Origin of the sequence: Streptomyces sp. NPDC101237 (assembly GCF_044767465.1) — a bacterium.
GTDB lineage: Bacteria > Actinomycetota > Actinomycetes > Streptomycetales > Streptomycetaceae > Streptomyces > Streptomyces gramineus.
The window spans coordinates 1-55799 of the sequence record NZ_JBIWNY010000024.1 but is presented as its reverse complement, the minus strand read 5'-3'; the positions used below and the strand labels follow the sequence as shown (position 1 = coordinate 55799).

Below are 55799 nucleotides of genomic sequence, written 5' to 3'. Positions count from 1 at the left end.
CGCCAGCATGAGCTCGTGCAGGCCGGCCAGCGCGTCGCCCAGGTCACCCTCGCGGAGGTGCAGCGCAGTCACCACATCGGCGATGAACCCGGCGGGCAGAGGGGCGCCGGCGCCCATCGTGGCGAGCTGGAGCACCAGCCGCTGCTGCGCGGTGAGCCGGTCGAGACCGGTGCGGACCAGACCGATCGCGGGGTCGAGGACCGTCGGATCCTCGACGAGCCGGCGAACCTGGTCGCCGACGGAGCAAAGCCCCTGACGGTTCCGCAGCTGACGACCGGCCAGACGCAGGCTCAGAGGGTGACCGCCCAGCCGCTCGGCCAGGACGCCGAGGGCCCGCCGCTCGTCCTCACTGTCTACCGGGCAGTCTTCTCGCAGCAGAACCTGGGCGTCCTCGGCGCTCATCGCGCCCAGTTCCACGACGGGCATGAACTCGGCCAGTGGCCCGTGACGGCTAATCAGGACGGTGTGCACGAGCGGACCGGCGGGCAGCAGCAGACGCTGAACCTCCCTGGGATCCAGGTCGGGCGGCAGATCGTCGACCACCCACAGGGCAGGTCGAGCAGCGGTGAAGAGGTGATCGGACACGGCGGCGCTCAGCTCCGCCGCGTCGGCCCGCTCCACACGGGGACCGAGACGAAGGGTGCGGGCGGCCCGGCGCAACTCCTGGGTGTAGCGGCTCGCCACGTCGGACACCGTTGCGCCGCTCAGATCCAGCCAGTGGACTCCACCCAGGTACGCCCCACCGAATTGCCAGGCATATGCGGCGGCGAGGGCGGACTTGCCGGCGCCGGCCACGCCGAGCAGCGCCACCGCGGGACCTGCCGTCACTTGCCTGACCATCGGGTGGGCACTCTGACGAAGCTGCGAGTGCACCTGCCATTGTTCGCGGTATCGGCCGACGAAGCCGTGCGCGCCGGCCACGCGGTCGGCGATCCAGCGTGGCCGCTCGGTGAACCGGGGCTCGCCGATGGTGCCCCGCACCGAGCCGAGGCGCCGTCGGATCGCGGCTTCCAGGTCGTCGAGGGCGGCCTTGTCGCCGTATCTGGGGGCACGGGCGAACGAGGCGTCCGCCAGTTCCACGGGGAACAGGTGCTCCTCGCCCGGCTCCGGGTTGATCACGACCACACGGCCGGTGGGGTCGCCCTCCCGCTGCCCGGCCAGGAGCGCCGCCGTCAGCTCGAACTGGCAGGCATACCGGTTCGGGTAACCCGCCGAGTAGTACACGAGCAGGGTCCGGGACGAGGCCAGCGCCCGCTCGATGGTCTCGGTGACGCCCTCGCCGGTGCGGATGTTCTCGTCGAGGAAGACGGTCAGGTCTCTCTTGCGCAGTGCCTGGGCGATCCGCTCGGCCTTGGCCCTGTCGTGGCCGCCGAAGGAGAGGAAGACGTCGTACGCGTTCACCGGCTGCCCGCCTCGGTCGTGTCCCGGCCGGAGCCGAGACCGGCTATCCAGGTGCGTACCTCGTCGGCCGCGACCGTGACGGCGTCGCCTGTTCCCAGGGTCAGTTCCAAGCCGGTGGTCGCGTCGTCGATGAGCACCCAGGCCTCCTCGTACTGGCCGTCGAACTGGTCCAGCGCCGCGTGCGCGTGTGCCAGGTGGCTGACAGCGGTCATCGTCGCGACGTCGTCCGGGCCCAGGGCGGCCAGCCGGACGTCGTAGACGCGTATCGCCGCCTCCAGCACCGCGATCCGTTCGTCCATGCGCTCGTCGTCGAGGCGGATCTGTCCCGGCGTCAGACCGGCCGGAAGGGTCTCGGCCACCTCGGTCGTCGCATACCTCGTCAAGACGGTGCCGGGTTGGCCCTGCTGAAGGGGAGGGGCTTGCTCGCCGTCCCGTTCGAGCAGCGCGGCGAGGAGGTGGTGCAGGGTGCGCAGGGTCGAGGGATGCGGCGGACCTTGGGTGTGCAACCGGATGCGGTAGGCCTCGGTGAGGAGATCGGCTGCCTGGTCCGGATCCTCAACGACGCCGGCCAGGTTCTCCGCCGCGTCCGCGGTGTGCGGAAGCGGCCCGAGCAGGCGCCGCCGCGTTTCGTACACCATGCGCAGCATCCGCCGGGCGCCGACGGGGTCCGACAGCCGCAGTGTCGTGGCCGCCAGGTTGTTCAGCGCGTCGAGGGTACGGGCATGGTCTTCGCCGTACAGGGAGCGGAACGTCCGGTACAGGCCGGTCTTGAGCTCATGCGCCTCGGCGTGGTCCCCGCACCGGCCCACGTGGATGGCGTAGTTGGTGAGGGCGTCCAGAGTGTCGGGATGCTGCGGTCCGAGCAGCCGGACGCGGATCTCGTGCACCGACCGGAAGATGCCCCTGGCGTGTTCGTGGTCACCTGCGGCGCCGCAGACCACGGCGAGATTGTTCCACGCGATGAGAGTGTCGGGGTGCTGTGCACCGAGCCGTCGGCAGAGCGCTGTGTACGTCGTCTCCAGCAGAGTCCGGGCCGTTCCATGGTCTCCGTGCAGACCATGGGCGACTCCCAGACCGAGTTGGAAGGCGAGCGTGGTGAAGTGATCGTCGCCCAGCCGGGACCGGCATAGTGTATAGAGCCTTCCGTACAGGTCCAGTGCGGCCCGGCTGTCGCCGAGTTCGGCGTGCAGCCGTCCGGCCTCGTTGAGGAGGTGCCACTCGTCGATGTCCAGCATGTCTGCGGCCAGTCGCTCGATATGGGAGAGCTGGCCGGACAGGAGCGGATACCGCTGGCTGTCGCGGGCGTCGTCCATCTCGCGGGTGAAGGCGGCGATGGCAGCCAGGCGCAGTTCCTGACGGCGGTGTGGTGAGCGTTCCGACCGGCGTACAGCCTGATTGACCAGCGGATGGACACTCCACGACAGCCCCGCCGCAGCGCCGAGATCACTGGTCTCCGTGCCGTACCGCCGGCTGAGGTAGCGCGCTTCGGTCTGGCGGAGGCCTTTCTGAGCCCTGTCGTCCGCCTCCGCGCGGGACAGTCCGTCGGCCTCGGCCAGAACGAGGGAGACCAGCGCCGCAGGAAGCGGCGTCGCGCCGAGGACACTGGACAGCAGCAGTACATCCAGGCCTTCCTCCGGGAGGGCGGTGATGCTCCGCGACAGGGTGGCGGCGACCCCAGTGATGTGATCGGTGGGCAGTTTGGGGCGTAGCTGCTCGGCAAGGGCCAACGCGTCGCGGTCGGGGTCGGTTACCAGCTTCTCCAGGGCTGTGAAGTCGGCGACCCCGGTGGCCTCCGCTGAGCCGCTCAGCCCGGCCGCGAGAGCGAGGGCCAGTGGATGCGCGCCGAGCGCGTCCACGGTCCGGCGAACGGCGGCGTACTGGTGGCGTTCACCGCGCAGGTCTTCCAGACGGCGCGCCATCGGCCTGGGCCTGCCGTCCGGCCACTGGCTCGTCAGCAGGGCCACGGACGCGCCACGCTCCAGGGGCGGGAGCACCAGCCGGCGGTCGGGGTGAACCCAGCCGCCCAGTTCGTACCCCGCCGTCAGGAGAGTACGGCCATTGCTCGTCGGAGCCAGCAGCGAGTCGAACCCGGCGCGGCTGATGCCCTCCGGTACGTCGTCCACGATCCACAGGTACGGTCCCAGCTCGGCCAGGTGGTGGTGGAACCAGCGGACGGTCTCTTCTAAGGGCACCGAGCGCGGCCTGCTTTCGCCGGCAGGCAGTCGGTCGGCAACACGCGTCAGGTGGGACTCCACTACCCGTCGCACCGCCGTGTCACCGCCCCCTCCCGTCCCGTGACCCTCGAACCCGTTCAGCGAGAACACCCCCGCCGGAAAATCGGCGGCGAAGGTCCGGGCGTAGTGCCGCACGAGCTGCGTCTTGCCCTGGCCACCGACGCCGGCGACGGCCACGACCTGGCCGCCATGATGTGGAGCGTCGTCCGGGAAAAAGGCGTCGTGGATCCGCCACAGGTCCAGTTCCCGCCCGTACGTCTCCGGGATGTCCGGCATCGGCTCCGAGTACCACCTCGGTGGCGGCGGATTCGGCGCGTCACCCAGTCGACGCTGGTCCTGCTCACCGAGCCGACGCACCTGAGCCTCGACGGACGCGGCCGAGCGGTCGAACGACTGGTTGAGCGCCGGCAGTCGCCAGTGCTTCAGCCTTTCCGGCCGGACGTGCTCGATGTCGAGGTGCTGGGTGAGGGCGAGAACCCGTGCCCGGCTGCGATGCAGGTGATAGGAGCTCAGGAGCGCGAAGTGCACCTCCTGCCGACAGTACTCGCTAGCCAGAAAGGCGGGCGAGTAGAGGGCCAGAAGGACATGGCTCCTACGGAGCGCGGCGTCAATGCGGTCGGGAATGCAGTCGTAGTCCCGCATACCGTCGTGGTCCTGGAAGACCCTCAGGCCCAACGCGGTCAACTCGGCGTGCAGGGCGTCCGCCTGGGTCTTGTCCTCCCACGCGTAGCAGAGGAAGACATCATGATCGTCGGGCCGCACAACGACCATGACACACCGCCCCATCCGCGATAGGGCACACCCCTCGGGCGACCCGACGCCGCTAGATACATGTCGACTGCGGCCAACTCCGGCACTTCACCATGGACACAGCGACCAACGAGCCACTGTGCGCAGGGGTTCCTTGATTTGTGTTTTCACTCCGCCCAGGCCAGCTCGTGCGGCAGAAGACCTTCGGGCAGGGTTTCATTTCCAGGCGAACTCAGCGAATGTTCGCTGCCTCATCGATGCTCCAGACAGCCGCGCAGACCTTCAGTGCAAGGCCCTCGAAAGCGTCCTCAAGAGCCGCGAGCTCGGCGAAGAGTGCATGCTTGTCCGCCGCGGTGGTGTGCTTCGCCGCGGGCCAGTTCGCGGCCGGGTTCCAGATGGTGCAGTTCGCTTCGGGATCTGAGTGGGCGCCATACAGCTCCGGGTCGGCCTGCCGCATCACGGCGAAACACGCCCCCACGGGGCTGGGACACTGGCCAGCATGTCGCACACCGGGTACTTCGGCGTCGGGTCGCACGGCCGTATCGTCCACTCCTTCCACCCGACCCCTGCCGGCTGGTGCTCCGCGAACCATGTTCTTGGGCTTGAGCTGCAGACGGACCGTCAGGGTGCCGCCGTGCACGAGGCCGGGCACGTGGCGGCGGCCTTCGCGACGGGCATCCACGTCACCGACGTTGTCCTAACGCCCGAGCAGACGCAGAACCCGTGCGTCCCGGTCTCGGGGGTCTCGGGCGTCACCGGCATCGGCCGTATCGCCGTCCCGGTCAACGACTACCTGACGATGCTGGCGGCCGGGGAGGTAGCCCAGCAGCGGTGGCTTCGGGACTCCGGCTTTGATCCAGTCCCGCAAGAGCTACCAGACCAAGATCAAGGAGTACGGTCCCGCAGGCGATCAACGTCGGCAGTGCCCGGCCCTCGGACCGCACGCCACCGTCACCTGCTACCGCCGGCCCCAACCGCGCCCCTCCACCGTCGTCGACCTCGACGCCCCCACCGTCCGCACCCCGGCCGCCCTCCCCGCCATCACCAAGCCCAAGCGGGAAACCGGCACCCAGCCCGACATCTGCACAGCGAAGAGCATCACCGTCCCCGGCGCCGTACATGCCAAGTGGCGGCAGACATACCCCCTGCTCACCCCGCAGTGGCGGGAAGCCTGGTCCGGACTGCGCAGCCAGAACGAAGGCGGCAACGGCAACCTCAAGAGGTCCGCCTTCGACAGCATCGACAACGCCCAGCTGTGCCTGCCCCATGGACGCGTAGCGCAGACCCTGCTCAACGCAGTGATCATCTTCGTGGCGAACCTTCGAGCCATCAAACGGTTCCGTCGCGACCGGGGCATCCGGCCCCGCAAGCCTGGCACGCCGAGCAATGCGATCCGAGCCGGCGAGCCCCTCGAGCCACCCCAGAGGCAACCGGTCGCGACCGACCCGATCGAGCCTCCGCCACGCGAGTGACGCACCCCGCAACGCCCCGCTCGCAGCTTCCATGCAGGCACGCTCTGCGTCTCACAGCTCGCACAGGCTGCATGAGCTGGAGGACCCAGATTTCACCTTGGACCAAGCTAGGCCGGTCGCGAAAGGCCAGCATCACCCTCAGCTACGTCGACCGCGTGGCCGTAGGGCCACCATCGCGTTCGAGGTTTCGGGCAACCCCGCACCACGCACCGCGTGAGTGCGAGCGCGCCTACGCCTACGCGGACAGCGCAGGGAACACGACCACCGAGCCGTCCTTGTTGCGGGCAATCTCAATCGCCACGTCTGTCGTGCGGCTGTTGACCATGACGCCGTCGCCCAGCTTGCGAATCCGGTTTGCCGCGCGCATCAGGCGATCGACTTCACCGGTCGTGAAGACGGGCCGCAGACCTTGCGGACCTGCCAGCTCCAGCGCCGACAAGCGTTCCAGGACACCGGCAAGGCTCGACTCCAGTTCGTCGAGGCGCTGCTGGTCGCGCTTGAGTTCGCGGGTGAAGTTCTCGAACAAGTTGTCAGGGTTGTTCTGGGCATGCTCGACAGCCTGCAGGATGACGACCCGCCTCTTCAGCGCAATGGCCAGTGCAGCGAGTTCGAGGTGGGCGCGGAACATACCGCCATGCTCGTCGACTCCGGGGAACGACTTGGCCAGCGTGCTGATCTCGACGGACTTGCCCTCGGGCAGCTTGTCGAGTGCGCTCTGCCACCGGGCAAGGCGGCGGTCAGCGGCACCCAACGCCGTGTTGATGGCGTGCACTGCCGAGTCCAGTCCCAGAGAGACTCCGAGCTTGCCCTGGTCAAACAGAATGGCGGTGGCTTTGTCGATGGCATCGCGGCAGCCGTCGAGTTCGCTGTGCTCATCTTCGAGCTTCTGTTCGCGCAGCTGCTCCAGCAGTTCTGTGATGTGTTCGATAGCCTGCTGGCGCTTGTAGTCGGCATGCGCGCTCACGCCCACCGCTACGGCCATGAGCACGAGCGGCGCGGCCACGGTGAGCGCCGCGCTGCCGCCGGCCGCGACTCCGGCTGTCGCACCGGCTCCGCCGACCGCGCCGGCTGCCGCCGCTTTACCGACTGGCACGAACGTCGCATTGGCGGCGATGCCCGTCGAGTTCATGAGTGCACTGTGGATGCCACCGGCCGCCGCCTTCGACGCCATCGGGCGAACGATGCCCTGACCGAACTGGGCGGCGACCTTCGCCGGAACCACCATGCGATACAGGTTTTCACCGGCAGCGGTCGCCCTGGCCGCGGTAAGGGAAGTTCGCGTCGATTGCGTGATGAACTGTGACAAGTGCTGCGCCAGGGGACTCGCGGCATCGAGCGGGATGCCTCGGCTGCGGTCGAGCTTGGCGGGCAGCGGATGCACCTCAAGTGTGGCGATCGGCGTGTCGGCCAGGGCGGCCAGCACACCGCGCAGTTCAGCCAGGCGCTCAGCCGTCATCGGCTCGCCTCCGGCCAATACCGGCACCCGGACGTCACCAGTCGCCAGCGTCCACACCGGAACGGCTGCCTTGCGATCGTCAGTCATCGTCTCCCCCTTGTTTTGCAGCAGCAGCCTACGGCTGAGGTCCGACAAGAACGGCATGAACCTCGTGTATGCAGCTACGGGCTCTGTCTCCAGGTGAACTGACGATCTCACAACGGAGGGACGGCGCCCCCACCTGCGATGATCTGGCCGGGACCGGCGGCTCGTGGTGCAGGCCGACGAGACCCATTAGGCACGCAACAATCGCACGATGCGAATGATCGCGGATCGCCGGCGGCCGCGTAGCAGCCTCAGAGTCGCCCTGCCCCACAGTGCTCCCGCAGGGCATCTGGGATCCGGGAACTTGCAACCGTCCTGGATGTAGACGGCATGGCGAAGCCGGCTATTGCGCTGTCTGTCGTCGCGGCCCCATGGGATTCGTGAATCGATCGCCTGCGTCAGCACCGAACTCGACTCGGGCGTTGCCGAAAGCCAAGTCGTGGACGGCCTTGAGGCGAGATCGGGCGCGTCCCGGCAACTTCCCGAATCCAGTCGACCGTACTGGCCTCTCGTCCGAAATCAACATCTATTCTGAGGCAGGGTCAGGTAGCTCCTGCCGATGCAACACTCCGGCAGCCGACAAGGGGTGGCAAGTGACAGCGGATGTCCGTGGGCCGGCATGGGCACTAGAGGGATTGGGTGTGCGGTCCGGGCGCTATCCCCTGGCGGTGGAGGGCCCGGCGATGCGGGCGGTGGACCGGTTGGTTCCCGGAGTGTCCACGGTGACCCGCTACATCCGTTACCACTCGCTGTACGCTGCGATCGCGGCGCACGCGGAACGGAACGCGTGGGACACCACCGCGTGCCGCAGGGCGGTCCGCCGCAGCGAGGTTCTGCTGGCGGCGCTCCAGCACCACACGGAGACAGATCCCGCGTGGCTTGCCCACGGGGTCGATCGGGTGCGGCGTTTCTGCACAGAGGAACTGGAACTCGCGCGAGCCGCCGACGAGGAGCAGCTGAGCCAGTCGTACTCACCCCGCCGCTGGGGCTTTTGGGACCAGTACGGCGGACCAGCCACAGTGCTCGGCAACGTGGACGTCCGGGACGGAGTGCTCAGACCCGGCCGGCACCCGTGCCCTCGCGCGGTCAAGGAGCTCTTCGCCCCTCTGCTGTCTCTCGCAGAGCGGGACGTCGTGCCCTTCGCCGACCTGGAGCCAGTGGGGCAGGCGGCTCTTGGTGTCCCTTGCCCGGCCGAGCGGGAATGGCTGACGGACGTGCTGACCGCAACTCGCGGTGGGGGAACCCACGCGCAGGGGGACTGGGAGGCGTCCGACCGCACTCGGCGTGCGACCCTCCGTATCCTCGGCCGGGCGATCGATCTCCACGGTCATGAAGGCGACGGGTATCAGGAGACGCTGCGCTCCGCGGTGGCCTTCGGTAGCGCGGCGACAACGGATCCGGTTCTGGCGGCGATTCCCGAGACGGCCGGTTGGCGGGGAGTGCTGCTGCGCCATTACTCCGTCGGCGCCTGGCGTCGGCTGTGGGCGGCACTGGTGGCCGGTGTCGGCTCCAAGGACGGCGAGGCCGACCGGTCGGCCGAGGAACTGCGCGGCTGGCTTGCGCAACAGGCCCCGGATGCGAATGTACGGCGGGTCCTGGATGACCTGCCTCCGCTCAAGAACGCGGCAGGTCAGTTGTTGCCTGTCGAACGGCAACTCCTGAGGCAGGGTGCCGATGCCCTGATGACCAATGTGCTGCTCCTGATGGTGGGTGCCCTGCGCTCCCGAGAGGGTCATCTGCCAGACGACGTACGGGCCGTCTTCCTGGGCCGTCAGCGGCGCTGGGCCGAGTTCCTCGACCCGACGTGGGTCGACGGCCTCGTCGACGACTACGCCGACCGGCCGGTCCGCGACCTGGCCGCCCGGCTGGTGGACGACATGCTCGCCCAGTCCCGCAGAGTCGCCCTCGCGAAGCTGCGCACCGACCCCGCGACCGGCGGGCTGAAGATCTTCTCCCGTCTACACCTTCGCAACGAGCGTTATTTCAAGACCGGTGACGAAGGAGACTCCGACATCGGCACCCGCATCCCCCAACTGGGCTCCCTGGCAGCGCAGCTGGGGCTTCTCGCGGTCCGCGACAACTGCCACACCGTCACCGCGGAGGGACGGCGGATCCTGGAGACGAACCCATGAGCGCGGCACAGCACACCCGGTTCGCATCCCCCGTCACGCTGCTGAGGGAGTGGAGCGAACGCAGCGATCAGCAGGAGCTGCACGAAGCACTCTTCCTCGATTTCACAGTCGATCTCCCCTTCCTGGAGAAGGTCGCCATACCCGTGGCCCGTGGCCTGGGTGCCCGCACTGCGGTGATCGGTGATGCGTCCCAAGGGCTGTACGACCCGGTCGATGTGCGTATGGCTGGCCGCAGTTATCTGCACGGCCTGGCCTCCTGCCAGTGTGCGTTCCACCCCAAGGTCGTCCTTCTGGTCGGAGAACACGCCTGCCGGCTCGCAGTGGGTTCGGGGAACCCGACGCTGTCCGGCTGGGGTGCCAACGACGAGCTGTGGACGGTGGTGGAGACCGAGGACGACGATTCCCACGCGCTCCTGGCCGACCTCGCCGACTGGTTGGACGCACTGCCCTCCGCCGTGGAACTGGCCCCTTGGTCGGCGAGTCATCTGGCGGAACTGGCTGCCCTTCTGACCGAGCGGCATGTCAACACCCCGGCCGGACCGGAAACCGGTGCCCGGCTTCTACACAACCTCCAGGAGAGTCTGCTGGACCAACTGCCGCTCGGTCCTGTCGACGAACTGCACGCGTACGCCCCGTTCGTCGACGAGGCCGGTCATGCCCTCAGCGGGCTGCTCGGCCGTCTGGCACCCCGTCGCACCATCCTCGGGCTCCAGCCTCGCTGGTCGAGCTACGACGCCGGAGCGATCAAGAGGGCACTCGGCGGCTTCGACGCGCAGATCCGTTTCCTCGAGGAGACACGGATGCGGCACGGCAAATTCGTCGAGTGGCAGGCCGGCGGCCGGCGATACGCTCTCACCGGGAGCCCGAATCTCACCCGCGCCGCGCTGTGCACCAGCACCCGGGACGGCGGCAACTGCGAGCTCGCCGTACTCGCCGCCGACACCGCGCCGCTGCTTCCCGAACAGGGGCGCATCACCTCACTCGCGAGCCTGACGGGCCGCACCATCCGGCCCTTCCAGTCCACCGGTCACACGCTCGTCCTGCTGGGCGCGAAGACGGACAGTGAAGGCCTGCACGTCTCTCTGGCGCACCCCCAGCCCCTGCCCGTGGTGATCAGCACGTCTCCGGACGGTTCACCGGGTTCCTGGACACGGACCGGAACCATTCCGGCGGGGGCGGCCGCCTGCTCCTTCCCGCTGCCCGAGGTTCCCGGTGCGACGGTTCGCGCCAAGTGCGCCCGTGCTGACGGCACCACCGTCGAATCCGCCGTCGTCTTCGTGTACAGCCCCATACACTGCGCACGGCGCCACAGCGCCGACAGCGGTCCCCGGCTGAGATACGACTACACGGCGCAGACCCTGTTCGCCGACGAGCGTGCCGCACGCCGTTTCGAAACCGATCTGCTGCGCCTGCGCGAACTCACCGCCGGAACGTCCGCTCCCCGGGTGAGCCCGGCGGGACACACGACAACGGGCTCGGTGACATCGAGCGGCGTCGACCGCTGGGACGCCTACCTCGCCGACTGTCGCCGGATGATCGGGGCGCCGTTGACGGATCTGGCGTTCGGCACCTCGCCGCTCGACCTGCCGCAGGCACCCTCGTCGCGGTGGATCGTGTCGGCGCTCACCCTTGGCATGCGGGAGGAGGACGACGAAGAGCACGAGGACGAGACGGAGGACGTAGACCTCCCCACCACGAGCGAGCCGCTCGCCCCGTACGTCGCGCCAGAGCAGCGTGCCCGTTGTCGCGCCTGGGCCCAGCGCTGGGTCGCGGCGCTCACGGGCCCTGACGGTTCAGCCGCAGCACCGGTTCCGGTCCGGCTGCTCGTGGCCAACCTGTACGTCCAGCTCCTGGCCGCCGGAGTCTGGGACGAGCAGGACCAGAACTGGCGCGACGGACTCAGCCGCGTCCTCGAAGCACTCCGTTCCGAAGACCTGGCGGGCGAGGCGGACCACGATGCGCCGCCCGAGACCCGACGACGGCTGGACGCGGTAGCGGCGGTGGTGATGACACTGCTCGTCCAGGACGCCACCTTCACCGGCGGCGGTGAGCACGACGTACTCGCCATGATGGCCGCGTTCCCAGGCCATGGCCATGGCGACCTCGCCGGCGCCTACCCTGCGGTCTGCCTCGGCATGATCCTCCACACCCCGGGCACCGAACCCGGCCCGGCCGCCCTGCGCGCCATCCAGCCAGCCTTCGAACGAGGCCTGGTCAAAGACCTGTTCTGCGCCGACCGGGGCATCACCCAGGCCAAGCCTCACAACCTGCATCTGCAGCTGCTCAAACTCGGCCTCAACGCGGTGAAGCACTACAACGACGACAAGGTCGACCGGCAGGGAGAGTTCCGCGGCATGCAGCTGGTCGGCGGCGAGTTCTACTGCCCGCTGATGCCCACCCCGCTCGTAACTGCGGGCGCCACATACATCGACAGCCGCACGGACGAAGACCGCGCCCACGCACTCAACCTGATCCAGTCCCGGAAGGACTACCAGGCCAAGATCAAGGAATACGGGCCCGCAGGGGATCAGCGTCGACAGTGCCCCGCCCTCGGGCCGCACGCCACGGTCACCTGCTACCGCCGACCCCAGCCACGCCCGTCCACCGTCGTCGACCTCGACGCCCCCACTGTCCGTACCCCGGCATCCCTGCCCACCATTCCCAGGCCCAAGAGGGACACCCCTGTCTACCCAGACATCTGCAGAGGGAAGAGCATCACCGTCCCGGGCACCGTCTTGGCCAAGTGGCGGCAGAAATACGCCCTGTTCACCCCTCTGTGGCAGGAAGCCTGGTCCGGACTGCGCAGTCAGAACGAGGGCGGCAACGGCAACCTCAAGAAGTCCGCCCTCGACAGCATCGACAATCCCCAGCTCCGCCTGCCGCACGGACGCGTCGCACAGACCCTGCTCAATGCCGTCATCATCTTCGTGGCGAACCTCAGAGCCATCCGACGGTTCCTCCGCGACCAGGGCATCCAGCCCCGCAAAGCCGGCACGCAGAGCACCGCAACCCGACTCGGTGCGTACTCCGATCCTCCGCAGGCGCGACCACTCCCGACCGAGCAGGCCGAGCCTCCGCCACGCGAGTGACACACCCCCGCCGCGCTCCACCCCCTGAAAACCCCACATGCCTGCGCCACGGCTACCAGCCGTCGCGCAGGCATGTCTTGTTTCCGCAGGTGAGAGGCGCAGTACCTGGACCGCCACCGCCTCACCCCCTCATCGAGCCGATCACGAGGCTCGAGGCCCCAGAAACGACGAAATACCGGTAAGTCACATGACTCGACCGGTAATTCGTGAACGCTTCGGGACGATCTCGTGAACGTCCCTATGTGTGTCCGAGGGGGGACTTGAACCCCCACGCCCGATAAAGGGCACTAGCACCTCAAGCTAGCGCGTCTGCCATTCCGCCACCCGGACCAGGTGTCTGCCACCTGACCGGGGGTGTTCCCCGCGGCGGCATGGACAACAATACCAAGCTTTCGGAGTGCCCTTCACCTGCGTTTCCGGGGGCGTTTGCGCAGGTCGGATCCCGCTCACCATCCGTGCCCGGATCGCTACCGGCCCGGCCGCGCCCGTCACCGCGGGCCGCCGCACGGGACCGTGCGGCGGCCCGGACCTGACGTCACGGCATCAGCTGGTGGTCCGGGAAGTTCCCGGACAGCCGCTCCCCCGCCGGCCCCTGGGTGACGGCCCGCACCAACAGCTCGCCGCCGACGAAGCCGGTCTCACGTGGCGCCGGGCGCGGTGCTGGTCGAGGCGGCCGCCTCCCTGGCCGCCGGTCGACGGTGTGCAGCGCCCGGTGTGCAGCGCCCGATGACGCGTCTCGACGTCCAGGTCGGCGACCTGGACGCGGCCGTGGCCGAGGTCGTCGCCCTGGGAGCCGTACTCGCGCCGGATCGGCCGCGGGACGGCGTGCGCGTCCTGTTCGATCTCGCCGGTCATCCCTTCTGTCTGTGCCGCGACGACGAGTGACTGCCGTGCGCGCGGGACGGGTTCAGGGCGTCGCGCGCTCGTGGTAGGAGCGGCGCGTGTGTTCCGTGTGCTCGCGCATCAGGCGGGTCGCGAGGTGTTCGTCGCGGGCCGTGATCGCGGCGATCAGTTCGCGGTGCTCGATCCAGGACTGGTGGCCGCGCCGGCGGGCCACCGGCGTGTAGTACCAGCGGACCCTGCGGTCGACCTGGGCGGCGAGTTCGGCGAGGACCGTGTTGCCGGCCAGGTCCATGACCTTGGTGTGGAACGCGGCGTTCAGGGCGACCGCGCCGTCCACGTCGTCCGCGGCGACGGCCCTCTCGCCCTGCGCGCACAGGGTCTCCAGCGCGGCGACTCCCGCGCTGTCCGCGTGGGCCGCCGCCAGCCGCGCCGCCTCGGCCTCCAGCAGCGTGCGGACCGTCAGGAGCTGGTCGGCCTCGTCCTCGGTGGGTTCGTGGACGAACGCGCCCTGGGCGGGCCGCAGATCGACCCAGCCCTCGGTGTTCAGCCGCTGCAGCGCCTCGCGCACCGGCTGCCGGGAGACCCCGAGATGTCCGGCGAGTTCGCTCTCCACGAGGTGCTGGCCCGGCTGGAGGGAACGGCTGGTGATGAGTTCCAGCAGTGCCTCGTAGACCCGGTCGCGCAGCGGTCCTGGACGTTCGAGCCTGGGCACCGCGCCCTGCGGCAGTCCGGCTGACACCATCGGGTCCCCCTTCGGCAGACACCCGTCACGGGCGGACACTCCGTGCGAGGCTCAGTATCGATTGTCTTTCGTCTACAGTCCACGGCGCCCATCTGCCGGGGGGGAAGCGGGAGTCGGCCTCGTCACGCCGCCGCGCGCTCAGGGGCAGCGCACGACCTGTCCCGCGTACGACAGGTTGCCGCCGAAGCCGAACAGCAGGACGGCGTCGCCGCTGGACACCTGTCCCCGCTCGACCAGTTTGGACAGGGCCAGCGGGATGCTCGCGGCCGAGGTGTTGCCGGACTCGCTGACGTCCCTGGCGACCACCGCGTTGACGGCGCCGATCTTCGCCGCGAGCGGCTCGATGATCCGCAGGTTGGCCTGGTGCAGGACGACGGCGGCGAGGTCGAGCGGGTCCACGCCGGCCTTCTCGCAGGCGCGCCGGGCGATCGGCGGCAGCTGGGTGGTGGCCCAGCGGTAGACGCTCTGTCCCTCCTGCGCGAAGCGCGGCGGGGTGCCCTCGATGCGTACCGCGTGGCCCATCTCGGGGACGGAACCCCACAGCACGGGGCCGATCCCGGGCTCCTCGCCGGGCCCGCAGGCCTCGACCACGGCGGCGCCGGCCCCGTCGCCGACCAGCACGCACGTCGTGCGGTCGGTCCAGTCCGTCACCTCGGACATCTTGTCGGCGCCGATGACGAGCGCGCGGGTGGCGGCGCCGGCCCGGACGGCGTGGTCGGCGGTGGCGAGCGCGTGGGTGAAGCCGGCGCACACGACGTTGACGTCCATCGCGGCGGGCTGCGGGATGCCGAGCCGGGCGGCGACCCGGGCGGCCATGTTCGGGGAGCGGTCGATCGCGGTGGAGGTGGCGACCAGCACCAGGTCGATGTCCGCGGGGGTGAGGCCGGCCGACGCGAGGGCCTTGGCGGCGGCGTGCGCGGCCAGTTCGTCGACGGGTTCGTCGGGGCCGGCGATGTGCCGGGTGCTGATGCCCACCCGGCTGCGGATCCACTCGTCACTGGTGTCGACCATGCCCGCCAGGTCCTGGTTGGTGAGCACCCTGGCGGGCTGGTAGTGGCCGACGGCGGCGATGCGCGAGCCGTTCATGGGTGGTGGATCCCCCTCGTTGCCTCGGTGTGGGCCCACCAGTCTGTTCAGTGACTCACGGGTACGACGGCACGTAAGGCCACAGGAAACGGGCGGCCGAGTTGTCGGCTTCTTGCAGACCCCCGGACGCCCGGCCGTTCTCCCGGTTCAGCCGTTGAACAGCTGTGTCGCTTTCTGTACGAGTTCGTACACGCCGTAGGCGAAGGGCGCGCCGACCCAGAGCCAGGCGACGGCGATCAGCCAGCGGCGGTCGGGCTCATGCAGGCTGCTGTCGTTCGACATCGACGGCCTCCCTGGGTGCGGGGATGTGGTGGCGGGCGTTCACGGGCCGGATCAGCTCGTTGGCGACGAAGCCGACGACGAGCAGGCCGATCATGATGCCGAAGGACAGGGTGTACAGGTCGGCGCCGTGCTTGCCGGCGTTCTTCTGGTGGTCGGCGATCCAGTTGACGATCAGCGGTCCGAGCACACCGGCCAGCGACCAGGCGGTCAGCAGCCGGCCGTGGATAGCGCCGACCTGATAGGTGCCGAAGAGGTCCTTCAGGTAGGCGGGGACGGTGGCGAAGCCGCCGCCGTAGAAGGAGAGGATCACCAGCGCGCACAGGATGAACAGCGGCTTGGAGGAGTCCCCGAACAGGGTGATGAGCAGGTACATCAGGGCGCCGGCACCGAGGTAGACGCGGTAGATGTTCTTGCGGCCGATCAGGTCGGAGGTGGACGACCAGCCGATGCGTCCGGCCATGTTGGCGGCGGACAGCAGGGCGACGAACCCGGCCGACGCGGACACCGTGACCGGGGTGGAGCTGTCGGCGAAGAAGTCCGTGATCATCGGCGCGGCCTTCTCCAGGATGCCGATGCCCGCGGTCACGTTCATGCAGAGCACGACCCACAGGCACCAGAACTGCGGGGTGCGGATCGCGGTGTTCGCCGAGACCTGCACGCCCTCGAAGGCGCTCGGCGCGTCCGCGACCGGCTTCTCGCTGCGCGGCACGCGGATCAGCAGCACGCCGAGCGTCATGAAGACGGCGTACGACAGTCCGTGCACGAGGAAGGCGAGGGCGATGCCGTCGTTGTCGGCGCCGAAGGACGAGAGCATCTGCGCGGACCAGGGCGAGGCGATCAGCGCGCCGCCGCCGAAGCCCATGATGGCGATGCCGGTGGCCATGCCGGGCCGGTCCGGGAACCACTTGATCAGCGTGGAGACGGGCGAGATGTAGCCGATGCCGAGGCCTATGCCGCCGACGAAGCCGTAGCCCAGGACGATCAGCCAGTACTGCTTCGTCTCGGCGCCGAGAGCGGAGATCAGGAAGCCGGTGGAGAAGCAGATCAGGGCGACCGTCATGGCCCAGCGCGGCCCGTTGCGTTCGACGAGCGTGCCGCCGAACGCGGCCGACAGGCCGAGCATCACGATCGCGAGCTGGAAGGGCAGCGCGCTCTGGGTCCCGCTGAGGTTCAGCGCGGATTCGAGCGGCGGCTTGAAGACGCTCCAGGCGTAGGCCTGGCCGATGGAGAGGTGGACGGCGAGGGCGGCGGGCGGGACGAGCCAGCGGCTCCAGCCCGGCGGTGCTACAGGGGGGCTGCTCATGAGTCCCGAACGGTAGGCGCGCGTCAGGTGGTTGAGAACCCGACGACCGGATCGTATGCGATGAGCGGTATCCAGAATGCGCCGAACGGTCATGGCCGGAACCCCTGCCGCGGCCTCAAATCCATACTGTAGGCAATATTTCGTCGCCGCCTTCCGGCCCCTGCCGGGCCAGCTCCGCGGTATCCCACGAATCGAAGTGTGTGGGCGCGCGGCGGACGCCCCGCGCGGGACCGCCGGGACCAGTTGCTGCCGGGGCCGCATGCGATCAACGACCGGATCGGCTGGATCGGCGAGGGCGCCCTCGGCCACCTCTGCCGCCGCCTGCCGGTCCCGCCGGCCGAGGCCTACGTCGTGGCCACCTGCTACGCGACGTTCTCCCTCACGCCGCGCCCGGCGACCGTCCTGCACGTCTGCACCGACCTGGCGTGCACGGCGGCCGGGGCGCGAGACCTGCTCGCCGGCACCGAGCGGCGGCTCGGCAGACGGAGACGACCACGGTGTGCGCGTACTGCGGTGTGGGCTGCACCCTCACGCTCCATGTGCAGGACAATGAGATGGTCACGGTCACCTCGCCGCACGACAGTCCGGTGACCCACGGCAATCTCTGCATCAAGGGCCGTTTCGGCCACCAGCACGTACAGAACCGGGGCTGATCAGACCATGGGACGAGTCACGGAACGACGCAAGGTCCTCCGCATCCGCGACGGCGCGGTCTCCGCCCGGCCGGACACGCTCGTCGCCGAGGAACCGCTGGAGATCAGACTCAACGGGAAACCCCTGGCCATCACGATGCGCACGCCCGGCGACGACTTCGCGCTGGCCGCCGGGTTCCTGGTGAGCGAAGGTGTCCTGGCGACCGCCGACGACCTGCAGAACATCGTCTACTGCGCGGGAGCGACGGAGGACGGTTCGAACACCTACAACGTGGTCGACGTGCGGACCACGCCGGGCGTCAGGCTGCCGGACTTCACCCTGGAGCGGAACGTCTACACGTCCTCGTCCTGCGGGCTGTGCGGCAAGGCCAGCCTCGACGCGGTGCGCACAACGGCACGCTGGCCGATCGCCGACACTCCCCCGGTCCGGGTGGAGCCCGAGCTGCTCGCGAGCCTCCCCGACCGGCTCCGCGCGTCGCAGCGGGTCTTCGACCGGACCGGGGGACTGCACGCGGCGGCCCTGTTCGCGGAGGACGGCGAGCTGCTGGACATCCGTGAGGACGTGGGCCGGCACAACGCGGTGGACAAGCTGGTCGGCAGGGCGCTGCAGAGCGGCGGCCTGCCGCTGTCCCGCTCGATCCTGCTGGTCTCCGGGCGGGCCTCCTTCGAGCTGGCGCAGAAGGCCGTGATGGCGGGCATCCCGCTGCTGGCGGCGGTCTCCGCGCCGTCCTCGCTGGCGGTGGACCTGGCGGTGGAGACCGGGCTGACCCTGGTCGGCTTCCTGCGGGGCCCCAACATGAACGTGTACGCGGGCGAGGACCGCATCGCCCTGCGGGCCGCGGCCGCCCAGGGCTGATCCGCCTCCCCGCGGGACGGCCGCGGGGCCCCGACCGGCGGGGAGCGCCCCCTGCGCCGCAGGGACCCCGTCTCAGCCGGCGGCCGCGACGGCCGCCGCCTCCGCGAACGCGGCGACCAGCGGCGAGTCGCGGCCGGCCGCCCAGGCCAGCAGGACCTGGTCGGGTTCGGCGTCGGCGACCGGGACGTAGGCGATGTCCGGACGGGAGTACTGCTCGGCGACCGACCGCGGCACCATCGTGATGGCGGTGCCGGCGGCCACGCACTCGAACTTCTCCTCGATGGTGCGCAGCGGCAGCTCGCCGGGGCGCGGGTCGTTGTAGCGCACCCACTGCTCGCCCCGGAGGTCGGCGAGCGAGATCTCCTGCTTCCCGGCCAGCCGGTGCCGGTCCGGGAGCATGGCCACCCGGGGCTCGCCGTACAGCGGGCGCAGTTCGAGTCCGTCCGGCCGCACCGGCTGCCGTACGTAGGCGATGTCGACGGTGCCCTGGAGGATCAGTTCCTCCTGGTCGTCCCACTCGACCCGGCAGGCCTTGGTCTCGACGTCCGGGTGGGCCGCGGCGAAGGCGCGCAGGGCCTGGGTGACGACGACGCCGGCCCGGAACCCGACGACCAGGCGGCGCCTGCCGCGGGCGGCCTCCAGGACGCGGCGCCGGGTGCCGTCGGCGACCGCGAGCAGCTGCCGGGCGTCGTCGAGGAGCTGGCGCCCGGCGTCGGTGAGGGTCACGCCGTGGCTGTCGCGGACGAACAGCTCGGCGCCGAGATCCTTCTCCAGCGCGCGGATCTGGCGGCTGAGCACCGGCTGGGCGATGTGCAGGCGCTCGGCAGCCCGCCCGAAGTGGAGCAGGTCGGCCACCGCCGTGAAGTAGCGGACCTTGCGCAGATCCAGGTCCATGCCACGCCTCCCGGCCGCCGACGACGATGCCTTCAGGGTATCGCCGTCGACGAAAGAGGTCTTGGACGGCGGCTGCCCCCCGGTCGCAGGCTGGAAGCGTCCGAACGGGACGGAACAGCAGCTCGGAAGGGGTCAGTCATGGGTCTGCAGGGTCAGCGCGTGGTCGTGGTCGGGGGTACGTCGGGCATCGGGCTCGCGGTCGCCGAGGGCGCGGCGCGGGAGGGCGCGGACGTGGTGGTCGCCTCGCGCCGTCAGGAGAACGTGGACGCGGCGCTGAAGGTGCTGCCCGAGGGGGCGTGGGGGCGGGTGCTGGACGCCACGGACGAGGAGGCGGTGCGCGGCTTCTTCGCCGCGGTCGGCGGCTACGACCATCTGGTGTTCACGGCGGGCGACGCGCTGCTGCTGGCGACCGTGGCCGAGACGAGTGTCGAGGCGGCCCGGCGTTTCCTGGACACCCGGCTGTTCGGTGCGTACACGGTGGTGAAGCAGGGCGTCGGGTCGATCCGTCCGGGCGGTTCGGTGGTGCTGACGACGGGGACGGCGGGGCAGCGGCCGCTGCCGGGGTCGAGTGTCGCGTCGGCGCTGTGCGGGGCGATGGAGTCGCTGACGCGGGCGCTGGCCGTGGAGCTGGCGCCGGTGCGGGTCAACGTGGTCTCGCCGGGAGTGGTGCGGACCGACCTGTGGCGGACGCTGCCGGAGGCGGCGCGCGAGGAGCTGTACCGGTCGTCCGCCGAGTCGCTGCCGGTGGGGCGGATGGGCGAGCCGGCGGATGTGGCGGAGGCGTACCTGTACCTGATGCGTGGGGGGTACAGCACCGGGTCGGTGGTGGTCGTGGACGGCGGCGGGACGCTGGTGTGAGCGCTCAGGCTGGCGTGAGGCGTACGTCGGCGGCGCTGACGACCGTGCCCAGGCGCGGGAAGTCGAGTTTCACGGACGCCTCGTGCTCGGCGGCGGTGAGGGCGGCCATGGCGTCCGCCACGAAGACGAGGTCGTAGCCGAGGTCGGCGGCGGCGCGGGCGGTCGACTCGACGCCGAGGTTGGTGGCGATGCCGCCGAACACCAGCCGGGTGACGCCGAGCCCGCGCAGGCTCGCGTCGAGTCCGGTGCCCTGGAAGCCGCCGATCGTGCGCTTGACGATCTCCAGGTCGCCTTCTTCGCGAAGTCCTGCCACCAGGTCGCTGCCCGGCGGCTGCTCGGCGAGCGCGGGCCGTTCCACGCGGAGCAGCACCACCGGGGCGCCGGCCGCGCGGAAGGAGCGGGCCAGCTCCCCCGCGGTGTGCAGGACGTCGGTCCCCTTGCGGGGTTCCAGGGGCAGCGCGACGATGCGGTCCATCAGGTCGACGAGGACGAGGGCGGTGTGCGCCGGGTCGAGCGCCAGAGGTGCGGTCATGACGGAACGTTAGCCGTCATCAGCCGTCCGTACCGGAAATCCGGATCAACGGGCCCGTGAACCGGACGCGTTCGGCGGGCACCGGGTTCAGCCGGCGGAGTTCCCGGTGCGGACGGCGGGCCGTGCGCGGGCCGTGCCGGCGGTCGGCGGCACGGCGTCGGCCTCCTGTGCCTGCGGGTCGTGGGCGCGGCGCTTGGCGATGACCGCGCAGACCATGAGCTGCATCTGGTGGAACAGCATCAGCGGCAGCACGGCCAGCGAGGCGTGCGCGCCGAACAGGACGCTGGCCATGGGAAGTCCGGAGGCGAGGGACTTCTTCGACCCGGCGAACTGGATGGCGATCCGGTCGCCGCGCCCGAAGCCGAGCGCCTTGGCGCCGTACCAGGTCAGCAGGAGCATCACGGCGAGCAGCACGGCCTCGACGGCGAGCAGCCCCGCCAGCCGCGCGGCGCTGACCTGGTGCCAGATGCCGCGGACCATGCCCTCGCTGAACGCGGTGTAGACGACCAGCAGGATGGAGCCGCGGTCGACCAGGCCGAGGATCTTCTTGTGCCGGGTGATGAACGAGCCGATCCAGCGGCGCAGCAGCTGTCCGGCGAGGAACGGCACCAGCAGCTGGAGGACGATCTTGACGGCGGAGTCGGCGGAGAAGCCGCCGCCGTCGCCGCCGAGCAGCGCTGCGGCGAGCAGCGGGGTGAGGACGATGCCGATCAGCGAGGAGAAGGATCCGGCGCAGATCGCCGCGGGTACGTTGCCGCGGGCGATCGAGGTGAAGGCGATCGAGGACTGGATGGTGGAGGGCACCAGGGTGAGGAAGAGGAGTCCCTGGTAGAGCGGGTGGCTGAGCAGGACGGGCACCAGACCGCGGGCGGCCAGGCCCAGCACGGGGAAGATCAAGAAGGTGCAGGCCAGGACCGTGACGTGGAGCCGCCAGTGGCGCAGTCCGTCGACGGCCTCGCGGGTGGACAGGCGGGCGCCGTAGAGGAAGAAGAGGAAGGCGATCGCGGCCGTGGAGGCGCCGGACGCCACGTCGGCCGCGGTGTCCCGGGCCGGGAGGAGCGCGGCGAGGCCCACCGTCCCGAGCAGCAGCAGGACGTACGGGTCGATCGGCATCCAGCGGGGCCAGCTCAGGCGTTTCACGGCGCTCCCCTTGCGGGTCGGTCAGGGTGTCGTGCCGGCGCGTACGGCCGGCCTCCGGCCGGGGCCGGAAGGCCCCTCTCCATCGTCCTCTCCCCGACAGTGATCGGGAATCCGGCATACCACTCTCACTGCCATTGCGTTCCGCGATAACATGTCCGAGTGTACGACCCTTCGCAGCTGCGCACCTTCCTGGCGGTGGCCCAGACGCTCAGCTTCACGCAGGCCGCCCGCCGCCTGGGGCTGCGCCAGTCCACCGTCAGCCAGCACGTACGCCGTCTGGAGGACGCCGCCGGCCGCCAGCTGTTCTCCCGGGACACGCACTCCGTGGAGCTGACCGAGGACGGCGAGGCGATGCTCGGCTTCGCCCGCCGGATCCTGGACGTGCACGAGCAGGCGGCGGCCTTCTTCACGGGTACCCGGGTACGCGGCCGGCTGCGCTTCGGCGCGTCGGAGGACTTCGTCCTCACCCGCCTGCCGGAGATCCTGGAGGGCTTCCGCCACGACCACCCGGAGGTCGACCTGGAGCTGACGGTGGAGCTGTCCGGCACCCTGCACGAGCGGCTGGCCGCCGGGAAGCTGGACCTGGTGCTGGCCAAGCGGCGTGCCGAGGACCCGCTGGGCGAACTGGTCTGGCAGGACGACCTGGTGTGGATCGGCGCCGAACGCCTGCGCCTGGACCCCGCCCGCCCGGTCCCCCTGATCGTCTACCCCCCGCCCGGCATCACCCGCGCCCTGGCCCTGGAGGCGCTGGAGCGCCAGGGCCGCGACTGGCGGATCGTCTGCACGAGCGGCAGCCTCAACGGCCTGATCGCGGCGGCGCGGGCGGGCCTGGGCGTGATGGCCCATTCGAGGGGCCTGATCCCGCCGGGCCTGTTCCGCGTCCCGGACCGGGCCGGCCTGCCGGAACTGGGCAGGGTCGACTTCGTCCTGGTGCACAGCCCCGCCCGCACCCCCGCCCAGTCGGCGGCGGACGCGCTGGCGGCCGCGATCCTGACCAGCGGGGCCCGCCTCAGACGCCCGTAGGGCCCCTCACCGCGCACCCTGGTACGTCAGCTGCTTCACCCCGCGCAGGAACGGCATCGTCTCCACGTGCTGCACGCCCTCCAGGCGCCCCAGCGGGCCGCTCAGGTACGCGTACAGGTGGGCCGTGTCGCGCAGCACCGCCGTCACCACGAGGTGCGACGGTCCGGCGGTGGCCGCGGCGAACGCCACCTCCTCGTGTCCCGCCAGCGCCTGTCCCACGGAGTGCATCGCGGCCGGCGTGGTGGTGATCCACAGCACCGCGGTCGTCGCGAACCCCAGCACCTCGCAGCGGTACTCGACGTCGACGTGGACCGCTCCGGAGCCGAGCAGCGCGGCCAGCCGGCGCTTCACCGACGACTCGGACCGTCCCGTGGCACGCTGCAGCTCCGGATAGGTCGCCCGCCCGTCCCGCTCCAGCACGGCGAGCAGCGGCGCGTCCTCGGCCTCGAGCCGCACCGGCCCCTCGATCGGCGGCGCCGCCGGCCGCAGGGCTTCGATCTGGGCGTCCGACAGCGCCCCGAACTTCCGGATCCACCCGGACGGGCCGCCGTAGAAGCGGTGCAGGAGCTGCTGGGCGCGGATCTCCACCACGCTGGGGGTGCGCGGCAGCCTGCCGAGCAGCAGGTCGTCGTGGTCGCCGGGACGACGCGGCCGGGTCATGCAGACGATCTCCGTGCCGCCGGAGGCCAGCCCGATCCAGGCGGTGTCGGGGCGCTTGGCGAGGGCGTCGGCGATGACGGCGGCGCCGTCGGGCGCGCAGCGCAGCCGGAGCATCCACTGGTCCTGGCCGAGCCGTTCCGCGTCCCGGACGGCGACCACCCGCAGTCCGGCCTCGGCACGGAGTCTGCGGTAGCGGCGGGCGACGGTCTGGTCGGAGACGCCGAGCACCGCCCCGATGCGGCTGAAGGGGGCGCGGCCGTCGACCTCCAGGGCGCTCAGCAGTCCCAGATCCAGCGCGTCGAACGTGTCGGATTCCAGTGTCAGCACGACCTCTCCCTTCGGATTCCGCCGGTCGGCCGCGATCCGCCACCGCGATCGGCCGGAGGGGCCCATGGTACGGAGTGACATCGGCCGCCGTGCCGACCGGTCTACCGAGGAGTGAAGAGATGCGCAGGTGGGGGCCGCTGACCGCGGTGTGCCTGGGGACGTTCATGTTGTTGCTCGACGTGACGATCGTGGTGGTGGCGCTGCCGGACATGGCGGCGGCGCTGCACGCGTCGCTGAGCGATCTGCAGTGGGTGGTGGACGGCTACGCCCTGGCGCTGGCCGCGCTGCTGCTGGGGGCCGGGGCGGCGGCCGACATCCTGGGCCGCCGCCGGGTGCACGTGGCCGGGATCGTGCTGTTCGCCGCCGCGAGCCTGCTGTGCGGGCTGGCGCCGGGGCCGGGCACGCTGGTGGCCGCGCGGGCCGTGCAGGGGGTGGGCGCGGCGGCGATGTTCGCGACGACGCTGCCGCTGCTCGGCTCGGTCTACCAGGGGCGGCGGCGGTCGGCGGCGCTCGGGGTGTGGGGCGCGGTGAGCGGCGGGGCCGCGGCCGTCGGACCGGTGGTCGGCGGCCTGCTGACGGCAGGGCCCGGCTGGCGCTGGATCTTCCTGGTGAACCTGCCGGTCAGTGTGGCCGCGGTGTGGCTGACGCTGCGGGTCGTGCCGGAGTCCAGGGGGCAGCGCGGGATGCGGGTGGACTGGGCGGGAACGGTCGCGTTCGCGCTGTTCGCGGGCGGGCTGACGTACGGGGTCGTGCGGGCCGGGGAGGACGGCTGGACGGCGTCGGCGGCGCTCTGCGCGTTCGCCGCGGCGGCCCTCGGGCTGCTGGTGTTCGTGCGGGTGGAACGGCGGGCCGCGCACCCCCTGCTGGACCTGTCGCTGCTGCGCGGGCGGGCGTTCACCGGGGTGATGGTGGGCGCGTTCGCGTTCAGCGGGGTGGCGTTCGGCGCGCTGCCGTACGTGTCGATCTGGATGCAGACCCTGCTCGGGATGACCCCGGTGCGGGGCGGCCTGACGCTGCTGCCGATGACGGTGGCCGCGATGCTGGTCGCGGTCCTGGTGGGGCGGCTGCTGCACGGGGCGCCGGCCCGGCTGACGGTCGGCGGCGGGCTGCTGCTGATCGGGGCGGGCGACCTGGCCCAGGCGGTGCTGGGCGCCGGCTCCTCCTGGACGGCGCTGATACCGGGGTTCGTGCTGGTGGGCGTCGGCACCGGGTTCGTGTCGCCGACGGTGGCGGGCGCGGCGCTGGCGGCGGTCCCGGCCGAGCGGGCCGGGATGGCGGGCGGCGCGGTGAACACGGTCAGGCAGCTCGGGTACGCGCTGGGGGTCGCCGTCTCCGGGACGTTGGTGACCTCCCGGATGGCCGGCACGCTGCCGGACGGGGCCGCGCACACGCTGGCGGGCGGCGGGGCGGGCGCGCTGCGCGGCACCTTCGCCGAGCACACCCTGCGCACGGCCTTCGCCTCCGGGCTGGACGGAGCGCTGCTGGTGATGGGCGGGGCCGCGGTGGTGGCGGGCGTCCTGGTCCTGGTGCTGGTGCGGGCTCCGCGCCCGGCCGCCCCGGCGGCTCAAGGGGTCCCGGTGGCACGGCCGCCGGAGGGTTCGGCGGTGCCGCGGGGCTGACCCGGCGGTAACCCGCCGGGGGCCGTAACCGGGTCGTACAGATTCAGTGGAGATTACGGAGGCGGAACTTACTCGACCGTAGGTATTCTGTCCGACCCTTACCCATGTGAGCGCATTTTCCAGGCCCTGACGGGCGCATACGAGCGCAATGCTCGATTTCGCACCCCCTCCCGAACGGTTCTCGGGTGGGGTAGCTTTCACGGCGCTGTGCGGAGCGTGACTGGGGAGCGAGAAGCGGGAGCGGGGTTTGCGCGAGTTCACCAACCCGCCGTTGGCGTCGGCGCCGCCGGTGGGAGGCCTGGCCGACTGCGTGTTCGAGCACGCCCTGACGGACCCGCTGCACGTCGCCCTGGGCCGCAAGGACGACCTCGGCCACTGGCGGGACGTGACCTCCGCCGAGTTCCGTGACGAGGTCCTCGCGCTCGCCAAGGGCCTGCTGGCCCGGGGCGTCCGGTTCGGGGACCGCGTCGCGATCATGTCCCGCACCCGCTACGAGTGGACGCTGTTCGACTTCGCCCTGTGGACGATCGGCGCCCAGGTGGTGCCCGTCTACCCCACGTCGTCGGCCGAACAGTGCTTCTGGATGCTGTACGACGCCGAGTGCACGGCCGCGATCGTGGAGCACGAGGACCACGCGATGACGATCGCCACCGTCATCGACCGGCTGCCGCAGCTGCGCCAGCTGTGGCAGCTGGACTCCGGCGCGGTGCAGGAGCTGTACGACGCGGGCGCGCACCTGGAGGACGAGGTCGTGCACCGGCACCGGGAGGCGGTCACGCCGGACTCGGTCGCCACGATCATCTACACCTCCGGGACCACCGGCCGCCCCAAGGGCTGCGTGCTCTCGCACGGCAACTTCATGTACGAGGCGGACACGGTCGTCGGCCGCTGGGAGTCGGTGTTCCGCGCGAAGCGGGGCGAGGAGGTCTCCACCCTGCTCTTCCTGCCGCTCGCGCACGTCTTCGGCCGCATGGTCGAGGTGGCGGCGATCCGGCACGGCGTCCGTTTCGGCCATCAGCCGCAGCTGAACGCGGCCGCGCTGCTGCCCGACCTGGCCGCGTTCCGGCCGACGTTCATCCTGGCCGTGCCGTACATCTTCGAGAAGGTGTTCAACGCGGCCCGGCGCAAGGCGGAGAAGGAGGGCAAGGGCGGCCCGTTCGAGAAGGCCGTGGAGATCGCCGTGAAGTACGCCGACGCGGTCGAGGCCAAGGCATGGGGCACCGGAGCCGGTCCCTCGGCGTCGCTGCGGGTGCAGCACCAGCTCTTCGACAAGCTCGTCTTCGCCAAGGTGCGGGCCGCGATGGGCGGCCGGATCCGCAACGCCATGTCCGGCGGCTCGGCCATGGACCGCAGGCTCGGCCTGTTCTTCGCCGGCGCGGGCGTGCAGATCTACGAGGGCTACGGGCTCACCGAGTCGACGGCGGCCGCCACCGCCAACCCGCCCGAGCGCACCCGCTACGGGACGGTCGGCCAGGCCATCCCGGGCACCGCCGTGCACATCGCGGACGACGGCGAGGTCTGGCTGCACGGCGACAACGTCTTCCAGGGCTATCTCAACAACCAGAAGGCCACCGACGCCTCGCTGCACGACGGCTGGCTGGCCACCGGCGACCTGGGCTCCCTGGACGAGGACGGCTACCTCACCATCACCGGCCGCAAGAAGGAGATCCTGGTGACCTCCGGCGGCAAGAGCGTCTCGCCCGGTGTCCTGGAGGAGCGGGTGCGCGACCATCCGCTGGTCAATCAGTGCATCGTGGTGGGCAACGACCGTCCCTACATAGCCGCCCTGATCACGCTCGAGACCGAGGCCGTCGAGCACTGGCTGCAGATGCGCGGCAAGCCGCCGCTGCCCGCCGCCCAGCTGGTGCACGACGCCGACCTGGAGACCGAGGTGCGGCGCGCGGTGGTCGCCGCCAACACCCTGGTCTCGCAGGCCGAGTCGATCCGTACCTTCCGCATCCTGGCCCAGCCGTTCACCGAGGAACACGGTCTGCTGACCCCGTCGTTGAAGCTGAAGCGCAAGGCGATCGAGAGCGCCTACGCCAACGAGGTCGAGGCGCTCTACCGGGCCTGACGTCCCGCCACCGGACGTTTCGTTCACCACCGTGTACGCCGTTCACCGATGCGTCCATCGTGCGCACCAGCGTCCCGGCGGGCACGGCCGCGGTCAAGAGCGCGGACCGCGCGGCCGGATGCGTTTTTGGCCATTCTCCGTTCCGGGAGGCCCACTCGGCGTTCGCTTCCGGCGGATTCCGGGCTCAGGAATGCATCACGGCCGGTGATCGTTGACGATGGGGGTACCACCTGTCGACAACCTAAGGATCGAGAGCTCGTGAGCAGCAAGGTCCCCCCGAAAATCCTCAACAACGGCATCGAGATGCCCCAGCTGGGCTTCGGTGTGTGGCAGGTGCCGGACGACGAGGCCGAGCGGGCCGTCGCGACGGCGCTGGAGGCCGGGTACCGCAGCATCGACACAGCGGCGATCTACGGCAACGAAGAGGGCACCGGCAAGGCCATCGCCGCCTCCGGCGTGCCCCGCGAGGACGTCTTCGTCACCACCAAGCTCTGGAACGCCGACCAGGGCCACGACGCCACGCTGCGCGCCTTCGACGCGTCGCTGGCCAAGCTCGGCCTGGACTACCTGGACCTGTACCTCATCCACTGGCCGCTGCCGGCCCGGGGCAGGTACGTCGACTCCTACAAGGCGTTCGAGAAGCTGCTGGCCGACGGCCGGGTCCGGGCCATCGGCGTCTCCAACTTCCTCCCGGAGCACCTGGAGCACCTGATCGAGGAGACGTCGGTCGTCCCGGCGGTCAACCAGATCGAACTGCACCCGCACCTGCAGCAGCACGCGGCCCGGGAGTTCCACGCCGAGCAGGGCATCGCCACCGAGGCCTGGTCCCCGCTCGGCCAGGGCAAGGGCCTGCTGGAGGTGCCGGCGATCGTCGCCATCGCGCAGAAGCACAACCGCACCCCGGCCCAGATCGTGCTGCGCTGGCACGTCCAGCTGGGCAACGTGGTGATCCCGAAGTCGGTCACACCGTCCCGGATCAAGGAGAACATCGAGGTGTTCGACTTCAGCCTGGACACCGAGGACCTCGCGGCGATCAGCGCGCTCAACGAGGACCGTCGCATCGGCCCCGACCCGGCCGTCTTCGACGTCGGCTGAGCGCCTGCCCCGGCGCACACCGGCCGCTTCGCCGTGAACCCGGCGGGGCGGCCGTCCGCGTTCCCGGGCCCCTGCCCCGAGTCCCGTGCCCCAGGCGTCAGCCGGAGTGGGCTTCCGCGTGCAGGACCTCGAACTCCTCCAGCGCGACGACGGTCACGCGCGCCTTGGCCGCGTCCTCGCGCCGGGCGGCCGCCTGGCCGCCGCGGGAGGCGGCCATCGACGCACGGTCGACGAACAGCACGCCGACCGTCCCCCGGCCCCTGCCCGGGTCGATCAGGAGGGCGCACTGCGCGAAGCCGTGCAGGGCCTCCAGGCGGGGGACCGTGGACGAGCGGAACGTCTCGGCGAACAGGCCCGCGTCCGACGGATCGAACTCCACCCTGGTCCTGCGCACCCCGCCGCCCGCGCGCGGCGGCTGCACCGAGTGGAAGACGGCCACCTCGTAGTTCTCGACGGCGACGGTGCCGGCGAACGGCTCCAGCATCGGCAGCCGCCGTTCGCGCATCACCTGGTCGCTGTTGCGCCGGGCCGCCTCGGAGCCCCACCAGCTCACCGCGAGCAGCTTGCCCAGGTCCCGGTCGACGAAGACGCCCGCTCCCCGGTACTCGGGACGCTCCTCCAGCAGGCTGCGCCCCTCGCTGTTCAGCGCGCGGACGGCCGTCTCGATCCGCGCCGGATCGCCGGTGGCGTACACCGTGCGTACGAACATGGCTCCTCGCCTCCCAGGAGCCGCCGGAGCCACGGCTCGATCCCGCACGGCTCCTGCGTGAATGTGCGGAATGTCCTGCCCCACCAGTGTTCCCTGGGGCCCATCTGGTCGCAATGCATGACAATTCCCCGAGTTCACCCTCAGGGGTTGACGCGGACATGCAGCCGGGGCCACCTTGTACGGCACCCGGTCAGGAAACTTTCCTAACAGAAGGGGACCCCCCACAGTGCGCATCCGAACACTGACCCTCGCCGCGGCCTCCGGGGCCGCGCTGCTGGCCGCCGGCGTGCTTCCCGCGAACGCGTCCGGCGCCACCGTCCCGAAGTCCGCCCAGGAGGGCTCGGTGAGCGCGGCCGCCCTGCTCGCCAAGGTGACCTCCTGTTCCCAGATCTCCAGCGGCAAGTACAGGACCGACGAGGAGACCTCCGCCACGATCCCCGTGTGCGGCAAGAACGGCGCCGTGTTCTGGAAGTCCGACATGGACATCGACTGCGACGGCCAGCGCACCACCAACTGCAACGAGGACCGCGACCCCTGGTACCAGGACGACACGGCCTTCCACCAGTCCGACGGCAAGCCGCTGAAGGCGGAGACCCTGCCCTACGTGGTGGTGCCCAGTTCCAGCAGCATATGGAACTACTCAAGCGCCGGCATCAAGGGCGGCGGCGTGGTCGCCGTCATCTACAACAACAAGGTGGAGTACGCGGTGGTCGGCGACACCGGCCCCACGCAGATCATCGGCGAGGCGTCCTACGCCACCGCCAAGGCGCTCGGCATCGACCCCGACCCCGAGACCGGCGGTGCCGACTCCGGCGTGACCTACATCCTGTTCAAGAACTCCAAGGTCTCCCCCATCGAGAGCCACAGCGCGGCGGTGTCTCTCGGCGACCAGCTGGCGAAGCAGTTCCTCGCCGCCAACTGACCCCGGGGAGGGGCGGGTGGCCCGGTACCGGTGGGTGCCGGGCCGCCCGGTACGTCAGTTGGGCTGCCCGAGCGGGCGCACCACGAGGGTGTTGACGTCCACGCCGGCCGGCTGCCGGATCGCCCACACCACCGAGTCGGCGAGCTGGTCGGCGGTCAGCAGCAGGCCGGGCGGCAGGCTGCCGTTGCCGTCCCAGAACGGGGTCTCCACCCGGCCCGGCGCGACCAGCGTGACGCCGATGCCGAACTCGGTGACCTGACGGCGGGTGTTCTCCGCGAGCCCGGTGACCGCCCACTTGGTGGCGCCGTACAGGTTGCCGGGCGTGTTGACGAACCCGGCGACGCTGCCGACCAGGACGATCCGCCCCCGGCTCTCCTTCAGGGCGTCGACGGAGGCCCTGATCAGCAGGGCCGGGCCGAGGACGTTGGTGAGGACCATCTCCGCCCACCCCGCCGGATCGCCCTCGGCGACGGTGTCGTGGGTGGCGGACCCGGCGTTGGCGACGACGGTGTCCAGCCGGCCGAACGTCTTGAGCGTGGCCTCGACCGCCGCCCGCACGTCGGCGTACTCGGCGGCGTTCCCGGCGAGGGTCAGCAGGCCCTCCGGATCGCCGAGTTCACCGGCGAAGGCGCGCAGCCGCGCGGCGCCCCGGCCGGTGACGGCCACCCGGTGCCCGGCGGCCAGCAGTTGCCGTGCGACGGCGGCGCCGATACCGCTGCCGCCGCCGGTGATGAGCGCGACCGGAGTGTCGTTCATGATGTTTCCCCCTGTGACTGGACGAGGCCCGCAGTCCATCACTTGGAGCGCTCTCGATGTCAACCACCGCACCGGCAGCCGCCGGACCCGCGCTACGCGGGCCGCACCGCCGTGTGCACCGTCCGGGCGCCGAGGACGAACACGTCGGGCCTGCGGTGCACGCTCGCCGGATCGGCCGGGTCCAGGAGCCGGTCCAGGGTGCCGCGGTCCTCGGCGTCCAGGCCCTCGCCGACGGTGTCCCGCAGCCGGGAGAGGATCTCGCTCACATAGGCGCGGGCCCTGTCGGAGGCCGGAGCGGGCAGGTCGACGAGGAAGCTGCGGCTGCCGGTGTACCTGAGCCCGGCGGAGCCGAGCAGGGCGGGCCAGTCCTCGGTCTCCGCGACGGCTCCGGGCAGGTCGGTGCGCATCCGCGCGAACCACTCCTCCTGGAGCGCGTCCATCCGGGCCTGGAGGCCGGGCCGGCCGATGCCGACGTCACGGGGCAGGAAACGGCTGGGCAGGCCGCCTTCGAGGACGGCCAGGGTGCCGCCGGGGGCCAGCCGCTCGCCGAAGGCGGTGAGCGCGGCCCGCTGGTCGCCGAGGTGGTGCAGGCTGTGCCCGGCCCACAGCAGGTCCGCCGGGTAGTCCAGCTGGTCCAGCACACCGGGGAGGTCACCGGCGAGGACACCGAAGCGGTCCGCCACGCCGAGCCGCTCGGCGCGGGCCGCGGCCCGGTCCAGGAGCGGTTCGCTGCTGTCCACGGCCACCACCCGGGCACCCGGGAACGCCTGCGCGAACAGGCACGACACCACACCGGGACCGCTGCCCGCGTCGACGATCAGCCCCGGCTCGGCGACCCTGCCGAGCCAGCCCAGGGCGTTCTCGTAGAGCGGGGCGAACAGCTCCGCCTGCGACTCCAGGTGCGCGGCCAGCTCGGCCCAGTCGACGTCGGTGTGGGCGTGGGCGTGGGTGTCGTCGTGCTGGTGGTGGTCATCGTGCGCCATGGCAGCGGCCTCTCGTCCGGATGCCGCCAGCCTGCTCCGGCACACCGCCCGAAGGCCAGTCCTGTTGCCGTCGCGGCAAAAGACCGGTCACGGACGGCAAGGCCGCCGGGCCGCGGTGCCGCCCCGGCCGACGTGCCGGTGGTACGCGCGGTCCGCCGGGGCCGGGCCCGGAGTACCGGGACCGGGGCGCCCTTCCCGCCGGACCGGCGGGCGCCGCGGCGGCGGGCTTCAGGCGGCCGGCGGCTTCCTGAACGCCCGTACGCCGAAGCGGGGATCGGGGCGGCGGCGGTCCTGGTCGGGCAGGGCCGCGAGCCGTGCGGCGAACTCCTCGACGCGCGGATCGTCGGGCCGGAGCACCGTGAACCAGCCGCGCCGCAGGTCGGCGACGGTGGAGCGGGGCGAACGGCCCTGGCCGTGGCCGCGGAAGGCCGCCCGTCCCGCGGGCGTCAGTCCGCCGGCCGTCGCGTGCGCGGTGACCTCGGCCGCCGCGTCCACGGCCGGGCGGCGCGGCCGTGACGCGAGGACCGCGTCGACGTCGCTGCCGACGTCGTGGGCGGCCGCCTTGTCCACGGTGGTCACGTACACCCCGCCGGGCCGCAGTACCCGCGCGCACTCGGCGACCACCGCGCGGACCTCGTCGGCCCCGGCGAGGAGATGGAGCAGCCAGACGGTGGTCACCGCGTCGAACGTGCCGTCCGGGAAAGGGAGTCGGCGGCTGTCGGCCAGCAGCACCGCACCCGGCAGCCGGGCCGCCGCCAGCCGCGCCATGCCGTGCGCGCGGTCCGCCCCGGTGACCCGGAGCGCGGGCCGGGCGGTGGCCAGGCGCCGGGTGACGATGCCGGTGCCGCAGGCGAGGTCGAGGAGCCGGCCCGGAGTGTCCGGGCGGCCGGGGATCAGACCGAGGACGGCGTCGGCGGCCGCTTCGGCGCGCGCCTCGCCGCCGCGCGACTCGTCGTAGGCGCCGGCTTCCTTGTCGTAGTCGAGCACACGGCTCAGTGTGCGCCGTGGCCCGGCGCGATGTCCTCCACCCTGTGGGCGAGTTCGAAGTCCAGGGCGGTGACGGCGCCGCCCACGCTGTGGGTGTTCACGGTGAGGGTGACCGTGTGGTAGCCGAGGGTGACGTCGGCGTGGTGGTCGAGCTCGTCCTGGATGCGGGCGATGTGCACGACGAACGCGGCGGCGGCGAAGTGCGAGTCGAGGCGGTAGCCGCGGGCCAGCAGGTCGCCCTCCAGCGACCAGCCCGGCAGCTCGGCCAGCCGGTTCTCGATCTCCTGCTGCGCCAGCGGTTCGACGGCCATGGTGCGGCTTCCTTCCCTCGGTTGCCCGGAGGCGGGCTGGGGTTCAGCCTGCCACGGCCGGGCTCCGCGCTCCGTCACCCACGCGGTTCCTCGGTCACGGTCGTCCGCACGACCGCTGTGTCGTCCCGCCCCGCCGTCCCACCGCCCGCCGCCGACGGGACGGGCGTCGGCCCGCCGGCACGGCCCGGCCTGGTGCGCGCTGCCGCTGCGGATCGAGCACGAGGGCCGGGCGCTGTCGTTCGTGTCGTCCGTCTCGACGTTCAACACGCCGGTGGACGTGACGGTCGCCGAGCCGGCCGTCGAGACGTTCCCGCCCGCGGACCCCGGCGACGGCCAAGTACCTGCGCTCACTCACAAGTTGACGTGAGAGGTTGCCTCGACCAGGTGTGCGAGGCGGCATCGCGTGACACACTGCTCCCCGTACTTGTGCGCGTAGGGGAGGCGTGGCGTGAGTGAGCGGCGTGCTGCGCCCACCGTCGGGCAGGTCGTGCTCGGCAAACGGCTGCAGGAGCTCCGGGAGGCCTCCGGCCTCGGCCGTGACGAGGCGGCACGGGTGCTGCGGGTCGCGCAGGCGACCGTACGGCGGATGGAGATGGCCGAGGTCGCGCTGAAGATCCCGTACGTCCAGGTGCTGCTGGAGACGTACGGGGTGCCCGAGGAGGAGCACGCGGCGTTCGTGCGGCTGGCCGAGGAGGCCAACCAGCCGGGCTGGTGGCAGCGGTTCCACGACGTGCTGCCGGACTGGTTCAGCCTGTACGTGAGCCTGGAGGGCGCGGCCCGGGTGGTCCGCTCCTACGAACCGCACTTCTTCCCCGGCCTGTTGCAGACCGAGGCGTACGCGCGGGCCGTGCTGGAGGCCGGGACGATAGGCCACAGCGATCCGTCGGCCGTGGAGCGGCACGTGTCGCTGCGGCTGACCCGGCAGCGCCTGCTGGAGCAGGACGATCCGCCCCACCTGTGGGTGATCATGGACGAGACGGTGCTGCGGCGCCCGGTCGGCGTCCACGACGAGGTGATGCGCGACCAGGTCGACAAGCTTCTCGTGTACTCCCGGCGGGACAGGGTCACGCTCCAGATCGCCGAGTTCGCGAGCGGCCCGCACCCGGGGACGTACGCGCCCTTCACGCTGTTCCGGTTCGCCGAGCCCGAGCTGCCCGACATGGTCTTCACCGAGTACCTGACCGGCGCCCTGTACCTGGACTCCCGCGACGAGGTCGGCGCCCACCTGGAGGTGCTGGACCACATGACGGCCCGGGCCGCGTCGGCGCAGCGCACCGAGGAGCTGCTGCGGGAGTACCGCGACGGCCTGTGAGGCCCGCGCCGGGCCGGACTGGGCCGTTCGGGTGCACCGGTCCGCGACACGTCCGGATGTCCTGGACGGATGACCCGTTCGGATCCTCTGAGCAGGTGCCGTCCGCCGCCCGCCCCTAGCGTCGGAGCGACGGGTGAGCAAGGGAGCTCAGGTGACCGACACGCAGACACCTCCCGGGGATCCCGGTGCGGCGCCGCTCGGTGCCGCCCGGCTCCCGCGCCCCGGCAACCGCTCCCCCCTGGTGCCGGCGGAGGACGTCCGCCTGCCGCGCGTACGGCGGACCGCCGGCACCCCGTAAGAGGCGAAGGAGACTCGATGTCCACGGACGCGGTGTTCTACCAGGCGGCGGCGCTCTGCCTCACCTACCCGGGCGACGACTTCGTCGCCCGGCTGCCGCTGCTGCGTCAAGCCGCGCCGCGGCTGCGGGAGTTCACCGACCACGCGGCGGCGACCCCGCCCCGGGAGCTGGCCGCGCACTACGAGCAGGTCTTCGACTGCGAGAACCGGCGCAGCCTCTACCTCAGCCGGTGGCAGGACGCCGGCGCCCGGCGCCGGGGCATGTCCCTGGTCCGCTTCAAGGAGGTCTACCAGGCGTACGGCATGGAGTTCACCGGCGACGAGCTGCCGGACTTCCTGCCCGCCGTCCTGGAGTTCACGGCCCGCACCGGCAACACGGACCTGCTCACCGAGCACCGTGACTGCCTCGCCCACCTGCGACGCGGACTGGCCGACTTCGGCACCCCCTACGCGAGCGTGCTGACCGCGGTGTGCACGGCCGTGCCGGCCGCGCCCACCGGCACCCGACCGTGAGCGTCCTCCCGCTCGCCGTCGACGACCGGGGGCCGTGCGGGTGCGGCCGGGAACGGCGACGCCGCGCCCCCGGGACGGGAACGCGGCGGCCGAGGCGGGCGGGGCTCAGGCGAGCTTCGCGTCCAGGGTGATGGTGGTACCGGCCAGGGCCTGGCTCACCGGGCAGTTCTTCTTGGCCTCCTCGGCGGCGGCCTTGAAGCCGGCCTCGTCGAGACCGGGGACCTCGCCGACGACGGTCAGCTGGATCCCGGTGATGCCCTCGCCCGGCTGGAAGCCGACGTTGGCGGAGGTCTGCAGGCGGGTGGGCGGGGTGCCGGCCCCGGCCAGGGCGTGCGAGAGGGCCATGGAGAAGCAGCTGGAGTGGGCGGCCGCGATCAGCTCCTCGGGGCTGGTCTTGCCGTTCGCCTCCTGGGAACGCGAGGCCCACGTGACCGGCTGCTCGCCGATACCGGAGGAGTCGAAGGCGATGACGCCGTTGCCCTCAAGAAGGTTGCCTTCCCAGACGGTGTGTGCGGTGCGCGTGGTGGCCACGATTGTTCCTTTCGGCGTACGAAGGCGAAGAACCGGTTTCGCTCGCCCCCATCCGATCACATCCGCACTCAGCGCACGCGGAAGACCGGCCCACGGGGAGTGAACGGCAGGCGACGGCCGTCGGGCACGAGGTAGGCGTGTTCGCGCCGCACCCGCAGCACGTCGCACCAGCCGTCGGTGATGACCAGGACCGGAGCGGACGCCGGGAAGTCGTCCGCGCGCTGTAGCAGGTCGATGCCGGGCTGCAGGACGGTACCGCCGCGCCCCCGCACCCGCACCCGGCCGGCGATCTCGGTCGTCGGCAGGTAGCCCGCGTCGTGCGGGGCGGCGTCGCAGAACACCACGCGGGCCGCCGGCACGTCACGGGCCTCGGCATAGGAGGCGATCGCGCCGAGTGCCTTGCCGAGCAGGGTGCGGTCCATGGAACCGGAGGTGTCCAGGACCACGCCGAAAGTGCAACGGGCCACCTCCTCGGGCGGGTGGTAGCGGCCGGCGCGCGGAATGTCCGGGGTGGACGACTGGCGGCGGGAGGGCCGGGCGTAGGACCGCACCGCCTCGGGCCGGGGCACGAACTCGTCGAACCAGCGGGCCAGTCGCGCGTCCCAGGGCAGCGGCGGATGGCTCAGCGCGCGGATCTCCTCGACGAGGCCGCCGGGCAGGTGTCCGCGGCCCTGCGCCCGGTGCAGCTCAAGGCCCTGGCCGAGGCCCCGGCGGTAGAACTCGTCGAGGTCGACGCGGGCGCCGGGCGGCCCGATCGGCGCGCCCAGCACGTCGCCGCGTCCCTTGCCGCGCAGCGTGGCCAGGCGCCGGAGCCTGCGCAGGTCGGCGGTGATCCGGTCGTACACCTCCTCCGCAGAGAGGTCCTTCAGCTCCGGGTCGTGCAGCAGCCCTTCGGGCATGGTGCCCACCCGCATCTCGACCAGCCAGCCGTTGACGACGTAGTCGCAGGCCACGTTGAAGAGGTACGGGTCGCGGCCGCCGGCCCGGTCGCCGTGGCGCAGGGCGGCGTGCAGCATCTCGTGGGCGAGGACGAACCGCCACTCCTCGTCGTCCAGGGTGCGCAGCGGGTTGACGTAGATCTCGCCGGCCTCGGGGTCGACGGCGGCGATCGCGATGTCGTGGGCGCGGGCCAGTTCGGCGTCGGCGACCAGCCTGACGCCGGCCGCGATGCCGCCGAGCAGCGGGAAGGAGGACACGAACCAGCTCAGCGCCTTCTCCCAGGGGCGCAGCGGGGTCGGCGGCCCGGTCATGGAGGTGCGGCGGCCCCCGGCCAGGTCCATCGCCCGGGACATGGTCCGGGTCAGCGCGTGTGCGAACCCCACCTGCCAGTCGGGGACTTGGCCGGCCCACCGGTTCCAGGACAGCAGCAGCTGGTCGGGCTCGCCGCCGTTGGTGCCGCCGCGCTCGTAGGCCGCCGGGACAGCGCCGGCGCGCCGCCAGCCGGCGGCCAGCCGGTCCTCGTCGCCCTCCGGGTAGGAGGCGGGCAGGTGCTCCGGTGCCTCGCCGACCGGAAAGGTCGCCAGGAAGCGGTTGACGACGGTACAGCGGGCGGCGAGGTCGAAGCGGTCGGGTTCGGTGCGCGGTCCGGTGGCGGCCGGCAGGTGTCCGAAGCCGAGGTGGATCGTGCAGTGGGCCAGCGCCCAGGCCCACTCGGCCGGTTCGGCGCGCCGGGTGGCGTGGGCGTGCAGCACGCCGTTGGAGTCGGCCCGTACCAGGCCCTCGCGGGGCGCCAGTTCGCAGTTCTCGTGCCGGCAGAGGGTGAACTCGACGGCGCGCAGGGCCGGGTTGGTGCGCAGCAGGTCGACGCCGGCCGCGAAGTTCTCCGCGGCCGGGTCCTTCTTCTGTTCCTTCTTGTGTCCCCTGCGGCCGCCGGCACTCACCGCCGGGCCTCCACGAGCCGGGGCATGTCCCGGGCGGCCTCGATCAGGAACCACGAGGGCAGCACGGGGTTGCCGTCGGCGTCGGAGGCGATGACGGTCTGGGCGACCTCGACGGAGATCTCCGCGAGCTGCACGAGCAGCGACTTGGCGCGGTACGCGGTCTGCCGGCCGTTCGCCGACATGTGCTCCTTGGCGGCGGGCAGTTCCTTGACCAGCCGTCCGCGGAACGACTCGGCGAGGTAGTAGAGCAGGTCGCGGTCCTCGATCCGGTGCGGCCAGCCGGCGTCGCCCCGCAGGATCGCCTCGATCCCGAACCGGCTGCGCACGATCTTGACGTATCCGCAGAAGGCGGTCGCGTGGGCCGGGGTGAGCGTGCCGTGCGCGAGGACCTTCAGGGTCCCCTCGTCGAGGTCGCGGCCGAAGGAGTGCAGCGCGTCGGAGAGGATGTGCCAGGAGCGCGGGGTGGAGAACGGCTCCTCGGTCTTCGGCGGCCTGGACCACAGGTGGTCGGTCCGGTCGGTGAGGTGGTCCAGGATCCACGGGTGGATGCCGTTGGCCGCGGCCCAGGCGAGCCAGTCGTGGGCGGAGGCCTCCAGGTGGACGTGGGCCAGCCGGTTGACGAGCGCGGAGGCGAGCGGCCGGGCGAGGGCGTTGTCGGTGGCCCGGTTGCCGGCGCCGATGACGATCGACCCCTTCGGCAGTTCGTAGCTGCCGATGCGGCGGTCCAGGATCAGCGAGTAGAACGCCTTCTGCACGTCGGGCGTGGCCGCGTTCAGTTCGTCGAGGAAGAGGCAGTAAGGCTCGTCCCTGGCGATCGCCTCGGGCGGGCAGAAGACGGACCGTCCGTCGCGGATCTGCGGAACGCCGATCAGGTCCTCGGGCGCCAGCTGTGTGCCGAGCAGGCTCACGCATTCCAGCCCCAGCGACTCGGCGAACTCCCGCACCAGTGAGGACTTGCCGATGCCGGGCGCGCCCCACAGGAACACGGGCCGGACGGTGGCGAGGCCGAGGAGGAGTTCGGGGACCCGGGAGGGCGTGACGGCGACGGTGGCCTGCAAGAGGCGTCTCCTTGGGAGGTGTTCGAGAGGTTCGCGACCCGAACAGTGTGAGCCGGGGCCGGGCCGGGCGCAGCCGATTTATCCGGGGCCGGTCCGAAGCGCCGCACCGGGGGCCGGGGGCCGTGCGACCGCGCCGCGTGGGCGCGAACGATCCCCGCCGGCTCGTGCCGGACGGACTAGGCCGCCGTCTCCTCGCCGGCGGCCACCGGCACCTGCGGTCCGTCCGTCTCCAGCAGCCACCGCCGCAGCACCCCGTGCACCGCCTCGGCGCCCACGAGTTCCTCCCCCTCCGCGACCGGCGCGGAGACGTCCAGCGGCGACAGCAGGAACGGCCTGCCCTGGGCGCCGCCGAGTCCGCCGTGCGAGCCGATCTGCTCCTCGAAGGCGAGCACCTCACCGGACTCCGGGTCGTACCAGGAGTTCACCATGACGTCGGCGGTGTGCGGGAAGGAGTGGGTCCGGCGGACGGCGTCCGCGGCGCCCGGTCCGAACACGGCGAGCGGACCGGTGCCGCCGTCGAGCCGGTCCAGCGGAATCTCCGCTCCGTACGCGCCGAGCAGCACCCCGCCGTGCTCCTCGCTGCGCACCAGCAGGAACCCGATGCCGGGATGGTTGGCCAGGGTGGTGAGCAGCGCCGGGTACCGGGCGTCGATCTCCTCCTTGGTCATGCGGTGCGGCACGTCGGGGAAGGAGACCAGGCCGAGGTTGCCGGAGGCGAGCACCACCGGTTCCGAGCCCGGGGCCGGCCGGTGCTTCTCGCCGCCCTCCTCGACGGGCCTGCGCAGCGCCGCGCGGACGGCGGCCCGCGCCTCGGTGCCGCTGTGGGTGCGCTCGGCCCGGCGCGGGACGTGCAGCCCGCAGCCGGCCCGGACCAGGTCGCCGAGAGTCAGGCCGTACCGGGTCCGGAACGTCTCGCCGGGGCTCTGCCCGTGGTCGGAGAGGACCACGACGCGGTACTGCCGCGGGGCGTGCTCGGCGACCTTCTCGATCAGGGCGAGGGACCGGTCCAGGCGCTGCAGCACCTTGTCGGCGTCGCGGCTGTGCGGGCCCGAGTGGTGGGCGACCTCGTCGTAGGCGACGAGGTCGGCGTAGACGGCGGAGCGGCCGGCGAGCAGGTCGCCCATGACCGCGGCGACGACCACGTCGCGTTCGACGACGGTGGCGAAGGCGCGGACGAGGGGGTAGAGGCCGCCGCGTCCGACGCGGGGCCGCTGCTTGCGCATCCGGGCCGTGACCGACTGGCCGATCTCGCGGCCGGCGTCGGCGAAGAAGGAGAGCGCGGTGCGGACCGCGTTGGCCGGGTCGGAGAAGTAGGCGAAGTACCCGGCGCGGGAACGGTTCTCCCGGCCGCGACGCCGGGCCGCTATGGACAGCACGAGGGCCTGCTCGTCGGCGCCGCCGCTGAAGAGGTTGCCGCGGCTGGCCCCGTCCAGGGTGAGCAGTCCCCCGTCGGCGGTGCGTTCGACGGCGCGGCGCTGGAGTTCTGCGGCGCTGGTCGGCCGGTTGCAGACCATCACCTCCCGGCTGTCCTTCTCGTACCAGCGGAAGGCGGGGACGTCGAAGGTGGAGCCGTGCAGGATGCCCAGCTGGCTGGCGCCGGTCTGGCTGGACCAGTCGGTGCGCCACGGGGTGAGCCGGTGGGTGGAGCCCAGCCAGGCCGCCACCGTCGGCATCAGCCCCCTGGCGACGGCGGCGGTGAGGACGTCGTGGCCGACGCCGTCGAGCTGGAGGAAGACGGTGCCGGGGGTGTCCGGGCACGGCGGCCGGGAGCCGCGGCGGCGGGTGGCCAGGCGGGACAGCCGGCGCCGGTAGGCGTCGTCGTCGCGGACGGCGAGCGCACCGCCGGTCGCGGAGGCGACAGCGGACATCACCGCGGCCACGATCACGGCGGTCTCCGGGGCGGCCTCGCTCTGCCCTGACGGGTTGACCCGCAGGGCGAGCAGCAGCAGGGAGCCGTTGAGGAAGAAGACCAGCAGGCCGAGGACGAGGGCGGGCACCAGCAGCAGGAGCCGTACCAGAAAGGGCCACACGACGGCCGACAGCAGTCCGAAGACGCCGGCGCCGAGCGCCGCGGTCACCGCTATACGGGTGGCGCTGTCACCGTCGGCGGACTGGAGCCGGAAGTCGGGCAGGATCCCGGCGAGGACCAGCATGGTCACGGTGGACACCGCCCACACCGCGACGCTCCGCCCGATCTGACTGACGACCCGCCGCCACCGCACGCCCCACCGACCTCACGTCCGCGACCCGCGTCCGCCGCGGGTCTGCCGGCGCCCACACTGTCACACGGCCGTGGACGCGAGCGGGCTCACCTGCCGTCGTACCCCGCCGTCGGCATGGACAGCCTGCGGTGGACCCGTGCCTTCATCTGGGCGTCGTAGCAGGGCTCGGCCCGTCCCACCGTCTCCACGCGCACGCCGCGCCGCGCGCACTCCGCGGTGAAGTCATCGACCGAGGACAGCGCGCTCTCCAGGACGCGTCTGCTCGGTGCGACGAAGACGTCGAGGCCCGGCCGGACGCCCGCCCACAGGGCGCTGTGGTCGTGCCGCAGCCCGCGGACCAGCAACTCGCGGGCGATGACGTATCCGTGCTCCACCGCCCAGCGCGCGCACATGGCGTGCTGGCTGCGGGAGTCGACCAGGAACGGGTCGATCTCCAGCTCCTCCAGGGGCGTCAGACTCGCGATGGCGGTCACCCGCACGGGCGCGAGCCCGCCGTAGGCACCCCGCGCCTGTCCCATGGCGTCCCCCCTCACCTCCGGGTTTCGCCGCCGACCCTACTCCTGCACGTAGGCTTCGGGGAGTCGCGCGAAGGAGGCAAAGAGGTGCCGGTGGAGATCACCTGGTGGGGCCACGCCACCTGCACGATCGAGGATTCGGGCGTACGACTGCTCACCGATCCTCTGTTCGCGCGCCGGCTCGCGCACCTGCGGCGCCGCCGGGGCGCCCCGCCGCCGGCCGCGGCCCGTCGCGCCGACCTCGTGCTCGTCTCCCACCTGCACGCCGACCACCTGCACGTGCCCTCGCTCGCCGGGCTCGCGCCGGGCACGCGCCTGCTGGTGCCACGGGGCGCACCACGCGCGGTACCCGCGCTCCGCCGGCTGCGGCAGCTGCGGATCACCGAGGTCGGCGTCGGCGACGAGATACCCGTCGGCCCGCTGGTCGTCCGGGTCGTGCCCGCACGTCACGACGGGCGCCGGCTGCCGGTCGGCCCGCACCGCTCCCCCGCGCTCGGATACGTCGTGGAGGGCGCGGCGCGGACGTACTTCGCCGGGGACACCGGGCTGTTCGACGAGATGGCCGCGGCGGTCGGGCCGGTGGACGTGGCCCTGCTGCCGGTCGGCGGCTGGGGGCCGCACCTCGGCGAGGGACACCTGGACGCCGGACGGGCGGCGCGGGCGCTGGCCCTGCTGGAGCCGCGCAGCGCGGTGCCGGTGCACTACGGGACGTACTGGCCGATCGGCATGGACGGGGTGCGCCCGCACGAGTTCCACGCGCCGGGCGACGAGTTCGTGCGCCTGGCGGCGGAGTACGCGCCGGGGGTGTCGGTGCACAGGCTCGGTCACGGGGAGGGTGTGCGGCTGGAGGTCGCGCGATGAGACTGCTGACGGTGATGGCCGCCGCCGGTGCCGCGACGGCCACCTCGTCGCCCTCGTCGACCGAGTCCGCGCAGCAGGCCATCGGCTATCCGACGCTGTTCCTGCTGGTGCTGGTCGGGGCGCTGGTGCCGGTGGTGCCGACGGGGGCGCTGGTCAGCTCGGCGGCGGTGGTGGCCTTCCACCAGACGGCGCCGTTCGCACTGGCGCTGGTGCTGGTGACGGCGTCGCTGGCGGCCTTCCTCGGGGACGCGGCGCTGTACTGGCTGGGGCGGCGCGGGATGCGGTCGAAGAACGGGTCGCGGTGGCTGGCGGCGATCCGGTCGCGGGCGCCGGAGGACCGGCTGGAGCAGGCGCAGGAGAAGCTGGCCGCGCACGGGGTGACGGTGCTGGTGCTGTCGCGGCTGGTGCCGGCCGGGCGGATACCGGTGATGCTGGCGTGCCTGCTGGCGGAGTGGCCGTTCCGGAGCTTCGCGCGGGGCAACGCGCCGGCCTGCGTGGCGTGGGCCGCGACCTACCAGCTGATCGGTATCCTCGGCGGCTCCCTGTTCCCGGAACCGTGGGAGGGCGTGGTCCTCGCGGTCGCGCTGACGGTACTGATCAGCGTGGGCCCGGCACTGTGGCGCCGGGCCCGCTCCACGGCGTGACGGTACGGAGCGGAGCGGGGCCGCCGGGCGCGGGGCCATGACGTCCGGGGCAGCCCGGCCCGGGTCCCAGGGCCCGGGGCCATGGAGTCCGGGGCAGGCGAACGCGGGTTCAGGGGCGCGGCGGCCACCTGGCCCGGGTTCAGGGCGCGGAGCCACCGAGCGCGAGGCCAACGGGCCCAGGGCCCGCGGAGTCCGGGACCGAGGCCGGGCCCGTGAGCGCACGAGCCCACCCGGTCCGGGCCACCGCGCACGGAACCCGAGGTCGCGGTGCGCGGCGCCGTGGTGCGGCCCGGTGCATGGTGCGGGTTCGCTCTCCCCGCCGGGCGGGCGTCAGGACGGGCGGCCGGATGCGACGGGGTGAAGGGCTCTCGACGCGCCCACCGGCAGGTCCCACAGGTCCTCGCGGTCCAGGCCCGCCTTCTGCCAGGCGGCCCGCACCCGCGTCAACGGCTCCAGTACCGGTTCCGCGGACAGGACGAACGTGCCCCAGTGCATCGGGGCCATCCGCCTCGCCCCCACGTCCCGCGTCGCCCGTACCGCCTCCTCCGGATCGAGGTGGACGTCGCTGAGCCACCAGCGGGGGTCGTAGGCGCCGATGGGCATCAGGGCGAGGTCGATGCCGGGGTAGCGGCCGCCGATGCGGGAGAACCAGTGGCCGTACCCCGTGTCACCGGCGAAGTAGACGCGCTGCCCGTCGGCGGCGGTGAGGACCCAGCCGCCCCAGAGGCTGTGGCAGGTGTCGATGAGGCTGCGCTTGGACCAGTGGTGGGCGGGGACGAAGTCGAAGCGGACGCCGGACAGTTCGGCCGCCTCCCACCAGTCCAGCTCGGTGACGGTCGTGAAGCGGCGGCGCCGGAACCAGCGGCCCAGCCCGGCCGGTACGAACACCGGCGTGTCGCGCGGCAGGCGGCGCAGGGTGGGGGCGTCCAGGTGGTCGTAGTGGTTGTGGCTGATGACGACCGCGTCGACCCGCGGCAGGGTCTCCCAGGCCACCCCGACCGGGGTGACCCGGGCCGGGGTGCCGATGATGCGGCGGGACCAGACGGGGTCGGTGAGGACGGTCAGGCCGCCGATCCGGACGATCCAACTGGCGTGTCCCGCCCAGGTGACGGCGACCGTGCCGGTGTCGGTGCGGGGCAGCGGGCCCGGCTCGTAGGGCAGCCGGGGGATGTCGGCGAGGCCGTCGCGCCCGGGGCGGACGGAGCCTTCGCGGGCGAAGCGGGCCATGGCCTTGAGGCCGGGCAGCGGTGCGGTCAGCCGGTCGTGGAAGGTCCGCGGCCAGAACCGGAGTTCGCCCAGCGGACGGGGTTCGGCGAGCGGCGGGACGTCAGGCGTGCCGGGGGCCGGGGCGGTGGCCGTGTCGCCGCGGGCCGTGGTGGCGGGCGTGGTGACGGTGGCCGCGGAGGCGGTCGTGGCGGGGACAGTCGTCGTGGCGGACCCTGTCTCATGCGTCTGCTGCGTCATCGAGGAGGCTCCCATCGCTGAGCGTCGTCGCGGAGATCGTCGAGTACCGACCTCAAGGACATCAACGCGCGTTGCACGTGTGGCAGTTCCAACGGCGCGGGTGACGTGAGGCATTCCAGCCGTTCCGCGTCGCTGCCGCCGAGCAGCGGCCCGGTGGCGAGCCGGACGCGCAGCGCCTGGAGGTCGTCGCCGAACCGGTGGCCGCCGGGTGCGGGCATGCCGAGCCTGGTGGTGAGGAAGTCCTCCAACTCCTGTGCGTCGCCGACCCCCTGGGCGCCGAGCGGTCCCCGCAGGGGTTCCAGGTCGGCGTACAGGTGCCGGCCGGCCTGCGGGGGCCGGGCCAGTCCGCCGCCGTCGACGACAGCGCTGTGCAGGGCGGCGGCCACGCGCGCGTGCAGGCGTACGACGGCCTCCCGGTGGGCGGTGACCGGTTCGGGCTCGTCGAGCGCGTGGGCGGCCGCGGCGGCGACCGGTCCGGCGAGGCGGGCGCCGAGCGCGGTGAGGACGTCGAGCACGCGCGCGTGCAGGGCCGTTCCGGCCTCGCCCGCGGGGAACCGGGCGACGGCGGCGGTCCAGCCGGCCGGCAGCAGGGCGCCGGCGAGATCGGTGACGACGGTGACCCGGTCCGGGACCATCTCGGCGGGGCTGAGCAGCACGGTGGCGTGCGGGGCGTGCAGGGTGTCCCGCCAGGTCTCGTCGCTGACCAGGTGGAGTCCCTCGCCGGTGGCCGCCTCGACGGTCGCGTGCAGCAGCTCGGGCGGAGCGACGGTCGCGGTCGGGTCGTCGGCGACGGAGAGCACCAGGAGCCGGGGGTCGCCGCCCTCGTCCCGCACCCGGCGGACGGTCTCCAGCAGCGCGTACGGGTCGGGGACGCCCCCGGACTCGGCCGGTGTCGGCACGTGGAAGACGGGCCGTCCAAGGAGCCGGGCGTACGGCGCCCACCAGGCGGCGCAGGGACGTGGCACCAGGACGTCGCCGCCGCGTGCGGCGGTGAGCGCCAGCAGCAGGGCGGGGGCGCCGGGTCCGGCGGCGGCCAGGCCCGGCGCGGTGGTCAGCCCGCGCCGCTCCCAGTAGCCGCGGGCCGCGTCCAGCAGCGCGGGACCGCCGCCGACCGGCTCCTCCGCGCCCCGGTCGGCGGCGGCGGCCAGCGCGGCGGAGAGGGCGGGCAGGACGGGCAGTCCGTCGTCGGGCAGCGGCGGCCCGTAGCGGACGGGTCCGTGGCCCCGCGCGGGCGTGTCCCGGACCGGCCCCTGGCCCTCGGGATCCGTCCGCCGCATGTGCGCCTCCGCGCAGTCCGTGGTGCCGTGTGCCGTCCGGTCCTGGCCGTGCTCCTCGCCGGGTGCCGGGTCCGGTGGCCGGGTGGTCGCCGGGGAGTACCCGCGGGCGGCGGTCTCTTCCGCCCGGGCGCTCGTCCCGCCGGTTCGCGCGTCCCACCGGTTCGCGCGTCCCACCGGCGCGTGTCCGCCCGCGGGTTCATCCGCCCGCGCGCGGCCTTCCGCCGGACAGCCGGTAGAGCGCGCCGCCGCAGGCGGCCGCGATCAGTACGGCGCCCGCGGCCAGCGCGGGAACCGAGTCCGTGAAGGTGCCGCCCTCGCCGGCCTCCACGCCGTGTTCCACGGTCGGCGGGGCGTCGGCGCAGGGGCCGGAGTAGCCGGTGGCGCCGGAACCGGTGGATCCGTAGGAGTGGGAGGAGCCGCAGTCGCGGCCGCCGGAGTCCCCGCGGCCCCCGACCTCACCCCGCCCGCCCGTGCCGTCGTCACCCCGCCCGCCCGTGCCGTCGTCACCCCGGCCGCCCGTGGTGTCGTCTCCCCGGCCGCCGGCATGGGTGTCGCCCCGGCCGCCGGTGCCCGCGTCGCCCCGGGCGGCCGCTCCGCCGCCGTCGTCACCCCGCGCGCCCGTGCCGCCCTCGCCGTAGGGACCGGTGGCGTCCTCGCCGCGCGGGACGGTGGTCCCGTCGTCGCCTCGGGGGATGGTGCCGTCGTCCCCCGGCAGGACCACGCCGTCGCCCTCCCGGACCGGCCCGGCCACGCCCCCGGCCCCGGCCCCGGCCCCGGCCCCGGCCGGGCAGTCCGCGGCGCCGGGCACGCAGGTCAGGGAGACGGTGGACGCGGGGCTCGGCGGGACGGCGGACGCGGCCACGGCGGCCGTGCCGGCGACGCCGAACGCGGCACCCGAGAGGACGGCGACGGACAGGGCGCGGGCGGTACGGCGCATGGGGTGCTCCTCGGAACTGCGGCTGCGGGGACACGCGGCTGGTGCCCCCGCAGCCATCACAGCCCGCCGCACGCACCGCCGCGCGCGGCCGACCCCCATTCGCGGGACACGCCGACCCCGTTCGGGTGACGGAACGGGCTGTTCCCGGCGTGTCGGCCCCTCGTAACCGGGTACGCGTCCCGCACTCCAGAAGCAGCAAGCAGCAGGGAGTCAGCCGCGCACGGCTGGAAGACCGAGGAAGCGAGGAGTGAGCGTCATGCGTATCGCGTTTCTGACCGCGCCCGAGGGCGTCGAGCAGGTGGAGCTGACCGAGCCGTGGAAGGCCGTCGCCGACGCCGGGCACGAACCGGTGCTGGTGTCGACGGAGCCGGGACGGGTCCAGGGCTTCGACCACCTCGACAAGGCCGACACGTTTCCCGTGGACGAGGTGGTCGGCGACGTCTCGGCGGACGCGTTCGGGGCGCTGGTGCTGCCCGGCGGGGTCGCCAATCCGGACCTCCTGCGCACGGACGACCAGGCCGTGGCCTTCGTGAAGGGCTTCTTCGAGGCCGGCCTGCCGGTGGCGGCGATCTGCCACGCGCCGTGGACGCTGATCGAGGCCGACGTCGTGCGCGGCCGGACCCTGACGTCCTGGCCGAGCCTGCGGACCGACATCCGCAACGCGGGCGGCACCTGGGTGGACGAGCAGGTCCAGGTCTGCGGGGCCGGTCCCAACACGCTGGTCACCAGTCGCAGGCCGGACGACCTGAAGGCCTTCTGCGGAGCGTTCCTCGACACCCTCGGCGGGGCCTGAGCCCCGTCGGGCGCCCGGCCCCGGCCGGGGCGGTCCGTCTCAGCCCGCGGAGGCGCGCGGTGTCGCCGCCTCCGCGCAGCCGCGCTCCCGGGCGCCCTCGCGGGTGCGGCCGGCGGCGACGATGCGGCGCGGGTTGCGGCGCAGGTACTCCCCCTCCAACTGGGCCATGCGCTCGTTGTGGGCGCGCAGCGCGTCGTTGGAGCCGTACAGCAGGGTGTCGTGGCGTGTCCGGTGGATGGTCTCCAGCTCCTTCATGAGCTGCTGGTCGTCCAGCCGGCTGGGGTCGACTCCGGTCATGGTGGTACCCCGCTCGTCATGTCCGTCCCGGCGGTCCGGATCCCTGCATCCACTGTACGAAGGTCCGGGCCGCCGGGCCTGTCTGGAGGGCGGGGGGCCTAGCGGGCGCGCTCCACCCGGCGCTCGTCCCACACCGGCTCCGGGGTCTCGCGGACCCGCCCGTCGGTGCCGAAGACCAGGTAGCGGTCGAAGGCGCGGGCGAACCAGCGGTCGTGGGTGACGGCGAGGACCGTGCCGTCGAAGGCCTCCAGGCCTTCCTGGAGCGCTTCCGCGGACTCCAGGTCGAGGTTGTCCGTCGGCTCGTCGAGCAGCAGGGCCGTGACACCTTGCAGCTCCAGCAGGAGGATCTGGAACCGGGCCTGCTGGCCGCCGGAGAGCCGCTCGAAGGTCTGCTCGGCCTGGTGGGTCAGCTCGTAGCGGCGCAGCCGGGACATCGCGGCGCCCCGGTCCTGGGAGTGTTCCGTCCACAGGATGTCCAGCAGGGTGCGGCCCTGCAGCTCGGGGTGGGCATGGGTCTGGGCGAAGTGCCCGGGCACCACGCGCGCGCCCAGCTTCCACAGCCCCGTGTGGGTCACGTCCTCGCCGGCCAGCAGCCGCAGGAAGTGCGACTTGCCGGAGCCGTTCGAGCCGAGGACGGCGACCCGTTCGCCGTAGAAGACCTCCAGGTCGAAGGGTTTCATCAGGCCGGTCAGTTCGAGTCCCTCGCAGGTCACGGCCCGGACGCCGGTACGGCCGCCGCGCAGCCGCATCCTGATGTCCTGGTCCCGCGGCGGCTCCGGCGGCGGGCCGGCCTCCTCGAACTTGCGCAGCCGGGTCTGCGCGGCCGCGTACCGGGAGGCCATCTCGTGGGAGACGGCGGCGGCCTGACGGAGGTTCAGCACCAGCTTCTTCAGCTGGGCGTGCTTCTCGTCCCAGCGACGGCGCAGTTCCTCGAAGCGCGCGAAGCGCTCGCGGCGGGCCTCGTGATAGGTGGCGAAGCCGCCGCCGTGCACCCAGGCGTCGGCTCCGGTCGGCGAGGGTTCCACGGAGACGATCTTCTCGGCGGCGCGGGCGAGGAGTTCCCGGTCGTGCGAGACGAACAGGACCGTCTTGCGGGTCTCCGCCAGCTGCGCCTCCAGCCAGCGCTTGCCGGGCACGTCGAGGTAGTTGTCCGGCTCGTCCAGCAGCAGCACCTCGTCGGTGCCGCGGAACAGGGCCTCCAGCACCAGCCGCTTCTGCTCGCCGCCGGAGAGGGTGCGCACCTGCCGCCACTGGGCCTTGTCGTAGGGCATGCCGAGCGCGGCCGTCGTGCACATGTCCCAGAGCGTCTCGTGCTCGTAGCCGCGCACCTCGGCCCAGTCGGCCAGGGCCTGCGCGTAGCGGAGCTGGGCGGCCTCGTCGTCGACGGTCATGATGCCGTGCTCGGCCCGGTCCACGGCCCGCGCGGCCTCCCGGATGCCGGGCGGCGCGACCGACACCAGCAGGTCGCGCACGGTGGTCTCGTCCCGTACGGAGCCGACGAACTGGCGCATCACGCCGAGGCCGCCGCTCACGGTGACGGTGCCGCCGTGCGGCTTCAGCTCACCGGAGATCAGCCGCAGCAGGGTGGTCTTGCCGGCGCCGTTGGGTCCCACGAGGGCGACGGCCGCGCCCTCGCCGACCCGGAAGGAGACATCGCCGAGCAGCGCCCTCCCGTCGGGGAGGTAGTACTCGAGGTGCGCGGCTTCCAGATGTCCCATGGTCAGGGATTCTGCGCGGAGTCCCCGGCCGGGGGCAAACCGATATCGACCCGCCGTCCTCGGCCGCGGGACCGGCGGGGGCCGGTCGCGCGGTTCCCCGCGCCTCCGAAGGGGCGCGGGAACCGCGGTCACTCCACCGCCGAGTCCACCGGCTCCCCGGCCGGTCCGCTCTCCCCCGTCGGCTCCACCACCGCGCCCTCCCAGGACAGCGCCTTCCAGCCGTCGTCCGGTGAGCCCTCCAGGACGACGACGCCGGTGTTGCCGAGGGGTCGGGCGGCGGCGTAGGCGACGTCGACGTTGTCGGCGCGAGCCGCCGTCCACAGGCGGATCGCGGCGCCGTGGCTGATCAGGGCGACGGTCCGGGCCCCGCTCGCCGCGGCCTCGGCGACCACCGCGTCGTAGCGGTCCAGCGTCTCGGCCCCGGTCTCGCCGCCGGGCATGCGCAGCGCGGTGTCGCCGGCCGCCCACGCGAACACGGTCCGCATGTACTCCTGGCCGCGCTCGGTGTGCCCGGGCAGGAGTTCCAGGTCGCCGGCGGAGACCTCGCGGATGCCGTCGCGGACGATCGGGGTGAGGCCGCGGGCGGCGGCCAGCGGAGCGGCGGTGAGCCGGGTGCGGGTCAGCGTGGAGACGTAGAGGCGTTCGATGTCCTCGTCGGCGAGGGCCGCGGGCAGGGCCGCCGCCTGCTGTTCGCCGAGCGCGGTCAGCCCGGGACCCGGTACGCCGGTGTCGAGCAGGAAGTCGACGTTGGTCGGGGTCTGCCCGTGGCGTACGAGGAGCAGGCGCATCCGGGAGGTTCCTCTCACTCGACCGCACCGGGGACCGGCAGGAAACGGCCACTTCAGGGTAACCGGACCCGCATGAGCCCTGATGTTGACCTGACCGCCCTCAAGCCGGGCCGGCACGCGCTGCGCGACCGGCTGCTCTCGCTGGACCTGAAGCTGTTCGAGGTGGCGGCCCAGCGGAACTGGCCGTTCGCCGAGCCGGTGCTGCCCCGGCTGAGCCGCAGCGCCAACCACGGCGTGCTGTGGTTCGCGACGGCGGCCGCGGTGGCGGCGTCCCGCACGCCCCGGGCCCGCCGGGCCGCCGTCCGCGGCCTGGCCTCGCTGTCCCTCGCCTCCGCGACCATCAACACCATCGGCAAGCGCTCGGTGCGCCGGAACCGCCCCGCCCTGGACCCGGTGCCGGCCGTCCGGCACCTGAAGCGGCAGCCGATCACGACCTCCTTCCCCTCCGGTCACGCCGCGTCGGCGGCGGCGTTCGCGGCCGGGGTCGCCCTGGAGTCCCCGGGGTGGGGCGCGGTGGTGGCACCGGTGGCGTTCTCCGTGGCGATGTCCCGGGTCTACACGGGCGTCCATTTCCCGAGCGACGTGGTGGCGGGCGCGGCCCTGGGCGTGGGTGCCGCGTTCGTCGTGCGGCGGCTGGTGCCGACGCGGGCGCAGATCGGGCCGCCGCCCAAGCCCCGTGCCGACGCGCCCGCGCTGCCCGACGGGGAGGGCCTCGTGGTGGTGGCCAACCGTGCTTCGGGCAGTTCGGACCGGGTCCGGGCGCTGCGCGACGAGTTGCCGAAGGCCGAGCTGGTGGAGTGCGAACCGGAGGAGGTGACCGCCGAGCTGGAGAAGGCGGCGCTGCGGGCGCAGGCGCTCGGTGTGTGCGGCGGCGACGGCACCGTGAACGTGGCCGCGCGGACCGCGCTGCACCACGGATTGCCGCTCGCGGTGCTGCCCGGCGGCACCCTCAACCACTTCGCGTACGACCTGAGCGTGGAGGACGGCCGGGGCCTTGGCCGCGCGGTGCGCGAGGGCGAGGCGGTCCGGGTGGACGTGGGGCGCTTCACCAGCGACGACCGGGAGGGCATCTTCCTCAACACGCTGAGTCTCGGCGTGTATCCGGAGCTGGTGCGCGAGCGGGAGCAGTGGGCGCACCGCATCGGCGGCCGGGCCGCCGAGGTGCTGGCGGCGGTGCGGGTGCTGCGCACCGACCGGCATCCGCTGGAGGTCGAGGTCGGCGGCTCGTCGCACCCGTTGTGGCTGCTGTTCGTCGGCAACTGCGTCTACCACCGGATGGGCGTGACCCCGGGCCGCCGTACCGACCTGGCGGACGGGCTGCTGGACGTGCGGGTGGTGCACGGCGGACGGCATCCGGCGCTGCGCCTGCTGTCGGCGGCCGTCGCGGGCGCGCTGAGCCGGTCCCCCGCGCACGCGGAGGTACGGGTGCGCCGGCTGCGGCTCACCGGCCTCAAGACCGGTACCCCGCTGGCGTACGACGGTGAGGTCGTCGACGTGAAGGGCGAGGTGCGGGTGGACAAGCTGCCGGCGGCGCTGACCGTCTACCGGCCGCACTGACGACCTGTCAGTCCACATCGTAAAACACGGGTCTCATCATTCGGCATGCGCGCGTAGCGTTGCGGACACCGCGGGGCGGGGCCGGCCGGTCCCGTCCGCCTGGTGTGGAGCAAAGGGGCTGAGCCATGTCGCAACCGCAGGAGACCGCCGTGTACACGCATGGGCACCACGAGTCGGTGCTGCGTTCGCACACCTGGCGGACGGCCGCCAACTCCGCCGCCTACCTGCTCGGTTCGCTCAAGCCCCACATGCGGATCCTGGACATCGGCTGCGGGCCGGGCACGATCACCGCCGACCTCGCGGCGCTGGTCCCCGAGGGCCGGGTCACCGGCGCCGACCACGCGCCGGGCATCCTGGACCAGGCCCGCAGGACCGCGGACGAACGCGGTCTGACGAACGTGGACTTCACGGTCGCCGACGTGCACGCGCTGGACTATCCGGACGACACCTTCTGCGTGGTCCACGCGCACCAGGTGCTCCAGCACGTGGGCGACCCGGTGCGGGCGCTGCGCGAGATGCGCCGGGTCACCAAGCCGGGCGGCTTCATCGCCGTACGGGACTCGGACTACTCGGCGATGACCTGGTACCCGGAGGTGCGAGGGCTGGACGACTGGCGGGAGCTGTACCTGCGGGTGGCCCGGGCCAACGGCGGCGAGCCGGACGCCGGGCGGCGGCTGAAGTCCTGGGCGCTGGCCGCGGGGCTCACCGACATCACCGCCACCTCCGGCACCTGGACGTACAGCACGGCCGAGGAGCGGGCCTGGTGGGGCGGGCTGTGGGCGGACCGGACGGTCGCCTCGGCCTACGCCGAGCGGGCCGTCGAGGGCGGCCACGCGACCGCCGGTCAGCTGCGGGCCGTCGCGGAGGCCTGGCGCACCTGGGCGGCGCAGGACGACGGCTGGTTCGCCGTCCTGCACGGGGAGCTGCTCTGCCGCACGTGAGACCGGGCCGTGGAGAGGGCCCTGCCGCCGTCTCCACGACCCGCCCGCGGGTTCAGGCGCGTACGACGTCGCCGGTGAACGAGTAGGCCGCCCAGGGTCCGCTGAGTTCCACGCGCACGCCCGGCGCCTCCAGCTTCGTACGGTCCACCAGTTCCACGAACTCCTCGCAGTCGGCGCGCGCCACCAGGTAGGCCGCGTCGAGCAGGCGCCGTCCGGGGGCCTCGCCGCCCGCACCGGCAGGCGACGGGTGCAGCCGGGAGTCGTCGGCGTGCCGGCGCAGCCGCTCGTGCAGGACGCGGGCGAACTCCTCGCCGGGCGCCGGCTCCGACGGCCCGGTCCGCGGGCCGGGCGGTCCCGCGAACAGCGTGACGCCCCACTCGACCTTGCCGTCGAGCCGGTCGAGGGCGTGCAGGATGTCGGCCTCGTGGGCCTCCATCATGGTCCGTACGGCGCTGTCGTCCCGGAAGACCGTGCCCGGCGGCAGCGGCAGCGGTGTGGTGACCGTGGTGAGCGCGTCGACCACGCCCTGGTGGGCGCGGGCGGTCGCGGCCCGCCAGTCCCGGTCCGCCATGTGGTCCCGCAGGGGCGCCTCGGCGAAGTCGCCCTCCGGGACCGTGCTGACGACGGCGATCAGCCCGTGGTGCCTGAGCAGTCCGGGCGGGACGCCCGCCACCCCGGTGAGCTGGGCCTGCAGGGCCGCGGCGAAGGGGCGGCAGACGGCGTACACGTATCTGAGTCCGGTCTGTCCTGCCATGGTCCCTCCTCCCGTCGATGGTGCGGGCCGGGCCGCCGGCACCGCGGCCGGCTCGGTGCCGCCGGTCATCGCACGACCGCCTCCTCGACGAGCAGCCGGCTCGCCGCCGTGATCGCGTCGGCGTCGATGCCGGCCGCGTGCAGCTGCTGGTCGGGCGCGGCCGAGCCGGGCATGGTCCGCACGGCGAGCCGGACCAGGCGAGGTACCGGACGGCCGTCCGCGAACGCCTCGGCGACCGCGTCGCCGAGGCCGCCCTCCTCGTGGTGGTCCTCGACGGTGAGCAGGCAGCCGGTCTCCTCCGCGGCCCGCCGCAGGGTCTCCCGGTCGACGGGCTTGACGGAGTACAGGTCCACGACCCGGACGCGGATGCCGTCCTCGGCGAGCGCGTCGGCGGCCTTCAGCGCCTCGTGCAGGGTGACCCCGGCGGCGACCACGGTCAGCCGGTCCGCGTCGGAGGAGCGCAGCACCTTGGCGCCGCCCACCGGGAACTCCTCGTCCGGTCCGTAGATCACCGGGTGCGCGCCGCGCGAGGTGCGCAGGTAGCGGATGCCTTCGAGGCCGGCCATGGTGACGACGAGCCGGGCGGTCTGGTTGGCGTCGCAGGGGTACAGCACGGTCGAGTCGTACACCGAGCGGAACATCGCCAGGTCCTCCAGGCCCATCTGGGAGGGTCCGTCCTGGCCGATGGCGACGCCCGCGTGCGAGCCGACCAGGTTGATCCCGCTGCCGCTGATCGCGGCCATGCGGACGAAGTCGTGGGCCCGGGTGAGGAACGCGGCGAACGTGGCCGCGTACGGCATCCAGCCGCGGGTGGCCATGCCGACCGCGCCCGCGACGAGTTGCTGCTCCGCGATGTAGAACTCGAAGTAGCGGTCGGGGTGTTCCTTGCCGAAGAACTCGGTGCGGGTGGAGTCGCCGACCTCGCCGTCCAGGGCCACGACGTCGGCGCGGGCGGAGCCGAGCGCGGCCAGCGCCTCGCCGAAGGCGTCACGGGTGGGCACCTCGTCGCCGAGGTCGTAGCGCGGGAGTTCCAGCGCGCCGGTGGGGACGGAGTGCAGGGCGCGGGCGGCGGGCGGCTCCTGCACGTGGAGGCGGATGTTCCGCGTCCCGCCCAGCTCGGCGATGGCCTCCTCGGGGTCGGGCAGCGGCTTGCCGTGCATGCCCTCGCGGTCCTCGACGGAGGCGACGCCGCGGCCCTTGCGGGTGCGGGCCAGGACCACCGTGGGCTGTCCCACCCGGGACGTGGCCTCGGCGAAGGCACGGTCGACGGCGTCCACGTCGTGGCCGTCCACCTGCACGGCGTGCCAGCCGAAGGCCTCGAAGCGGCGGGCGTAGGCGTCCAGGTCGTGGCCGTGCCGGGTGGGGCCGCGCTGGCCGAGCCGGTTGACGTCGACGATCGCGATGAGGTTGTCGAGGTGCTCGTACCCGGCGTGCTCGGCGGCCTCCCACACGGATCCCTCGGCCAGCTCGCTGTCCCCGCACAGCACCCAGACACGGTACGGGCCGTGCTCCAGCCGCTTGCCGGACAGGGCGATGCCGACGCCGACCGGCAGGCCCTGGCCGAGGGAGCCGGTGGCGGTCTCGACCCAGGGCAGCCGGCGCGGGGTGGGGTGGCCTTCCAGGTGCGAGCCGAGCTGTCGGAAGGTGAGCAGTTCGGCGTCCTCGATGGCGCCGACCGCCCTGTAGGCGGAGTACAGCAGGGGTGAGGCGTGTCCCTTGGAGAGGATGAGGCGGTCGTTGCCGGGGTGGGCGGGCCGGTCGAAGTCGTACCGCAGGTGCCGGGCGAGCAGGACGGCCATCAGGTCGGCCGCGGACATCGACGAGGTCGGATGCCCGGACTCGGCCGCGGCGGCCGCCCGCACGCTGTCCACGCGCAACTGCTGGGCGAGTTCGACGAGTTCGGCGGTGTTCATGAGACTCCTTCGAAGGGAGTGTCCGTAGCGGGTTCCGGGGTCGCGGCGGCTGTGGCGGGCCCGTGTCCGTGGCACCGGCGGTCACGGTCCGGAGCCGGCGTCTCACACTGCGCCGCCCGGGGCCGCGTCCGGGTCCGGTGGCCTCCCAGGCAACCGTAGGCGGGCGGACCGCAGGCCGCCCGCCGAGGACGTGCCGCACGGAGTGCACCGGGCCGTGGGGCCGGCCGCGCGTCGGGCGCGGCCGGCCGCACGGG

The 55799-nt window shown here is 72.6% G+C and carries 49 protein-coding genes, 1 tRNA gene and 3 pseudogenes (1 of these 53 running past the window's edge); 22 read left to right on the top strand and 31 right to left on the bottom strand.

The features are described 5' to 3' along the window. From ACIRQ9_RS30545 to ACIRQ9_RS30535, 3 genes are all read right to left on the bottom strand, one after another. Positions 1–1401: the start of a TIR domain-containing protein gene (locus tag ACIRQ9_RS30545; RefSeq protein ID WP_404180527.1), read on the bottom strand. It extends 1482 nt beyond the left edge of the window; only the first 1401 of its 2883 coding nucleotides appear in the window; the start codon lies at positions 1399–1401; its stop codon lies off the left edge, out of view. Then, the gene (locus ACIRQ9_RS30540) at positions 1398–4406 is read right to left on the bottom strand and encodes a tetratricopeptide repeat protein (protein WP_404180524.1); all 3009 of its coding nucleotides are present in this window, start codon (positions 4404–4406) and stop codon (positions 1398–1400) included. Before ACIRQ9_RS30540 ends, ACIRQ9_RS30545 begins: the two co-directional genes overlap by 4 nt. A gap of 211 nt (positions 4407–4617) precedes the next feature. Beyond that, positions 4618–5067, bottom strand: a complete 450-nt coding sequence (locus ACIRQ9_RS30535; RefSeq protein WP_404180522.1) for a hypothetical protein — start codon at positions 5065–5067, stop codon at positions 4618–4620. Between the two features lie 169 nt (positions 5068–5236). Here ACIRQ9_RS30535 and ACIRQ9_RS30530 point away from each other — a divergent pair, with 169 nt between their 5' ends. Then, entirely contained in the window at positions 5237–5857 is a 621-nt protein-coding gene (locus tag ACIRQ9_RS30530; protein WP_404180519.1) for a hypothetical protein, read from the top strand. A gap of 235 nt (positions 5858–6092) precedes the next feature. Here the strand turns inward: ACIRQ9_RS30530 and ACIRQ9_RS30525 are convergent, their stop codons facing one another. Continuing rightward, positions 6093–7400: a hypothetical protein gene (locus ACIRQ9_RS30525; RefSeq protein WP_404180517.1), complete on the bottom strand. Its 1308-nt coding sequence runs from the start codon at positions 7398–7400 to the stop codon at positions 6093–6095. A 719-nt stretch (positions 7401–8119) separates the two neighbouring features. Between ACIRQ9_RS30525 and ACIRQ9_RS30520 the strand changes: the two genes are divergently transcribed. Continuing rightward, the gene (locus ACIRQ9_RS30520) at positions 8120–9529 is read left to right on the top strand and encodes a hypothetical protein (protein ID WP_404180514.1); all 1410 of its coding nucleotides are present in this window, start codon (positions 8120–8122) and stop codon (positions 9527–9529) included. Next, positions 9526–12618: a hypothetical protein gene (locus ACIRQ9_RS30515; protein WP_404180511.1), complete on the top strand. Its 3093-nt coding sequence runs from the start codon at positions 9526–9528 to the stop codon at positions 12616–12618. The genes ACIRQ9_RS30520 and ACIRQ9_RS30515 overlap by 4 nt, the downstream gene beginning before the upstream one ends. A gap of 245 nt (positions 12619–12863) precedes the next feature. Here the strand turns inward: ACIRQ9_RS30515 and ACIRQ9_RS30510 are convergent. Next, positions 12864–12948 (bottom strand) — tRNA-Leu (locus ACIRQ9_RS30510). A gap of 396 nt (positions 12949–13344) precedes the next feature. Here ACIRQ9_RS30510 and ACIRQ9_RS30505 point away from each other — a divergent pair. Beyond that, positions 13345–13503, top strand: a complete 159-nt coding sequence (locus ACIRQ9_RS30505; RefSeq protein WP_404180508.1) for a VOC family protein — start codon at positions 13345–13347, stop codon at positions 13501–13503. Between the two features lie 22 nt (positions 13504–13525). Here ACIRQ9_RS30505 and ACIRQ9_RS30500 read toward each other — a convergent pair whose 3' ends face one another. The 4 genes from ACIRQ9_RS30500 to ACIRQ9_RS30485 all read right to left on the bottom strand — a co-directional run bounded on the left by ACIRQ9_RS30500 (position 13526) and on the right by ACIRQ9_RS30485 (position 16874). Further along, positions 13526–14203: a GntR family transcriptional regulator gene (locus ACIRQ9_RS30500; RefSeq protein ID WP_404180505.1), complete on the bottom strand. Its 678-nt coding sequence runs from the start codon at positions 14201–14203 to the stop codon at positions 13526–13528. A gap of 138 nt (positions 14204–14341) precedes the next feature. Continuing rightward, positions 14342–15289: a beta-ketoacyl-ACP synthase III gene (locus tag ACIRQ9_RS30495; RefSeq protein ID WP_404180502.1), complete on the bottom strand. Its 948-nt coding sequence runs from the start codon at positions 15287–15289 to the stop codon at positions 14342–14344. Positions 15290–15436: 147 nt separating this feature from the next. Further along, entirely contained in the window at positions 15437–15571 is a 135-nt protein-coding gene (locus ACIRQ9_RS30490; RefSeq protein ID WP_351315073.1) for a hypothetical protein, read from the bottom strand. Further along, complete coding sequence (locus ACIRQ9_RS30485; RefSeq protein ID WP_404180499.1) at positions 15546–16874, bottom strand: OFA family MFS transporter; 1329 nt, start codon at positions 16872–16874, stop codon at positions 15546–15548. Before ACIRQ9_RS30485 ends, ACIRQ9_RS30490 begins: the two co-directional genes overlap by 26 nt. A gap of 201 nt (positions 16875–17075) precedes the next feature. Between ACIRQ9_RS30485 and ACIRQ9_RS30480 the strand changes: the two are divergent. The 3 genes and pseudogenes from ACIRQ9_RS30480 to fdhD all read left to right on the top strand — a co-directional run. Continuing rightward, positions 17076–17354 (top strand): annotated as a pseudogene (locus tag ACIRQ9_RS30480) (NAD(P)H-dependent oxidoreductase subunit E); the annotation flags it as partial. Then, positions 17354–17527: pseudogene (locus ACIRQ9_RS30475) on the top strand (Fe-S-binding domain-containing protein); the annotation flags it as partial. The pseudogenes ACIRQ9_RS30480 and ACIRQ9_RS30475, both read left to right, overlap by 1 nt. A gap of 7 nt (positions 17528–17534) precedes the next feature. After that, a complete protein-coding gene (gene fdhD, locus ACIRQ9_RS30470) occupies positions 17535–18383 on the top strand; it encodes a formate dehydrogenase accessory sulfurtransferase FdhD (RefSeq protein ID WP_362183148.1) in 849 nt (282 codons plus the stop codon). Positions 18384–18455: 72 nt separating this feature from the next. On the opposite strand, the gene ACIRQ9_RS30465 is transcribed toward fdhD, so the two are convergent. Further along, entirely contained in the window at positions 18456–19277 is an 822-nt protein-coding gene (locus tag ACIRQ9_RS30465; protein ID WP_404180496.1) for a LysR family transcriptional regulator, read from the bottom strand. A gap of 138 nt (positions 19278–19415) precedes the next feature. Here ACIRQ9_RS30465 and ACIRQ9_RS30460 point away from each other — a divergent pair, with 138 nt between their 5' ends. Then, positions 19416–20135, top strand: a complete 720-nt coding sequence (locus tag ACIRQ9_RS30460; protein ID WP_404180493.1) for an SDR family oxidoreductase — start codon at positions 19416–19418, stop codon at positions 20133–20135. A 4-nt stretch (positions 20136–20139) separates the two neighbouring features. Here ACIRQ9_RS30460 and ACIRQ9_RS30455 read toward each other — a convergent pair whose 3' ends face one another. Then, the gene (locus tag ACIRQ9_RS30455; RefSeq protein WP_404180490.1) at positions 20140–20667 is read right to left on the bottom strand and encodes an isochorismatase family protein; all 528 of its coding nucleotides are present in this window, start codon (positions 20665–20667) and stop codon (positions 20140–20142) included. Between the two features lie 87 nt (positions 20668–20754). Then, positions 20755–21780, bottom strand: coding sequence for a bile acid:sodium symporter family protein (locus tag ACIRQ9_RS30450; protein ID WP_404180683.1), 1026 nt, complete (start codon positions 21778–21780; stop codon positions 20755–20757). A 186-nt stretch (positions 21781–21966) separates the two neighbouring features. On the opposite strand from ACIRQ9_RS30450, the gene ACIRQ9_RS30445 reads away from it, so the two are divergent. Further along, entirely contained in the window at positions 21967–22830 is an 864-nt protein-coding gene (locus ACIRQ9_RS30445; protein ID WP_404180487.1) for a LysR substrate-binding domain-containing protein, read from the top strand. A gap of 6 nt (positions 22831–22836) precedes the next feature. Here the strand turns inward: ACIRQ9_RS30445 and ACIRQ9_RS30440 are convergent, their stop codons facing one another. Further along, positions 22837–23814, bottom strand: a complete 978-nt coding sequence (locus ACIRQ9_RS30440) for an Lrp/AsnC family transcriptional regulator (protein WP_404180680.1) — start codon at positions 23812–23814, stop codon at positions 22837–22839. A 122-nt stretch (positions 23815–23936) separates the two neighbouring features. On the opposite strand from ACIRQ9_RS30440, the gene ACIRQ9_RS30435 reads away from it, so the two are divergent. From ACIRQ9_RS30435 to ACIRQ9_RS30425, 3 genes are all read left to right on the top strand, one after another. Further along, complete coding sequence (locus tag ACIRQ9_RS30435) at positions 23937–25436, top strand: MFS transporter (protein WP_404180484.1); 1500 nt, start codon at positions 23937–23939, stop codon at positions 25434–25436. 247 nt (positions 25437–25683) lie between these two features. Continuing rightward, on the top strand, positions 25684–27510 hold the full coding sequence (locus ACIRQ9_RS30430; protein ID WP_404180481.1) for an AMP-dependent synthetase/ligase: 1827 nt from the start codon (positions 25684–25686) through the stop codon (positions 27508–27510). A gap of 258 nt (positions 27511–27768) precedes the next feature. Further along, entirely contained in the window at positions 27769–28605 is an 837-nt protein-coding gene (locus ACIRQ9_RS30425; protein ID WP_404180478.1) for an aldo/keto reductase, read from the top strand. Positions 28606–28702: 97 nt separating this feature from the next. On the opposite strand, the gene ACIRQ9_RS30420 is transcribed toward ACIRQ9_RS30425, so the two are convergent. After that, the gene (locus ACIRQ9_RS30420) at positions 28703–29314 is read right to left on the bottom strand and encodes a hypothetical protein (RefSeq protein WP_404180475.1); all 612 of its coding nucleotides are present in this window, start codon (positions 29312–29314) and stop codon (positions 28703–28705) included. 226 nt (positions 29315–29540) lie between these two features. Here ACIRQ9_RS30420 and ACIRQ9_RS30415 point away from each other — a divergent pair, with 226 nt between their 5' ends. Beyond that, positions 29541–30236, top strand: a complete 696-nt coding sequence (locus tag ACIRQ9_RS30415) for a glycoside hydrolase family 75 protein (protein ID WP_404180472.1) — start codon at positions 29541–29543, stop codon at positions 30234–30236. A gap of 54 nt (positions 30237–30290) precedes the next feature. Here the strand turns inward: ACIRQ9_RS30415 and ACIRQ9_RS30410 are convergent, their stop codons facing one another. The 4 genes from ACIRQ9_RS30410 to ACIRQ9_RS30395 all read right to left on the bottom strand — a co-directional run bounded on the left by ACIRQ9_RS30410 (position 30291) and on the right by ACIRQ9_RS30395 (position 33273). Next, the gene (locus ACIRQ9_RS30410) at positions 30291–30992 is read right to left on the bottom strand and encodes an SDR family oxidoreductase (RefSeq protein WP_404180469.1); all 702 of its coding nucleotides are present in this window, start codon (positions 30990–30992) and stop codon (positions 30291–30293) included. A gap of 92 nt (positions 30993–31084) precedes the next feature. Further along, positions 31085–31975, bottom strand: a complete 891-nt coding sequence (locus ACIRQ9_RS30405) for a class I SAM-dependent methyltransferase (protein ID WP_404180466.1) — start codon at positions 31973–31975, stop codon at positions 31085–31087. 228 nt (positions 31976–32203) lie between these two features. Then, on the bottom strand, positions 32204–32962 hold the full coding sequence (locus tag ACIRQ9_RS30400; protein WP_404180463.1) for a class I SAM-dependent methyltransferase: 759 nt from the start codon (positions 32960–32962) through the stop codon (positions 32204–32206). A gap of 5 nt (positions 32963–32967) precedes the next feature. After that, positions 32968–33273 (bottom strand): 4a-hydroxytetrahydrobiopterin dehydratase, encoded by a 306-nt coding sequence (locus tag ACIRQ9_RS30395; protein ID WP_404180460.1) that lies wholly within the window; start codon positions 33271–33273, stop codon positions 32968–32970. A 187-nt stretch (positions 33274–33460) separates the two neighbouring features. On the opposite strand from ACIRQ9_RS30395, the pseudogene ACIRQ9_RS30390 reads away from it, so the two are divergent. The 4 genes and pseudogenes from ACIRQ9_RS30390 to narJ form a co-directional block, all read left to right on the top strand. Continuing rightward, a pseudogene (locus ACIRQ9_RS30390) lies at positions 33461–33635 on the top strand (transcriptional regulator); the annotation flags it as partial. Between the two features lie 86 nt (positions 33636–33721). Next, the gene (locus ACIRQ9_RS30385; RefSeq protein ID WP_404180457.1) at positions 33722–34585 is read left to right on the top strand and encodes a helix-turn-helix domain-containing protein; all 864 of its coding nucleotides are present in this window, start codon (positions 33722–33724) and stop codon (positions 34583–34585) included. Between the two features lie 151 nt (positions 34586–34736). Next, positions 34737–34883: a hypothetical protein gene (locus ACIRQ9_RS30380; protein WP_404180454.1), complete on the top strand. Its 147-nt coding sequence runs from the start codon at positions 34737–34739 to the stop codon at positions 34881–34883. A gap of 17 nt (positions 34884–34900) precedes the next feature. Next, on the top strand, positions 34901–35395 hold the full coding sequence (gene narJ / locus ACIRQ9_RS30375; RefSeq protein ID WP_404180451.1) for a nitrate reductase molybdenum cofactor assembly chaperone: 495 nt from the start codon (positions 34901–34903) through the stop codon (positions 35393–35395). A gap of 105 nt (positions 35396–35500) precedes the next feature. On the opposite strand, the gene ACIRQ9_RS30370 is transcribed toward narJ, so the two are convergent. The 5 genes from ACIRQ9_RS30370 to ACIRQ9_RS30350 all read right to left on the bottom strand — a co-directional run bounded on the left by ACIRQ9_RS30370 (position 35501) and on the right by ACIRQ9_RS30350 (position 41604). Next, positions 35501–35926, bottom strand: coding sequence for an OsmC family protein (locus ACIRQ9_RS30370; protein ID WP_404180448.1), 426 nt, complete (start codon positions 35924–35926; stop codon positions 35501–35503). Between the two features lie 68 nt (positions 35927–35994). After that, positions 35995–37806, bottom strand: a complete 1812-nt coding sequence (locus ACIRQ9_RS30365) for a hypothetical protein (protein WP_404180445.1) — start codon at positions 37804–37806, stop codon at positions 35995–35997. Further along, positions 37803–38864 carry an ATP-binding protein gene (locus tag ACIRQ9_RS30360; RefSeq protein ID WP_404180442.1) on the bottom strand — a complete coding sequence of 354 codons (1062 nt, stop codon included), beginning with the start codon at positions 38862–38864 and terminating at the stop codon, positions 37803–37805. The genes ACIRQ9_RS30365 and ACIRQ9_RS30360 overlap by 4 nt, the downstream gene beginning before the upstream one ends. A gap of 176 nt (positions 38865–39040) precedes the next feature. After that, entirely contained in the window at positions 39041–41041 is a 2001-nt protein-coding gene (locus ACIRQ9_RS30355) for a phage holin family protein (RefSeq protein WP_404180677.1), read from the bottom strand. A gap of 131 nt (positions 41042–41172) precedes the next feature. Continuing rightward, entirely contained in the window at positions 41173–41604 is a 432-nt protein-coding gene (locus ACIRQ9_RS30350; RefSeq protein ID WP_404180439.1) for a hypothetical protein, read from the bottom strand. 84 nt (positions 41605–41688) lie between these two features. On the opposite strand from ACIRQ9_RS30350, the gene ACIRQ9_RS30345 reads away from it, so the two are divergent. Together ACIRQ9_RS30345 and ACIRQ9_RS30340 are read left to right on the top strand one after the other, a co-directional pair. After that, complete coding sequence (locus tag ACIRQ9_RS30345) at positions 41689–42462, top strand: MBL fold metallo-hydrolase (protein ID WP_404180436.1); 774 nt, start codon at positions 41689–41691, stop codon at positions 42460–42462. Positions 42463–42476: 14 nt separating this feature from the next. Continuing rightward, positions 42477–43106: a DedA family protein gene (locus ACIRQ9_RS30340; protein ID WP_404180674.1), complete on the top strand. Its 630-nt coding sequence runs from the start codon at positions 42477–42479 to the stop codon at positions 43104–43106. 330 nt (positions 43107–43436) lie between these two features. On the opposite strand, the gene ACIRQ9_RS30335 is transcribed toward ACIRQ9_RS30340, so the two are convergent. The 3 genes from ACIRQ9_RS30335 to ACIRQ9_RS30325 form a co-directional block, all read right to left on the bottom strand. Next, positions 43437–44570 (bottom strand): MBL fold metallo-hydrolase, encoded by a 1134-nt coding sequence (locus ACIRQ9_RS30335; RefSeq protein WP_404180433.1) that lies wholly within the window; start codon positions 44568–44570, stop codon positions 43437–43439. Then, positions 44567–45847, bottom strand: a complete 1281-nt coding sequence (locus tag ACIRQ9_RS30330; protein WP_404180671.1) for an aminotransferase class I/II-fold pyridoxal phosphate-dependent enzyme — start codon at positions 45845–45847, stop codon at positions 44567–44569. Before ACIRQ9_RS30330 ends, ACIRQ9_RS30335 begins: the two co-directional genes overlap by 4 nt. 196 nt (positions 45848–46043) lie before the next feature. Next, complete coding sequence (locus tag ACIRQ9_RS30325; RefSeq protein ID WP_404180430.1) at positions 46044–46784, bottom strand: hypothetical protein; 741 nt, start codon at positions 46782–46784, stop codon at positions 46044–46046. Positions 46785–47040: 256 nt separating this feature from the next. Between ACIRQ9_RS30325 and ACIRQ9_RS30320 the strand changes: the two genes are divergently transcribed. Next, positions 47041–47577: a type 1 glutamine amidotransferase domain-containing protein gene (locus ACIRQ9_RS30320; protein WP_404180427.1), complete on the top strand. Its 537-nt coding sequence runs from the start codon at positions 47041–47043 to the stop codon at positions 47575–47577. Positions 47578–47616: 39 nt separating this feature from the next. On the opposite strand, the gene ACIRQ9_RS30315 is transcribed toward ACIRQ9_RS30320, so the two are convergent. The 3 genes from ACIRQ9_RS30315 to ACIRQ9_RS30305 all read right to left on the bottom strand — a co-directional run bounded on the left by ACIRQ9_RS30315 (position 47617) and on the right by ACIRQ9_RS30305 (position 50380). Then, entirely contained in the window at positions 47617–47874 is a 258-nt protein-coding gene (locus tag ACIRQ9_RS30315; RefSeq protein ID WP_351937663.1) for a DUF6158 family protein, read from the bottom strand. A 98-nt stretch (positions 47875–47972) separates the two neighbouring features. Beyond that, complete coding sequence (locus ACIRQ9_RS30310) at positions 47973–49592, bottom strand: ABC-F family ATP-binding cassette domain-containing protein (protein WP_404180424.1); 1620 nt, start codon at positions 49590–49592, stop codon at positions 47973–47975. A gap of 128 nt (positions 49593–49720) precedes the next feature. Continuing rightward, positions 49721–50380, bottom strand: coding sequence for a histidine phosphatase family protein (locus ACIRQ9_RS30305; RefSeq protein ID WP_404180421.1), 660 nt, complete (start codon positions 50378–50380; stop codon positions 49721–49723). 72 nt (positions 50381–50452) lie between these two features. Here ACIRQ9_RS30305 and ACIRQ9_RS30300 point away from each other — a divergent pair, with 72 nt between their 5' ends. Together ACIRQ9_RS30300 and ACIRQ9_RS30295 are read left to right on the top strand one after the other, a co-directional pair. Then, positions 50453–51937 carry a bifunctional phosphatase PAP2/diacylglycerol kinase family protein gene (locus ACIRQ9_RS30300; protein WP_404180418.1) on the top strand — a complete coding sequence of 495 codons (1485 nt, stop codon included), beginning with the start codon at positions 50453–50455 and terminating at the stop codon, positions 51935–51937. A gap of 125 nt (positions 51938–52062) precedes the next feature. Continuing rightward, positions 52063–52878, top strand: coding sequence for a class I SAM-dependent methyltransferase (locus tag ACIRQ9_RS30295; RefSeq protein WP_404180415.1), 816 nt, complete (start codon positions 52063–52065; stop codon positions 52876–52878). Between the two features lie 52 nt (positions 52879–52930). On the opposite strand, the gene ACIRQ9_RS30290 is transcribed toward ACIRQ9_RS30295, so the two are convergent. Further along, the gene (locus ACIRQ9_RS30290) at positions 52931–53632 is read right to left on the bottom strand and encodes a GvpL/GvpF family gas vesicle protein (RefSeq protein WP_404180412.1); all 702 of its coding nucleotides are present in this window, start codon (positions 53630–53632) and stop codon (positions 52931–52933) included. A 65-nt stretch (positions 53633–53697) separates the two neighbouring features. After that, positions 53698–55545 (bottom strand): transketolase, encoded by a 1848-nt coding sequence (locus ACIRQ9_RS30285; protein WP_404180409.1) that lies wholly within the window; start codon positions 55543–55545, stop codon positions 53698–53700. Positions 55546–55799 lie beyond the last annotated feature (254 nt).

Excerpts from the sequence above, each read along its gene's own strand:
- ACIRQ9_RS30495 (WP_404180502.1), bottom strand. The coding sequence starts at position 15,289 with ATGAACGGCTCGCGCATCGCCGCCGTCGGCCACTACCAGCCCGCCAGG.
- ACIRQ9_RS30300 (WP_404180418.1), top strand. The coding sequence starts at position 50,453 with ATGAGCCCTGATGTTGACCTGACCGCCCTCAAGCCGGGCCGGCACGCG.
- ACIRQ9_RS30325 (WP_404180430.1), bottom strand. The coding sequence starts at position 46,784 with ATGCGCCGTACCGCCCGCGCCCTGTCCGTCGCCGTCCTCTCGGGTGCC.
- ACIRQ9_RS30335 (WP_404180433.1), bottom strand. The coding sequence starts at position 44,570 with ATGACGCAGCAGACGCATGAGACAGGGTCCGCCACGACGACTGTCCCC.
- ACIRQ9_RS30500 (WP_404180505.1), bottom strand. The coding sequence starts at position 14,203 with ATGGTGTCAGCCGGACTGCCGCAGGGCGCGGTGCCCAGGCTCGAACGT.
- ACIRQ9_RS30320 (WP_404180427.1), top strand. The coding sequence starts at position 47,041 with ATGCGTATCGCGTTTCTGACCGCGCCCGAGGGCGTCGAGCAGGTGGAG.
- ACIRQ9_RS30340 (WP_404180674.1), top strand. The coding sequence starts at position 42,477 with ATGGCCGCCGCCGGTGCCGCGACGGCCACCTCGTCGCCCTCGTCGACC.
- ACIRQ9_RS30525 (WP_404180517.1), bottom strand. The coding sequence starts at position 7,400 with ATGACTGACGATCGCAAGGCAGCCGTTCCGGTGTGGACGCTGGCGACT.
- ACIRQ9_RS30315 (WP_351937663.1), bottom strand. The coding sequence starts at position 47,874 with ATGACCGGAGTCGACCCCAGCCGGCTGGACGACCAGCAGCTCATGAAG.
- ACIRQ9_RS30285 (WP_404180409.1), bottom strand. The coding sequence starts at position 55,545 with ATGAACACCGCCGAACTCGTCGAACTCGCCCAGCAGTTGCGCGTGGAC.
- ACIRQ9_RS30310 (WP_404180424.1), bottom strand. The coding sequence starts at position 49,592 with ATGGGACATCTGGAAGCCGCGCACCTCGAGTACTACCTCCCCGACGGG.
- fdhD (WP_362183148.1), top strand. The coding sequence starts at position 17,535 with ATGGGACGAGTCACGGAACGACGCAAGGTCCTCCGCATCCGCGACGGC.
- ACIRQ9_RS30305 (WP_404180421.1), bottom strand. The coding sequence starts at position 50,380 with ATGCGCCTGCTCCTCGTACGCCACGGGCAGACCCCGACCAACGTCGAC.
- ACIRQ9_RS30395 (WP_404180460.1), bottom strand. The coding sequence starts at position 33,273 with ATGGCCGTCGAACCGCTGGCGCAGCAGGAGATCGAGAACCGGCTGGCC.
- ACIRQ9_RS30410 (WP_404180469.1), bottom strand. The coding sequence starts at position 30,992 with ATGAACGACACTCCGGTCGCGCTCATCACCGGCGGCGGCAGCGGTATC.
- ACIRQ9_RS30455 (WP_404180490.1), bottom strand. The coding sequence starts at position 20,667 with ATGACCGCACCTCTGGCGCTCGACCCGGCGCACACCGCCCTCGTCCTC.
- ACIRQ9_RS30420 (WP_404180475.1), bottom strand. The coding sequence starts at position 29,314 with ATGTTCGTACGCACGGTGTACGCCACCGGCGATCCGGCGCGGATCGAG.
- ACIRQ9_RS30295 (WP_404180415.1), top strand. The coding sequence starts at position 52,063 with ATGTCGCAACCGCAGGAGACCGCCGTGTACACGCATGGGCACCACGAG.
- ACIRQ9_RS30485 (WP_404180499.1), bottom strand. The coding sequence starts at position 16,874 with ATGAGCAGCCCCCCTGTAGCACCGCCGGGCTGGAGCCGCTGGCTCGTC.
- ACIRQ9_RS30540 (WP_404180524.1), bottom strand. The coding sequence starts at position 4,406 with ATGGTCGTTGTGCGGCCCGACGATCATGATGTCTTCCTCTGCTACGCG.
- ACIRQ9_RS30450 (WP_404180683.1), bottom strand. The coding sequence starts at position 21,780 with ATGCCGATCGACCCGTACGTCCTGCTGCTGCTCGGGACGGTGGGCCTC.
- ACIRQ9_RS30505 (WP_404180508.1), top strand. The coding sequence starts at position 13,345 with ATGACGCGTCTCGACGTCCAGGTCGGCGACCTGGACGCGGCCGTGGCC.
- ACIRQ9_RS30330 (WP_404180671.1), bottom strand. The coding sequence starts at position 45,847 with ATGCGGCGGACGGATCCCGAGGGCCAGGGGCCGGTCCGGGACACGCCC.
- ACIRQ9_RS30290 (WP_404180412.1), bottom strand. The coding sequence starts at position 53,632 with ATGGCAGGACAGACCGGACTCAGATACGTGTACGCCGTCTGCCGCCCC.
- ACIRQ9_RS30405 (WP_404180466.1), bottom strand. The coding sequence starts at position 31,975 with ATGGCGCACGATGACCACCACCAGCACGACGACACCCACGCCCACGCC.
- ACIRQ9_RS30435 (WP_404180484.1), top strand. The coding sequence starts at position 23,937 with ATGCGCAGGTGGGGGCCGCTGACCGCGGTGTGCCTGGGGACGTTCATG.
- ACIRQ9_RS30490 (WP_351315073.1), bottom strand. The coding sequence starts at position 15,571 with ATGTCGAACGACAGCAGCCTGCATGAGCCCGACCGCCGCTGGCTGATC.
- ACIRQ9_RS30515 (WP_404180511.1), top strand. The coding sequence starts at position 9,526 with ATGAGCGCGGCACAGCACACCCGGTTCGCATCCCCCGTCACGCTGCTG.
- ACIRQ9_RS30460 (WP_404180493.1), top strand. The coding sequence starts at position 19,416 with ATGGGTCTGCAGGGTCAGCGCGTGGTCGTGGTCGGGGGTACGTCGGGC.
- narJ (WP_404180451.1), top strand. The coding sequence starts at position 34,901 with ATGTCCACGGACGCGGTGTTCTACCAGGCGGCGGCGCTCTGCCTCACC.
- ACIRQ9_RS30465 (WP_404180496.1), bottom strand. The coding sequence starts at position 19,277 with ATGGACCTGGATCTGCGCAAGGTCCGCTACTTCACGGCGGTGGCCGAC.
- ACIRQ9_RS30350 (WP_404180439.1), bottom strand. The coding sequence starts at position 41,604 with ATGGGACAGGCGCGGGGTGCCTACGGCGGGCTCGCGCCCGTGCGGGTG.